At 34.4% G+C, this 56,140-nt stretch carries 69 protein-coding genes and 3 tRNA genes (1 of these 72 only partly in view); 36 read left to right on the top strand and 36 right to left on the bottom strand.

The genetic code is table 11. The annotated features are described in order from the left end of the window. From C5F50_RS01630 to C5F50_RS01610, 5 genes are all read left to right on the top strand, one after another. Positions 1–900, top strand: the 3' portion of a protein-coding gene (locus C5F50_RS01630; protein ID WP_179371983.1) for a vWA domain-containing protein. Its footprint begins 345 nt before the window's first position; only the last 900 of its 1,245 coding nucleotides appear in the window; the start codon falls outside the window, past its left edge; the stop codon is at positions 898–900. 139 nt (positions 901–1,039) lie between these two features. Further along, positions 1,040–1,957, top strand: coding sequence for a branched-chain amino acid transaminase (locus C5F50_RS01625; protein WP_179371982.1), 918 nt, complete (start codon positions 1,040–1,042; stop codon positions 1,955–1,957). Continuing rightward, positions 1,958–2,893, top strand: coding sequence for a Gfo/Idh/MocA family protein (locus C5F50_RS01620; protein WP_179371981.1), 936 nt, complete (start codon positions 1,958–1,960; stop codon positions 2,891–2,893). Continuing rightward, positions 2,890–3,159, top strand: a complete 270-nt coding sequence (locus C5F50_RS01615) for a Trm112 family protein (protein ID WP_179371980.1) — start codon at positions 2,890–2,892, stop codon at positions 3,157–3,159. Before C5F50_RS01620 ends, C5F50_RS01615 begins: the two co-directional genes overlap by 4 nt. A gap of 4 nt (positions 3,160–3,163) precedes the next feature. Further along, positions 3,164–3,640, top strand: coding sequence for an acyltransferase (locus tag C5F50_RS01610; protein WP_179371979.1), 477 nt, complete (start codon positions 3,164–3,166; stop codon positions 3,638–3,640). Here the strand turns inward: C5F50_RS01610 and C5F50_RS01605 are convergent. The 5 genes from C5F50_RS01605 to gins23 are packed head-to-tail and all read right to left on the bottom strand — an operon-like array spanning position 3,637 to position 9,578. After that, the gene (locus C5F50_RS01605) at positions 3,637–3,867 is read right to left on the bottom strand and encodes a hypothetical protein (protein WP_179371978.1); all 231 of its coding nucleotides are present in this window, start codon (positions 3,865–3,867) and stop codon (positions 3,637–3,639) included. The two genes, C5F50_RS01610 and C5F50_RS01605, sit on opposite strands and share 4 nt — an antisense overlap. Next, complete coding sequence (locus tag C5F50_RS01600) at positions 3,864–4,856, bottom strand: MraY family glycosyltransferase (protein ID WP_179371977.1); 993 nt, start codon at positions 4,854–4,856, stop codon at positions 3,864–3,866. The genes C5F50_RS01605 and C5F50_RS01600 overlap by 4 nt, the downstream gene beginning before the upstream one ends. Beyond that, positions 4,857–6,983, bottom strand: a complete 2,127-nt coding sequence (locus tag C5F50_RS01595; protein WP_179371976.1) for a DEAD/DEAH box helicase — start codon at positions 6,981–6,983, stop codon at positions 4,857–4,859. Then, complete coding sequence (locus tag C5F50_RS01590; RefSeq protein WP_179371975.1) at positions 6,980–9,067, bottom strand: minichromosome maintenance protein MCM; 2,088 nt, start codon at positions 9,065–9,067, stop codon at positions 6,980–6,982. The genes C5F50_RS01595 and C5F50_RS01590 overlap by 4 nt, the downstream gene beginning before the upstream one ends. Then, positions 9,048–9,578: a DNA replication protein Gins23 gene (gene gins23 / locus C5F50_RS01585; protein WP_179371974.1), complete on the bottom strand. Its 531-nt coding sequence runs from the start codon at positions 9,576–9,578 to the stop codon at positions 9,048–9,050. Before gins23 ends, C5F50_RS01590 begins: the two co-directional genes overlap by 20 nt. A 192-nt stretch (positions 9,579–9,770) precedes the next feature. Between gins23 and C5F50_RS01580 the strand changes: the two genes are divergently transcribed. Beyond that, positions 9,771–10,721: a replication factor C small subunit gene (locus C5F50_RS01580; protein ID WP_179371973.1), complete on the top strand. Its 951-nt coding sequence runs from the start codon at positions 9,771–9,773 to the stop codon at positions 10,719–10,721. 2 nt (positions 10,722–10,723) lie between these two features. Here C5F50_RS01580 and C5F50_RS01575 read toward each other — a convergent pair. The 3 genes from C5F50_RS01575 to C5F50_RS01565 all read right to left on the bottom strand — a co-directional run bounded on the left by C5F50_RS01575 (position 10,724) and on the right by C5F50_RS01565 (position 12,038). Beyond that, positions 10,724–10,807, bottom strand: a tRNA-Ser gene (locus tag C5F50_RS01575). 73 nt (positions 10,808–10,880) lie between these two features. Beyond that, on the bottom strand, positions 10,881–11,426 hold the full coding sequence (locus C5F50_RS01570) for a 4Fe-4S dicluster domain-containing protein (protein WP_179371972.1): 546 nt from the start codon (positions 11,424–11,426) through the stop codon (positions 10,881–10,883). Between the two features lie 102 nt (positions 11,427–11,528). Beyond that, positions 11,529–12,038 carry a 4Fe-4S dicluster domain-containing protein gene (locus tag C5F50_RS01565; protein ID WP_179371971.1) on the bottom strand — a complete coding sequence of 170 codons (510 nt, stop codon included), beginning with the start codon at positions 12,036–12,038 and terminating at the stop codon, positions 11,529–11,531. Positions 12,039–12,162: 124 nt separating this feature from the next. Here C5F50_RS01565 and C5F50_RS01560 point away from each other — a divergent pair, with 124 nt between their 5' ends. Further along, entirely contained in the window at positions 12,163–12,828 is a 666-nt protein-coding gene (locus C5F50_RS01560) for a translation initiation factor IF-6 (protein ID WP_179371970.1), read from the top strand. Here C5F50_RS01560 and hisS read toward each other — a convergent pair. Further along, complete coding sequence (gene hisS, locus C5F50_RS01555) at positions 12,809–14,092, bottom strand: histidine--tRNA ligase (protein ID WP_179371969.1); 1,284 nt, start codon at positions 14,090–14,092, stop codon at positions 12,809–12,811. The genes C5F50_RS01560 and hisS overlap by 20 nt on opposite strands. 82 nt (positions 14,093–14,174) lie before the next feature. Here hisS and C5F50_RS01550 point away from each other — a divergent pair, with 82 nt between their 5' ends. Continuing rightward, the gene (locus tag C5F50_RS01550) at positions 14,175–15,161 is read left to right on the top strand and encodes an aldo/keto reductase (protein ID WP_179371968.1); all 987 of its coding nucleotides are present in this window, start codon (positions 14,175–14,177) and stop codon (positions 15,159–15,161) included. Positions 15,162–15,469: 308 nt separating this feature from the next. Here C5F50_RS01550 and C5F50_RS01545 read toward each other — a convergent pair whose 3' ends face one another. Continuing rightward, positions 15,470–16,795 (bottom strand): ABC transporter substrate-binding protein, encoded by a 1,326-nt coding sequence (locus C5F50_RS01545; RefSeq protein ID WP_179371967.1) that lies wholly within the window; start codon positions 16,793–16,795, stop codon positions 15,470–15,472. A 497-nt stretch (positions 16,796–17,292) separates the two neighbouring features. Between C5F50_RS01545 and C5F50_RS01540 the strand changes: the two genes are divergently transcribed. Further along, on the top strand, positions 17,293–17,952 hold the full coding sequence (locus tag C5F50_RS01540; RefSeq protein ID WP_179371966.1) for a uracil-DNA glycosylase: 660 nt from the start codon (positions 17,293–17,295) through the stop codon (positions 17,950–17,952). Between the two features lie 408 nt (positions 17,953–18,360). On the opposite strand, the gene C5F50_RS01535 is transcribed toward C5F50_RS01540, so the two are convergent. After that, positions 18,361–18,756 (bottom strand): DUF6659 family protein, encoded by a 396-nt coding sequence (locus tag C5F50_RS01535; protein WP_179371965.1) that lies wholly within the window; start codon positions 18,754–18,756, stop codon positions 18,361–18,363. 389 nt (positions 18,757–19,145) lie between these two features. Between C5F50_RS01535 and C5F50_RS01530 the strand changes: the two genes are divergently transcribed. The 3 genes from C5F50_RS01530 to C5F50_RS01520 all read left to right on the top strand — a co-directional run bounded on the left by C5F50_RS01530 (position 19,146) and on the right by C5F50_RS01520 (position 22,002). After that, entirely contained in the window at positions 19,146–19,334 is a 189-nt protein-coding gene (locus tag C5F50_RS01530) for a hypothetical protein (RefSeq protein WP_179371964.1), read from the top strand. A gap of 41 nt (positions 19,335–19,375) precedes the next feature. After that, the gene (locus C5F50_RS01525) at positions 19,376–20,848 is read left to right on the top strand and encodes a PQQ-dependent sugar dehydrogenase (protein WP_246282102.1); all 1,473 of its coding nucleotides are present in this window, start codon (positions 19,376–19,378) and stop codon (positions 20,846–20,848) included. A gap of 362 nt (positions 20,849–21,210) precedes the next feature. Next, positions 21,211–22,002 carry a DUF72 domain-containing protein gene (locus C5F50_RS01520; protein ID WP_179371963.1) on the top strand — a complete coding sequence of 264 codons (792 nt, stop codon included), beginning with the start codon at positions 21,211–21,213 and terminating at the stop codon, positions 22,000–22,002. A gap of 96 nt (positions 22,003–22,098) precedes the next feature. On the opposite strand, the gene C5F50_RS01515 is transcribed toward C5F50_RS01520, so the two are convergent. After that, positions 22,099–22,659, bottom strand: coding sequence for a DedA family protein (locus C5F50_RS01515; protein WP_246282101.1), 561 nt, complete (start codon positions 22,657–22,659; stop codon positions 22,099–22,101). Between the two features lie 618 nt (positions 22,660–23,277). Here C5F50_RS01515 and C5F50_RS13160 point away from each other — a divergent pair. Next, a complete protein-coding gene (locus C5F50_RS13160; protein WP_280924464.1) occupies positions 23,278–23,409 on the top strand; it encodes a hypothetical protein in 132 nt (43 codons plus the stop codon). Between the two features lie 28 nt (positions 23,410–23,437). Here C5F50_RS13160 and C5F50_RS01510 read toward each other — a convergent pair whose 3' ends face one another. Then, complete coding sequence (locus C5F50_RS01510; RefSeq protein ID WP_179371962.1) at positions 23,438–24,388, bottom strand: MDR/zinc-dependent alcohol dehydrogenase-like family protein; 951 nt, start codon at positions 24,386–24,388, stop codon at positions 23,438–23,440. A 31-nt stretch (positions 24,389–24,419) separates the two neighbouring features. On the opposite strand from C5F50_RS01510, the gene C5F50_RS13350 reads away from it, so the two are divergent. Continuing rightward, complete coding sequence (locus C5F50_RS13350; RefSeq protein WP_342448758.1) at positions 24,420–24,560, top strand: VOC family protein; 141 nt, start codon at positions 24,420–24,422, stop codon at positions 24,558–24,560. 29 nt (positions 24,561–24,589) lie between these two features. On the opposite strand, the gene C5F50_RS13155 is transcribed toward C5F50_RS13350, so the two are convergent. Further along, positions 24,590–24,721: a hypothetical protein gene (locus C5F50_RS13155; protein ID WP_280924463.1), complete on the bottom strand. Its 132-nt coding sequence runs from the start codon at positions 24,719–24,721 to the stop codon at positions 24,590–24,592. Positions 24,722–25,157: 436 nt separating this feature from the next. Between C5F50_RS13155 and C5F50_RS01505 the strand changes: the two genes are divergently transcribed. From C5F50_RS01505 to trxA (C5F50_RS01480), 6 genes are all read left to right on the top strand, one after another. Then, positions 25,158–25,706 (top strand): HD domain-containing protein, encoded by a 549-nt coding sequence (locus tag C5F50_RS01505; RefSeq protein WP_179371961.1) that lies wholly within the window; start codon positions 25,158–25,160, stop codon positions 25,704–25,706. 84 nt (positions 25,707–25,790) lie between these two features. Continuing rightward, positions 25,791–26,207, top strand: coding sequence for an archease (locus C5F50_RS01500; RefSeq protein WP_179371960.1), 417 nt, complete (start codon positions 25,791–25,793; stop codon positions 26,205–26,207). Between the two features lie 78 nt (positions 26,208–26,285). Then, positions 26,286–28,043, top strand: coding sequence for an Ig domain-containing protein (locus tag C5F50_RS13030; RefSeq protein ID WP_246282100.1), 1,758 nt, complete (start codon positions 26,286–26,288; stop codon positions 28,041–28,043). A gap of 96 nt (positions 28,044–28,139) precedes the next feature. Continuing rightward, on the top strand, positions 28,140–30,890 hold the full coding sequence (locus C5F50_RS01490; protein ID WP_246282099.1) for a fibronectin type III domain-containing protein: 2,751 nt from the start codon (positions 28,140–28,142) through the stop codon (positions 30,888–30,890). A 48-nt stretch (positions 30,891–30,938) separates the two neighbouring features. Next, positions 30,939–31,085 (top strand): hypothetical protein, encoded by a 147-nt coding sequence (locus C5F50_RS01485; RefSeq protein ID WP_179371959.1) that lies wholly within the window; start codon positions 30,939–30,941, stop codon positions 31,083–31,085. Positions 31,086–31,151: 66 nt separating this feature from the next. Further along, entirely contained in the window at positions 31,152–31,553 is a 402-nt protein-coding gene (gene trxA, locus C5F50_RS01480; RefSeq protein ID WP_179371958.1) for a thioredoxin, read from the top strand. On the opposite strand, the gene infB is transcribed toward trxA (C5F50_RS01480), so the two are convergent. The 6 genes from infB to glmM form a co-directional block, all read right to left on the bottom strand. Next, the gene (gene infB, locus C5F50_RS01475) at positions 31,554–33,335 is read right to left on the bottom strand and encodes a translation initiation factor IF-2 (RefSeq protein WP_179371957.1); all 1,782 of its coding nucleotides are present in this window, start codon (positions 33,333–33,335) and stop codon (positions 31,554–31,556) included. Between the two features lie 6 nt (positions 33,336–33,341). Further along, entirely contained in the window at positions 33,342–33,743 is a 402-nt protein-coding gene (ndk, locus tag C5F50_RS01470) for a nucleoside-diphosphate kinase (RefSeq protein WP_179371956.1), read from the bottom strand. A gap of 1 nt (position 33,744) precedes the next feature. Then, entirely contained in the window at positions 33,745–33,945 is a 201-nt protein-coding gene (locus tag C5F50_RS01465) for a 50S ribosomal protein L24e (RefSeq protein ID WP_048118108.1), read from the bottom strand. 10 nt (positions 33,946–33,955) lie between these two features. Beyond that, positions 33,956–34,168, bottom strand: coding sequence for a 30S ribosomal protein S28e (locus C5F50_RS01460; RefSeq protein WP_179371955.1), 213 nt, complete (start codon positions 34,166–34,168; stop codon positions 33,956–33,958). Beyond that, a complete protein-coding gene (gene rpl7ae, locus C5F50_RS01455; RefSeq protein WP_109877675.1) occupies positions 34,165–34,551 on the bottom strand; it encodes a 50S ribosomal protein L7Ae in 387 nt (128 codons plus the stop codon). The genes C5F50_RS01460 and rpl7ae overlap by 4 nt, the downstream gene beginning before the upstream one ends. Positions 34,552–34,613: 62 nt before the next feature. Next, positions 34,614–35,963, bottom strand: coding sequence for a phosphoglucosamine mutase (gene glmM, locus C5F50_RS01450; protein ID WP_179371954.1), 1,350 nt, complete (start codon positions 35,961–35,963; stop codon positions 34,614–34,616). A 47-nt stretch (positions 35,964–36,010) separates the two neighbouring features. Between glmM and C5F50_RS01445 the strand changes: the two genes are divergently transcribed. From C5F50_RS01445 to C5F50_RS01410, 8 genes are all read left to right on the top strand, one after another. Beyond that, positions 36,011–36,098 (top strand) — tRNA-Leu (locus C5F50_RS01445). Positions 36,099–36,150: 52 nt separating this feature from the next. After that, positions 36,151–36,993, top strand: a complete 843-nt coding sequence (locus tag C5F50_RS01440; RefSeq protein WP_179372865.1) for a formyltetrahydrofolate deformylase — start codon at positions 36,151–36,153, stop codon at positions 36,991–36,993. 5 nt (positions 36,994–36,998) lie between these two features. After that, positions 36,999–37,721 carry a creatininase family protein gene (locus C5F50_RS01435; RefSeq protein WP_179371953.1) on the top strand — a complete coding sequence of 241 codons (723 nt, stop codon included), beginning with the start codon at positions 36,999–37,001 and terminating at the stop codon, positions 37,719–37,721. Between the two features lie 58 nt (positions 37,722–37,779). Then, the gene (locus C5F50_RS01430; protein WP_179371952.1) at positions 37,780–38,016 is read left to right on the top strand and encodes an LSm family protein; all 237 of its coding nucleotides are present in this window, start codon (positions 37,780–37,782) and stop codon (positions 38,014–38,016) included. A 10-nt stretch (positions 38,017–38,026) separates the two neighbouring features. Further along, entirely contained in the window at positions 38,027–38,194 is a 168-nt protein-coding gene (locus C5F50_RS01425) for a 50S ribosomal protein L37e (RefSeq protein ID WP_008297772.1), read from the top strand. Then, a complete protein-coding gene (locus C5F50_RS01420; RefSeq protein WP_179371951.1) occupies positions 38,195–39,157 on the top strand; it encodes a hypothetical protein in 963 nt (320 codons plus the stop codon). Further along, positions 39,158–39,835, top strand: coding sequence for a ribose-5-phosphate isomerase RpiA (gene rpiA / locus C5F50_RS01415; protein WP_179371950.1), 678 nt, complete (start codon positions 39,158–39,160; stop codon positions 39,833–39,835). It begins immediately after the preceding gene. Between the two features lie 100 nt (positions 39,836–39,935). Continuing rightward, positions 39,936–40,142 carry a hypothetical protein gene (locus tag C5F50_RS01410; protein WP_179371949.1) on the top strand — a complete coding sequence of 69 codons (207 nt, stop codon included), beginning with the start codon at positions 39,936–39,938 and terminating at the stop codon, positions 40,140–40,142. 19 nt (positions 40,143–40,161) lie between these two features. Here the strand turns inward: C5F50_RS01410 and C5F50_RS01405 are convergent, their stop codons facing one another. The 4 genes from C5F50_RS01405 to C5F50_RS01390 form a co-directional block, all read right to left on the bottom strand. Then, a complete protein-coding gene (locus C5F50_RS01405; RefSeq protein WP_179371948.1) occupies positions 40,162–40,650 on the bottom strand; it encodes an Hsp20/alpha crystallin family protein in 489 nt (162 codons plus the stop codon). Positions 40,651–40,742: 92 nt separating this feature from the next. After that, positions 40,743–41,408 (bottom strand): protein-L-isoaspartate(D-aspartate) O-methyltransferase, encoded by a 666-nt coding sequence (locus C5F50_RS01400; protein WP_246282097.1) that lies wholly within the window; start codon positions 41,406–41,408, stop codon positions 40,743–40,745. A gap of 93 nt (positions 41,409–41,501) precedes the next feature. Further along, entirely contained in the window at positions 41,502–41,684 is a 183-nt protein-coding gene (locus tag C5F50_RS01395) for a hypothetical protein (protein ID WP_179371947.1), read from the bottom strand. Between the two features lie 123 nt (positions 41,685–41,807). Continuing rightward, a complete protein-coding gene (locus C5F50_RS01390; RefSeq protein WP_179371946.1) occupies positions 41,808–43,199 on the bottom strand; it encodes a dihydroorotase in 1,392 nt (463 codons plus the stop codon). 75 nt (positions 43,200–43,274) lie between these two features. Here C5F50_RS01390 and C5F50_RS01385 point away from each other — a divergent pair. Further along, positions 43,275–43,349: transfer RNA gene (locus tag C5F50_RS01385), tRNA-Ala, on the top strand. A 175-nt stretch (positions 43,350–43,524) separates the two neighbouring features. Here C5F50_RS01385 and C5F50_RS01380 read toward each other — a convergent pair. Beyond that, the gene (locus C5F50_RS01380) at positions 43,525–44,127 is read right to left on the bottom strand and encodes a hypothetical protein (protein WP_179371945.1); all 603 of its coding nucleotides are present in this window, start codon (positions 44,125–44,127) and stop codon (positions 43,525–43,527) included. A gap of 100 nt (positions 44,128–44,227) precedes the next feature. On the opposite strand from C5F50_RS01380, the gene C5F50_RS01375 reads away from it, so the two are divergent. Next, a complete protein-coding gene (locus C5F50_RS01375; RefSeq protein ID WP_179371944.1) occupies positions 44,228–44,584 on the top strand; it encodes a zinc ribbon domain-containing protein in 357 nt (118 codons plus the stop codon). 28 nt (positions 44,585–44,612) lie between these two features. Here C5F50_RS01375 and C5F50_RS01370 read toward each other — a convergent pair whose 3' ends face one another. Beyond that, complete coding sequence (locus C5F50_RS01370) at positions 44,613–45,143, bottom strand: zinc ribbon domain-containing protein (protein WP_179371943.1); 531 nt, start codon at positions 45,141–45,143, stop codon at positions 44,613–44,615. 65 nt (positions 45,144–45,208) lie between these two features. After that, positions 45,209–45,535 carry a thioredoxin gene (trxA, locus tag C5F50_RS01365; RefSeq protein ID WP_179371942.1) on the bottom strand — a complete coding sequence of 109 codons (327 nt, stop codon included), beginning with the start codon at positions 45,533–45,535 and terminating at the stop codon, positions 45,209–45,211. Positions 45,536–45,650: 115 nt separating this feature from the next. Here trxA (C5F50_RS01365) and C5F50_RS01360 point away from each other — a divergent pair, with 115 nt between their 5' ends. Beyond that, positions 45,651–46,376, top strand: a complete 726-nt coding sequence (locus tag C5F50_RS01360) for a PRC-barrel domain-containing protein (RefSeq protein WP_179371941.1) — start codon at positions 45,651–45,653, stop codon at positions 46,374–46,376. Between the two features lie 39 nt (positions 46,377–46,415). Next, positions 46,416–47,132 (top strand): signal peptidase I, encoded by a 717-nt coding sequence (locus tag C5F50_RS01355; protein ID WP_179371940.1) that lies wholly within the window; start codon positions 46,416–46,418, stop codon positions 47,130–47,132. 208 nt (positions 47,133–47,340) lie between these two features. Here the strand turns inward: C5F50_RS01355 and C5F50_RS01350 are convergent, their stop codons facing one another. The 6 genes from C5F50_RS01350 to C5F50_RS01325 all read right to left on the bottom strand — a co-directional run bounded on the left by C5F50_RS01350 (position 47,341) and on the right by C5F50_RS01325 (position 52,535). Beyond that, the gene (locus C5F50_RS01350) at positions 47,341–48,867 is read right to left on the bottom strand and encodes a 4-hydroxyphenylacetate 3-hydroxylase family protein (RefSeq protein ID WP_179371939.1); all 1,527 of its coding nucleotides are present in this window, start codon (positions 48,865–48,867) and stop codon (positions 47,341–47,343) included. Positions 48,868–48,940: 73 nt separating this feature from the next. Continuing rightward, on the bottom strand, positions 48,941–51,037 hold the full coding sequence (locus C5F50_RS13150; protein ID WP_179371938.1) for a 4-hydroxybutyrate--CoA ligase: 2,097 nt from the start codon (positions 51,035–51,037) through the stop codon (positions 48,941–48,943). Positions 51,038–51,102: 65 nt separating this feature from the next. Further along, positions 51,103–51,459 carry a reverse transcriptase-like protein gene (locus C5F50_RS01340; protein ID WP_179371937.1) on the bottom strand — a complete coding sequence of 119 codons (357 nt, stop codon included), beginning with the start codon at positions 51,457–51,459 and terminating at the stop codon, positions 51,103–51,105. Further along, complete coding sequence (locus C5F50_RS01335) at positions 51,449–51,892, bottom strand: hypothetical protein (protein WP_179371936.1); 444 nt, start codon at positions 51,890–51,892, stop codon at positions 51,449–51,451. The genes C5F50_RS01340 and C5F50_RS01335 overlap by 11 nt, the downstream gene beginning before the upstream one ends. A 30-nt stretch (positions 51,893–51,922) precedes the next feature. Further along, entirely contained in the window at positions 51,923–52,207 is a 285-nt protein-coding gene (locus C5F50_RS01330) for a DUF8036 family membrane protein (RefSeq protein WP_179371935.1), read from the bottom strand. Between the two features lie 25 nt (positions 52,208–52,232). Beyond that, positions 52,233–52,535, bottom strand: a complete 303-nt coding sequence (locus C5F50_RS01325) for an ArsR/SmtB family transcription factor (protein WP_179371934.1) — start codon at positions 52,533–52,535, stop codon at positions 52,233–52,235. 99 nt (positions 52,536–52,634) lie between these two features. Between C5F50_RS01325 and C5F50_RS01320 the strand changes: the two genes are divergently transcribed. Further along, positions 52,635–53,516 carry a radical SAM protein gene (locus tag C5F50_RS01320; RefSeq protein ID WP_179372863.1) on the top strand — a complete coding sequence of 294 codons (882 nt, stop codon included), beginning with the start codon at positions 52,635–52,637 and terminating at the stop codon, positions 53,514–53,516. On the opposite strand, the gene C5F50_RS01315 is transcribed toward C5F50_RS01320, so the two are convergent. Both C5F50_RS01315 and C5F50_RS01310 read right to left on the bottom strand, forming a co-directional pair. Continuing rightward, positions 53,513–53,965 (bottom strand): hypothetical protein, encoded by a 453-nt coding sequence (locus tag C5F50_RS01315; protein WP_179371933.1) that lies wholly within the window; start codon positions 53,963–53,965, stop codon positions 53,513–53,515. The genes C5F50_RS01320 and C5F50_RS01315 overlap by 4 nt on opposite strands. 38 nt (positions 53,966–54,003) lie before the next feature. Further along, a complete protein-coding gene (locus C5F50_RS01310; RefSeq protein WP_179371932.1) occupies positions 54,004–54,255 on the bottom strand; it encodes a hypothetical protein in 252 nt (83 codons plus the stop codon). Between the two features lie 78 nt (positions 54,256–54,333). On the opposite strand from C5F50_RS01310, the gene C5F50_RS01305 reads away from it, so the two are divergent. The 3 genes from C5F50_RS01305 to C5F50_RS01295 all read left to right on the top strand — a co-directional run bounded on the left by C5F50_RS01305 (position 54,334) and on the right by C5F50_RS01295 (position 55,476). After that, entirely contained in the window at positions 54,334–54,825 is a 492-nt protein-coding gene (locus C5F50_RS01305; RefSeq protein ID WP_246282095.1) for a hypothetical protein, read from the top strand. After that, entirely contained in the window at positions 54,822–54,971 is a 150-nt protein-coding gene (locus tag C5F50_RS01300) for a hypothetical protein (protein ID WP_179371931.1), read from the top strand. The genes C5F50_RS01305 and C5F50_RS01300 overlap by 4 nt, the downstream gene beginning before the upstream one ends. Positions 54,972–55,047: 76 nt before the next feature. Next, a complete protein-coding gene (locus C5F50_RS01295; RefSeq protein WP_179371930.1) occupies positions 55,048–55,476 on the top strand; it encodes a universal stress protein in 429 nt (142 codons plus the stop codon). A 15-nt stretch (positions 55,477–55,491) separates the two neighbouring features. Here C5F50_RS01295 and C5F50_RS01290 read toward each other — a convergent pair whose 3' ends face one another. After that, positions 55,492–55,917 (bottom strand): universal stress protein, encoded by a 426-nt coding sequence (locus C5F50_RS01290; RefSeq protein WP_179371929.1) that lies wholly within the window; start codon positions 55,915–55,917, stop codon positions 55,492–55,494. Between the last annotated feature and the right edge of the window lie 223 nt (positions 55,918–56,140).

Below are 56,140 nucleotides of genomic sequence, written 5' to 3'. Positions count from 1 at the left end.
TATTGGAATGTAGGTGGAAATCCAATTCCTGTTAGTGAAACCACTGTGCCTATTTACACAATTGGTCTTATGGTTGGTACAAAAACATCAGCGGTACTACAAACCATTGCAACTTCAACAAAAGGAAAATATCATTATTCAGCTGATGCATGGGATCTAGCTGAAATCTATAACGATATTGCACAGAGCTCATCTCTTGGCAATCTTACAATAAATAATAAAGAATCAATACCACAAATGAATTTCAAAACATATCCTACAACAATATCATCGGGCAATACTCATGCAAAGTTTGCAGTTAATTGGACCAATCAATCAGTAGCTTATACTTCTGATACTCCAAAAACAAATCAAATCAATGTATCATTGAAAGATCCTGATGGAAGCACCGTCACTCCCACAACTGTCGCACCTGGAAAGGGCTTTGTAGTTCTTACAGTGAATAATCCAAAAGCTGGAAGCTGGACAATTGGTTCATGGACAGGAGGCACGGGCACACTTGATACCACGGTAGCTGCAATTGAGCCAAACGCAACCTCAATGAATTTAAGAATTACTTCTTCTAACTTAAAGACTGGTGAATCAATACCATTTATTGCAAAAGTTCATAACAATGGTAATGCAATTGATGGCGTAAAAATTAATGCCACAGTAGAGTCACCACTAGTTTCGGTTGCCAATGATGAGGATGATGAATTAAAAGCCCCACAAGTATCACTTCCACGCAAGATTTTTCCAATAACTACCAACGAGAAAGAGTCAGGCGAGCATCATGGGGAAATACTTGCTGATACTGAAGGAAGTCACACAATTCGGGTAACTGCACATGGAATATCCCCAATAGATGGTTCCCCATTTGCACGGACCGCTCGTTTGAGCGTAAATGTTGTTAATTCCTAATCGTTTAGTTATCAAAAAGATATTTTTGTCTCCAAGGTTGAATATTAGTAAAATTCATTCAGGTTCAACCGTTAACGTAACAGTACCAGACTTGAAATGAATTGAAAATAGATTAATACGCATCTAGTAAAATTTTTTTATGAAACTTCCACTTTCAAAATATGTCTGGTTTGATGGAAAGTATGTCCTTACAGAAAAAGCGCAAGTTCCAATCACCACACATGCAATTCATTATGGAACATCAATCTTTGAAGGAATCAGGGCATATTGGAATGGAAAAAATCTTTACATCTTTAGACTGGATGAGCATGTTAAACGATTTAGAAGATCAGGACAATTCTACAACATTTCACTTAATTTTTCAGACAAAGAAATCACAGATGCCATCATAGGAATCTGTAGAAAAAACAAGATAAAAAAATCATGTTACATTAGACCATTTTATTTTGTAGGAGATTATGGAATAAATCTGCATGTAACTGAAAAGGCGCCAACAAATGTTGCAATTTTTACATTTCCTTTTGGAGATTTATTTAACAAAAATGGAATTACAGGAGGAGTCGTATCTTGGAGAAAGTTCTCAGATAATTCTACACCGCCACAAGCAAAAATGGGGGGAAATTATCTCAATTCAATCATAGCGACACAAGAAGCAAAGAGAAATGGTTTTGATGAGGCAATTTTGCTTGATCATAATGGAAATGTAAGTGAAGCACCAGGAGAAAATATCTTTATTGTGAGAGAAGGCCAATTGGCAACGCCAACATTGTCATCATCTGCACTTGAAGGAATTACTCGAGATGCAATAATAAAAATTGCAAAAGATTTGGATATAGATGTTGTAGAAAGAGACATTACAAGAAGTGAGTTAATTATTTCAGAGGAGATTTTTCTTACAGGTACAGCAGCTGAAATTACATCAATCATATCAATGGATTCAAAAAAGATTGGCAATGGTAAACCAGGGGACATCACAAAGAAAATGATGCAAGAGTACACAGACATAGTAATGAACAAAAATGCAGATTATTCTCACTGGTTGACGGAAGTGTATTAGATGAAAATTGTTCAAATTGGAACTGGTGGATGGGGTAAAAACCATACAAGAATTTTATCTCAATTAGGAGTACTTTCGGCAATATGTGATGCCGATCCTCAAAAAAGCAAAGAGTATGGAGAAAAATATTCTGTAAAATATTATGAATCATTAGATAGGTTGCTAAATTCTGAAGAATTTGACGCAGCATTTGTTGTAACTCCCACATCAACTCATACCGAAATTGCAAAAAAATTGTTAGAGGCAAAAAAACACGTGTTTGTGGAAAAACCAATGACTTACAAATCTGAAGACGGTGAAATATTAGCTAAACTTGCAGAAAAAAATAAAGTGATTCTAACATGTGGGTATATTGAGAGATTTAATCCTGCAGTAGATGTTGTGAAAAAATTTGTTAAAGAAAAGAAATTTGGCGATTTGGTAATGTTAGAATTTCACCGTGAAAATAGAATGCCTCTTCATATCAAAGATGTAGGAATAATTTACGATACGTCGGTTCATGATATTGATACTGCTAATTGGTTGTTTGATGACATGCCTCATGTAGTATTTGCAAGAGCAGGCAAAATAAGACATGAGCATGAAGATTTTGCAAGCATCATGCTAGGATACAAAGATGACAAGGTTGCAATTATTTCATCAAATTGGATTACACCAAAAAAAGTTAGAAAATTTAATGCGGTGTGTACAGATGCAATTATTTCATCAGATTTTATCACTCAAGAAATAACTGTGGAAAAAGATGACGAAAACGAGATTGTTCAAAATGAGAAGCAAGAGCCATTATTATTAGAAATTAAGAGTTTCATTGGAGCAATTGAGGGCAAAAATGAGCATATTGTCAAATCACAAGAGGCAGTAAATGTGACAAAAATAGCAGAAGCGGCACTCTTATCTAGTTTAAAGGGAATTCCAATTTATCTGGATTTAAAATGAATAAAACAATGATGGACATCTTGGCATGTCCAATTGATAAAAATCATCCTTTAGAATTATTTGAAATTAAAGAAAAAGATAACGTAATTTCAGAAGGTGCGCTATTTTGTGAAAAGTGTTCAAGATTCTATCCAATTATAGAAGGAATTCCAATAATGCTCCCTGATGAATTAAGAGACAAAAAACAAGAGATGGGTTTTCTAAGAAATTACAAAGAGGAATTACCTGAAAAAATTATTACACAGGGAAACCCATGGCATTTGTGAGATAATGGTTACAAATTTTATTTCTGATAAAGCAAAAATTGGTCAGAATGTTCAGATTTGGCATTTTTCATATGTAGGAGACAATGTGGAGATTGGAGATAATGTCAAGATAGGTTCTCTTGCACATATTGATTATGATGTAAAGATTGGCGAGAATACAAAAATAGAAGGGCAAGCATACATTCCACCTTTATCCAGAATTGGAAAGAATGTTTTCATCGGTCCAGCAGCTGCTCTTACAAATGATCCTTATCCAATGTGTGACAAAATGATAGGAGTTACCATTGAAGATAATGTAATAATAGGTGCACGTGCAGTAATCAAAGCAGGTGTTACTGTAGGAAAAAACAGTGTTGTTGCAATGGGTGCTGTAGTAACAAGAGATGTTCCTGAAAATTCTGTGGTAATTGGTTCTCCTGCCACCATAAGATACAGTAGAGAAGAATACGACAAGAAACAAAGAGAATGGAAAGAAAGTTAAGATTTAATCTCTTTTCTAAAGATCCAGTTTTTCAATTTTGATAAAATTAAAACCCAAATCACAACAAGAATAATCGCAATTATAGCTTTAATGATGGATGAAATAAACATATCAAATTGACCAAATCCAGAAATCGATATTGGTCCTAAAATTGTAACAAGAATTCCGCCACCAAGTAGGATCAAAATCCACATAGCAAACAAGAATCCATATAGACCAGATTTCATGGATATACTCCCATCAAAAATGCCGTAATTATTGCCAAGATTCCTGAAAATATTGCAAGTTTGAAGATTGCAAATCCAACCTGTTTTTCAGTAAGTGGACCTCCAGCAAGAATCAACCTCACCAAAGTTACAGGAGCAGTTTTGTCATCAGTTGCTTTGAGTTTAAAATCATCAGTGTGCTCTACAGGCGTTCCCTTGACTTGCCTGTGTTCTACTATTCGTTTTACGCTTGAGAGAAACAAAAAGGAGTTGATAACCGCAGGTAACAATGCTACAGCAGCAATAATTTCAACACCACCTACAATTGCAATTGCACCATACATTGCACCTAGAGTTAATGCACCAGAATCTCCAGGAAAAATTTTACTTGGGATTTTATGGTATTTGTAAAATGCCAAGGAAACAAATCCTAATGGCAAACTAACAATTGCAATCTCATAATTTTGCACCATAAACAAACATACAGATAATGAAAAACTTGCAATAACCATAAAGCCACTAGCAACACCATTTAGAACATCAATGGAATTAATTGTGTTTCCAGTAATTGGAATCATAAAAATTATCAAACCAAGATATAATGCTGGAATTTGAACCGTGCCAAATATGGGAAAAGCAAGATCTGAATCGTACACACCAAATACAATAATTGGAATTGCGGCAATTGCAAGCGCTACAGGTTTAAACCAACCACCCATAACTTTTCTATCATCAACATACCCTATTAGAAAAGCTGTAAATGTCGTAATGGTTATTGCTAGAATTTCATTTAATTGTAAAAATGCATAAAGTACAATTTCTGATGCAATAATTCCTACAATTATAGATATCCCACCAGGTCTTGCAACCATCACATCTTCTTTTTTATTCATATCCTTGACTGCAAGATTTCTTTTTTCAAGAAATTTAATCAGAGGAGGAGTCATTGTAAACACGACAAAAAATGCAACAATACAAGAAACTATTGCTGGAAGTATTAATTCAATCAATTATCTAACCTTTCGTAACTCTGCCTTTATGTTATCCGCAATGGTTGAACCAATTTTATCAATCTCTGCCAATTTATTCACCGGAATCTTTGCCAAATCATCTAAATTCTTTATTCCATGTTTGTATAGAATTCTAGCTCTGACCCTTCCAATTCCTTTGACTCTAACCAAGTCAAGCAATTCCCTTCTTATTCCATATACAATTCTTGTTCGTAGGTCAGCCAATTCGTCAAGCAAATCCGCTCTTTCAACATGTTTTGAAATCTCTCTTAAGCAATATGTAAGCCAATTAGCATTTTCAGCCATCCTATGCATGTCTCCAGACTCTATTCCAAGGTTATCAGATAGAGATAATTCTGAAGATTCAGTAATCCAAGACTGCAAAGCTAAAAGACTTCTTGAGCAATCATATTCAGAAATTGGCTCTAGGAGTTCTGAAGAATTGTTTTCTATCATTAAACTGGCCGACTCGTAATCTTTTTGCCGCAGTGAAAATTTTGGGAAAAATTCATCACAATTTGAAATCAGATGCAAAAATCCAAACGTATGGTTTCTTTCTTTAGATACATTTTCAATTGCATCTCTAAAGTATGTTGCAGTTAAAGGATCAATGTACAGCATCGATGTCTTTTTTCCAAATTCAGTAGCTGCATATCGTTCTCCTTTTTTGATTATCAGATACTTACTAGAAAGAAAACGCAATGATATATCAATTGCAAATTTTAAGGTAGGTTTTCTTGATTGCAATCCCCCCAATGTTTGCAAAAAGAATTCCAAAATCTCTTCTTTTTTAATTCCAGGATGTGTTACTATTACACTAAGAATGTGAGTTCTCAAAGATTTATCATCAGTGATCTTTGAAACTATTGGTTCTGGTTCTCCGTTAATGTAGTACTCTATAAGATCTTCAGCATTTCCATTTCCAACAATTATTGATTCCCCGTAATCATCGTACTGAGGTCTTCCAGCTCGACCGCACAGTTGTTTGTATTCCAGAATACTAATCGGTCTATTTGCTCCAACCTTTGCATTATATCGATTAATATTTGAAATTACAACTCTTCTTGCAGGAAGATTAACTCCCGCAGCTAAAGTCGGAGTCGACGATAGTAGTTTGATTGTTCCTTTACGAAATTCTGCCTCTATGATCTCTCTGCATTTTTGATTTAGTCCTGCATGATGAAACGCAACTCCTTTTTTAACAAGAAGTGCCAATGTTTTTACTAGTTCCGTATGTTCATTTTCAGATAGAATTTTTTTCGATGTTTTTTCTAATTCGGTTAATTCATTTTTTTTTAAAATCTGAAAAATTGCATCTGCAGCTTTTGTTGCAAGAGACTTGGAGCGAGCTCTAGTCTCAGCAAACACTAGTGATTGACCTCCTTGTTGTACTGATTGCACACCTAAATCAATAGGTGTTCCACGTAGACTGCGCTCAACTTCAAAGGTTTTGCCATCACTCATAGTAACCTTTCCCCCATCACATACTCCTTCAGAGAGAGGTACTGGTCGCCAGTCATTTTTCACCAGTTTACAATTAAGCCAATCTGCAATCTCATCAGAATTTGTAATTGTTGCACTAAGGCCTACAAGTTGAGGTTTTGTATTCAAAAGTTTTAGTTGTGTTAGAATCATTTCAAGTGTTGGGCCTCGACTTTCATCTCCAATCAAATGTACTTCATCTGAAATTACTAATCCAATTTCTTCAACCCACTCTACACCATGTCTAATAATTGAATCCATCTTTTCATTTGTCAATATCAATACGTCACTTTTCTCTAGATTTTTTTCAATATTTTCAAAATCGCCAGTTGATATTCCAACTTTGATTTTTCCCCCCAAAGATACTTTTTCTAATTTTTTAAATTCTGAAAACTTTTCAGCAGCCAATGCACGTAATGGACTAAGATAAATCACCTTACCGTCATTTTTTGAAAGATAACTAATCATTGCAAGCATTGCAATCAAAGTCTTTCCACTCGCAGTAGGGGCAGATACTAGAATACTTTTGCCATCTAACAATCCAGACTTTACACTGTCATCTTGTGGCGGGTATAATTTTTCAAAACCTTGTGATTGTAAAAATTCAATTGCTGATTTTGGAAGATCTAGTTGCTCAATTTTCATACTCGGTTATAGTGACCGGGTTTTGATTCATAAATAGATGCTTCTCTGAGCATTCTTCTGACATAGTTTCTTGCTTCCTCTTCTGTGAATTTTTCACTCTTTTCGAGTTCTTTGACAAATGTTCTTTCTTCTACTGGAACTTTATTGTCACCTTCTAGACTTTTTAGGACATCCATGAATAGCTGCATCTTAGATACTTCACTTCTTGGCTTTCCTTGCAATACTCCAAGATCGACCTTTCCAGTATTGACATCAACTCCTGCATCTTGAAGCATACTCTGAATTAAGAATATTGCACGCTCAGCATCCTCTTCTTCCACCTTGTCTTTCATGAGTAATCTTGCTCTTGCAGTAGAAAGTCGAATAATTCCTTCTAATTGTCTTGGAGTTACAGTGATCATTTCTTCAGATTCTACATTTCTCATCTGGAGATAATAGGATAGAATTTTCTCTTCTGCTTCTTTTGTCAATTCAGGAATTCCACGTTTTGCATATGAGAGATATTTTGTAAGCAAATCAACTTCAATGACAGATTTTTTGTCTGTTCCTTGAGTGGTGTTTCTTTGAATTATGTGTCTTGCAATCTTTTCATCTCGTTCTTTTGTTGGAATATCTCTAACAACAAAGATCAAATCAAATCTAGTAAGTAATGGAATTGGCAAGTTTACGTTTTCTGTAATATTTTTGAATGGATCATATTTTCCATACATCGGGTTTGCTGCAGCTAAAATTGAAGTTCGGGCATTTAGCGTGGCAACAATACCACCCTTTGCAATACTTGCTGATTGCTGTTCCATAACTTCGTGTAAAGCACTTCTATCTTCAGGTTTCATCTTGTCAAATTCGTCTATACTTACAAGACCTTGATCACCAAGTACTACTGCACCAGCTTCTAACATCATAATACCTGTTTTATCTCGAACTACAGCAGCTGTAAGTCCTGCAGCAGTTGAACCTCTACCAGAAGTATACAAACCTCTTGGTGCAATTCTTGCACAGAATTTTAGCATCTCGCTTTTTGCAGTACCAGGATCTCCAACTAGAAATACGTTAATGTCCCCTCTAATCTTACTTCCATCACCAAGTAATCTCTGATTGGAACCTACAATGAGTAACAAAATTGCTTCTTTGATTAATGATTGTCCTTGGATGTGTGGTGCAAATGAATCAATTAGTCTTTGATACACATCAGAACTCTGACTAAGAGATTTGATCATTTTTTCTTCTTCGGGTGAAATTTCCTCTCTTCCGATTTTTCTATCAGTTTTAGATCCACGACCACTCAAAAATTCAATATTATTTCCCTCAATTCTTAATCGATATAATCCACTATGACCTCTTTGAATGCCTGCAACTGATTCTTGTTCTACTCTCACTACACCTGTAAGAATAATTCTATCACCAGGCCTTGAATTATCTACTAAATCCTGCCTAATTGTGACATCAATGTAATGAGGAAGTTGTCCTGGAGGCAAGTCCTCAGGAAGCTCTTGTAATCTAAGAATCTGAAAATCAATAAATTTACTTGCCTCTGGTTTTAACTCAAAATCACGCTGTTTACAATTTGGATTATCACAGACAACTGGAATTTTTACATCCATTCCTTTTAGTTGAATTACTTTAGTTGTATGCTCATCAGGACATACAAAGACTAGTTCTTTTGCAAGAGGCTTTACTTCTGATGCTCGAACTACCATTCCTGAAACACTTGTAATGTGTCCAATTGTTTCAGCATTGATTTGTCTTAGACTTCGCTCAAGTGGGAAATTAATTAATCTTACACGAACTTCATCTTTGATTTTTTCAGCATAATCAGGAAATCTTGTTTGTAGTGCTTCTTTTATTGCTCTAGAAAATGCGTCAAATATCCTATCAGGATTTGTAGAAAATATTACCTCAATTTGTGGTTCTACTACTAAGTCATTATAATCGACGATGATGTATTTTGCATTCTTTGGCATCATCTCATCGATTGCATCTACATACTTGTAGTTGCCATTTTTATCTTTGAAACGAGTTAGAAATTCTTTTACTTTATCTGATAAAGCAGAATCGGTAAAAGTACTAGCTTGTTTGGTGCTCATTTAAGCCCCCTGTAATTTGTTTTTCAAATTCTTTGCTGTTATCATAGATAGTTTTGTAAAAGATATTTTCCTCAACAGTGAGTTTATTGTATAAATCTGAATTTAGTTTGATAGAGTCAGCCATCTTTACTAATTTACCTCTTCTCATTCTAAATAATTCAAGCATCATACTTTCAACTTTATCAAAATCATCGCGATTCAATTCTTTCATCGATTCTCTTAATTTTATGTAAAAATGCGGATCAAGTGTAGATATTTGATATTCTCCAACCATCTTTTCTTTTGATAGAGCTTGTTTTAATTCGGTAATCATGTCTGGAGAATCTAATACTCCCAAGTTATTATCAGATAGAATCTTTCCTATCCATTGAGGAATGTTGTTAGTGTCACCTTGAATTGCTTCAGTTTTTATTCCTGCCACATTGAATTTAAAATCCCGATTTACTGTAAATTTCGCATCCTTTAGGCGGTATCCAATAGAATGCACTTTTTCTACTTTATCAATTTCCATGCGAGATCACTTATCCTCTTTTAGATCCTCAAGTATCGGATCGATCAATTCTGTTAACAATTTAGTGAGATCAATTGATCCTAATTAATCTCAGGCTGATCGCAGTAGGATTAAGCTAAATTTTGATTTTAATATATGGTATGATACAATAACCAATTCGGATTTATTAATGGGGATTAGGCCTTAGGACTCATGTTTGGAAGTGGTATGTGGGTAGAAAAGTATCGGCCAACAAAGCTCTCAGAGATTGTAAATCAAACTGAGATTATTGGTAGTTTGGAGGCATTAATCAAAGATCCAACAGATATGCCACATCTGATGTTTTCAGGTTCTGCAGGAGTTGGAAAGACAACTGCTGCATTATGCATTGCAAATCAAATCTTGGGGAAAAATTTCAAAGATTATACACTTGAGCTAAACGCATCTGATGAAAGAGGAATTGGCATGGTCAGAGAAAAAGTTAAGAAATTTTCAAGATTTGCTGGAATGGGAGAGGTTCCATTCAAGATTATCATCTTAGATGAAGCAGATGAGATGACTGCAGATGCTCAAACAGCACTAAGAAGAATTATTGAAGACACTGCAAAAATTTGCAGATTTATTTTCATTGCAAACAATATTTCAAAAATCATTGACCCCATTCAAAGTAGATGTGCAACCTTCAAGTTTACAACAATTCCAGAAGAGGATCTTATCAAAAGACTAGAGGAGATTGCAAAAAATGAGAAAATCAAATTTGACAAAAAAGGTCTCAAAGCAATTTATGATTATTCTGAAGGAGATATGAGACATGCAATTAACCTAATGCAGGCAACTGCAAGCCTTGGTGGAATTACCGAAGAGCATGTAAAGGGATCAGCTGGGTTAACTAAAACCAGTGATGTCGATGAAGTTCTAAAAATTGCATTATCAGGTAAAATTGCAGAAGCAAGGGAGAGGATGATAGAACTAATCAAAGTATATGGAATGTCAGAATCTGATTTCCTAAAATATCTCAACTCAGCGGTGTTCAAATCAAAACATGAAAAATTATCAGATATTTTAGAGATTATTGCAAAATATGATTACAGAGTTCTAGTTGGAGCAAATTCTGAAATTCAGCTATCTGCAATGTTAGCAGAACTTGGAAAAATAGAAAATTAAAACGCAGAGAGAGGGATTTGAACCCCCGTATGCTTGCGCACACAGGCTCTCAAGGCCCGCGCCCTACCGAGCTAGGCGACCTCTGCGAAAACTCTTTGATAGAAGTGATTAAAATTTGTTGGTGTGAAATAGAAAAATAAGAAAAAAGAAAAAGTTTCTTTAATCGTGTGCGTGTGGGTTTTCTGAGCCAGATTTCATAAGTACATATGTACCGGCTGCTTTCTCGTGCCATTCTTGATTAGCTGATTCAATTCGAATAGCTCCTTCAGGACAGATTTCTTGACATGCCATGCAAACAGTACAATCATGCTCTCTGATTGGTTGTGATTTGTCTGTATAGTCTAATCTTTCATCTTGTTCTGTAAGGCCAGTTCCATCAAAAGTTTCACCAAGACATTTGTCTGCTGGAATATCTTTTTCAGTTCTGTACCATTGGAATGTTTGAACTGGGCATACACTCATGCATGCACCTGCTGCAACACATGAATCCCAATCGACTGCGACAGTTGTTCCATGAATTCCAAGAGGAACTTGTTTTTCTCCTCTTGCTTCATAAGCTGCCTTTACGTCGTCGTTTTTGAATGCTGCACCATCTGGATTTCCATCTCCCCAGATCCAATGAAAGTTTTCGCCATCTGCATGACTAGTCTTTCCCTTTGGTTCTTTATCAACACAGAAATCTTCTGGTATAACTAATTCTGCCATAGCCTGACTATCTCAAAATATTATTTAAATCTAGATATAATTAGTCGAGACTAAATAAAAAAAGAAAATAAAAATTTCTAGATATAATTTGGTCTTGAAATTCTAAAGAGTTTTGGCTGCAGATTCATGTTTTTCAACATTTGACTGATCAACTTTGATTGCTTGTGGTGGACAAACAGATACACATGCCATACACCAAATACAATCATGTTCTCTGATTGGATCTGCTTTGTCAGTTAGATCTTTTCGTTCATCTTTGACATTGCTTCCAGTTCCGTTAAAAGTTTGACCAACAACATCTTTGGCTGGAACGTCCTTTTCAGTTCTGTACCATTGGAATACTTGTACTGGACATGCTTCAATACATGCACCATCTGCAACACATGAATCCCAATCGACTGCGACCATTGTACCACTTACACCAAGGGGAACTTGTTCTTCTCCTCTTGCAGCATACGCGGCAACTACGTCTGAATCTGCAAACATTTCAGCTTGTGAGCCATCAGTGTTTTTTTCTTTGCCTGGACCCCACATGATATGGAAATTTCCATCATCGAGATTTATTTTTCCAATTGGCTTTAGACCTTCAGGGAAATTTTCTGCTATTGGCATGGTATAATTTTTCAGAGTTATTATTTAAAGCTAGATAAGGTAAATTACGAATACACCAGTAATAATCGATCTATTAGGAATGAATTCCTTACGTTCATAACGTTGAACGATCAATTTTCTGGATATGGATATTATCAAGTACGATGTATATCGTGGGCCAAACATTGGAGTTTACACTAAAGTAAATGATAGTGTAATTTTACTTCCGATGGGATATGCACAATCGAAAGCAGAAAAACTTGCAAAATATCTTGATGTAGAATATCTATTCATGTCAATTGCAAACACAAGACTGATTGGGGCATTATGTGTAATGAATAACAAAGGAATACTAATTCCAAAAACGGCATACCAAGATGAATTTGATTTTCTCAAAAATGAAACAGGGTTAGAGGTAGGTGTTCTTGATTCAAAATTATCTGCCTTAGGAAATGTAATTTGTACCAATGATAAAGGAGCAGTTGTATCTCCATGGTTATCATCTCAAGACTGTAAAAATATTTCAGATGTTTTGGAAGTAGAGGTAATTCAGAAAAAAATTGCGGGTTTTAATCAAACAGGAGCTGTAATGGTTGCCAATAATTCTGGTGCGGCCATTCATCCAGAAGCTGATGAGGAGGACATGAAGACATTTTCCAATTTATTAGGCGTAAAAATTGAGCAGTGCTCCATAAATAATGGAATCCCATATGTTGCATCAGGAATTCTGGCAAATAATCATTCTATTGTTGTAGGATCATTAACTACTGGTCCTGAAATTATGATGTTAACTAGGGCTTTTCTAAATTAAGAATGGATTTTGGATCATCAGTTAATGTCTCTAGTGGAATAGTTCCTTCAGTTCCATTAACCATATCTTTGAGTACAACATTTCCTTCTTCAAGTTCATCAGGTCCCACTATAATTGAGAACTTGGCATTGTTTGCAATATCCATTTGTTTTTTCAGGTTTCTTCCTGCCAAGTCAATGTCAGTTGGAATGTTATTGAGTCTTAATAATGAAGCAATTGAATGAGCAACTTTTTGCATCTCGTCATTGACATACATCACTGCAACTCGTTTTTGTAAAACTTCTGGAATTATTTTTTGCTCTTGCATTGTAAGAATAATTCTCTCAACCCCACCTGCAACTCCAGTTGCACCAATATCTTCTCTACCGAATGCTTTAGTTAGTGTATCATATCTTCCACCACCAGCTAATGCTCCCAATGTAGAATTTTTATCAAAGACTTCAAAGACAGTTCCTGAATAGTAATCCAACCCTCTAACTATACCAAAATTAATTCTAACATTAGATACACCTCTATTCTCAAGTGAATCAAATAGTTGTTTTAGATCATCCCATGATTCTAGCTGTTTAGTATCAAATGTTTTTTCAACTTCTGAAATTGTTCCTTTAATTTGTGAGAACTCTAGAATCTTTTCCATCTTTTCTGTTTCGTATCCTTTTGCTTGAAATTCTTTTAGGATTTCGTCTTTTTGTTTTTTTGCAATTTTATCTACTGCTCTTAAAATATCAGCTACTAATTCTGGATCTTTTGAATTGAAAATTTTGTTAATGTAAGACTCTACTAGACTTCTATGATTGATGTCAATTGTAATTCCTTTGAGTAAAAGTGAATCAAATAATCTAGATGTCAGCTCGATGATTTCAGCCTCTGATTCAATGGATGGTTTCCCATACACTTCGATATCCCATTGATGAAAGTATCGATATCTGCCCTTTTGTGGTTCATCATATCTGAATACACCACCAAAACTTGAGAGTTTTGCTGGTAGTTTCATGGATTTTTGGGAAGCAGCGTATCTTGTTAACCCCATTGTAAAATCAAATCTCAATGCAACTTCTCTGTCTCCTTTATCTTTAAAATAGTAAATTTCATCTCTAATTCCTGGACCTGACTTTGTCTCTAAAGTTGACAGTAATTCAATTGGGGATGGATCCATAAATGAAAATCCATACAGATTTGATAGTTGTTTGAAATGATACCGGATGTGCTCAATGTTTGCATTTTCTGCACCCTCAAAATCTTTCATTCCTCGTGGTAGTTCCAAGATGATTCTTTCTTAGATGGTTGTGATTTAGATATTTCTGTGAGAATACCAGTTTTTTAAAGAGATTTTTTCTAAGATACTTGTGCCAATTGAGAGAATTACTCTTGCAAAAGATTTGGAAATTTGTAGAATTCTAAATGGAATGTGGCAAGTTGCAGGAGGCCATGGTCAGATTGACAAGGATTTGGCAATTGTAGATATGATAGAATATCATAATTCAGGATTTACAACTTGGGATTTGGCAGACATTTATGGCCCTGCAGAATTATTGGTTGGAGAATTTAGGGAAAAAATAGACAAGACTCAATCACAAGCACTAACTAAATTTGTTCCAAATCCTGGTCCAATGAGCAATAGTATTGTTACCCATTATATTGAGCAATCATTAAAAAAAATGAATACTGATTGTATTGATCTTCTCCAATTTCACTGGTGGGATTATAATGATTCTAGCTATCTTGATGCACTCCATCACTTATCTAAATTGCAAAGCGAACAAAAAATAAAACATCTGGGATTGACAAACTTTGATACTGAGCGAGTTAAAATAATGATTGAGAATGGATTTCAAATAGTGTCAAACCAAATTCAGTTTTCTATTTTGGATCAAAGACCAGAAAAACTCATGACTCCATTTTTTGCAAAAAATGGAATAAAGATTCTAACATACGGGACATTGCTTGGAGGATTCTTTTCTGAAAAATATTTGGGCTTAGATGAACCACATAGAGGAAAATTAACAACTTATAGTCTGCAAAAATACAAGAACATGATCGATATTTGGGGAGGATGGGAGTTATTTCAAGAATTACTTTGCAGTATGGATAAAATTGCAAAAAAGCACCAATGCAGTATTGCAAACGTAGCTACTCGATTTGTATTGGACAAACCTCAAGTTGCAGGAGTAATTATTGGAGCAAGACTTGGAATTGCTAACCACAGAAATGATAATGCCAAAGTTTTTGATGTGAAATTAGATAAAGAAGATATTTCATTGATTAATTCAATTACTGCAAAATCAAATGATTTGTTTGAGACAATTGGGGATTGCGGTGACGAATACAGATAGAAAAAAAGGAAAATCCATCATAAACTAGGCAGTTTTTTAAAACTCTATTCTAATATGCTTTAAGTTTACAGAATTATTTTAGAAATATGCTAAAAGATCTCACAGTTGGGGGCAAAGATGGAATTAGTTGTGAATATTAGTAAATGAAAAAAATCTTTTTTGATAATAGATTTTCTGTACGGATATACATCAAAAAATACTATGAAATTGTATCCTTCAAGAAACCCGTAAAGAGAATATCTTTGCAGGCTTGAAGTTCAAATATTTTCAAAATTAAATTTTACATCGATATAATAAAAAAAGAAAGATTAGTTAGCAGGAACTACTAGTCCTCTATCTATCATCTTAAGAGCAGTGTCTGCTTTGAGACACATTGGTATTCCGTTTGATGCTTTCATTACAAGACTGAATCCTTCACGGCACTCAACTTCTGCAGCATCAATGCCGGCAGTAATTTGTGTACGTGGGGAAATCCATGCTAATTGCATGTCTTTTGCCTTTTGAATGAATTCTTCTCTAAGTTGTTGTTTTTCATCGTCTGTCATTTCAGATGCTCGCTCACGAAGTTCGGCTTTGAATGCTTTCATGTCAGCTAATCTGTCATGGATTGCAGATCTTCGCTCATCAGACATTTTGATTTTGATTTTTGTCATGTGATCTTTGAACTTCATATTTAGTTCTGATTTTCGCTCATCAGTTAGTTCACCGTGTTTTTCTCTGTATTTCATCTTGATTTCTTCACGTTTCTCATCAGAAATGTCATGTTTGTCCATGATCATAGCCTTGAGTCGTGGAGACATGTCAGACATTCTAATTCTATCAGAAACCTTGTCTTTGATGTCATCATGATGCTCTTTCTTGTAGTCTTCTCTTTCTTCAGGTGTCATATTACACCATTTTGAGATTCTATCAAGTTTTGCAACATCGGTAATTTCTGCTGCTCTGTCAGATTCGGACATTGAACAAAATCTATCATAGTTCATTCGGATGTCAGTCATTTTGTCTGTGACTTTATCATGAATTTTCTCTTTCATGTAATCACGGATGACATCTTTATGTTCTGCAATAAATTTGTCAATTGCGTCTTCTCTTTCATCTCCAGACAAATCACAATAGTTTGCTAATCTGTCAGAAAATTGTTCAAGTCTTGGATGGTCTTCAAAGAATTGACGTTTTTCATCGGTAGTCATATCACAGAAGTGCTCTAGTCTATCATCAAGGTCTGCATGTCTGCCATATTTGTCATCTTTGTCGTCAGTTTCGTCTCTATCATCTTTTACTTTAGCATCATCTTCATTAGCCTCATCTTCGAATTCATCAAATTCGTCTTTGAGATCTTCCATGTCGTCGTCAACATCTTCTCTAGCTAGAACAACATCTAAAATGAAATCATCAAGTGCATCTTCGCGTTCATCTTCATCTGCTATATCACAAATTGTAGAAAGTTTTTCATCGTATTCTACCATATCTGGATAATCAGTGAAAAAGTCGCTTTGTTGCTCGACGCTCATTTCACAAAAGTTTTCTACTAAATCTTCAAGATCATCACTATCAGCAAATGCGGTACTACCTGCAGTTACTCCAGTAAACATGATCAGTGAAAAAACAACGCTTAGAAGTTGTGTACTTTTCATTATACAAATTCTTTATTTTTGTATATAAAGAATGTCGGTCAATATCATAGTAAGTATTATTACAAATGAGACAATTTTTGAGTAATTCACGCATAGGAGGCATGTGTTAAATTTTGCAAGTGTAAATCAGGGTAATTTTCTGAACTCAAATTCACTGTATGAATAAAAGATAAGTTAGTAGTAATTTCTTTTATTGTTTTCAGGATAATTTCTTCATGTTTACTCAAAAAGAAAACGAGTTTGTAGAAGAGATAACAAAGTGGGCTCAATCAATTGGAATTAATCTAGACAGAGATCCAGAACAGGTGTAGTTTTTGAACACCCATTTTGTTAAATAAAATTTTTTTTAAGGAAACATCATGAAATTAATCGGACAAACAAAACTACCACATGGAATTGTTTATCACTATTCAAACAATAGTGGAAACATAGAATCTTATTTTATTGAACATGGCACTCAATAGAATTTTTAATAGACCCAATCCAAGTCAATCCAGTTGGAGTCAATAAAGTCACTAAACAAAAAGATTGCATGCTGTAAAAAATGTCCAAGATTATCTACATACATCAGAGATGTTGCAAAAAACAAGATAAGACGATTCAAGGATGAGAAATATTATGGTAAACCACTCTCAGGATTTGGCGATGTCAATGCCAAATTACTCATTGTAGGTTTGGCTCCAGCTGCACACGGGGGAAATAGAACAGGGAGAATGTTCACAGGGGATTCATCAGGGGACTGGCTGGCAAAAGTAATGCATAAACATGGATTTGCATCAATACCTACTAGTCAGAACATTAATGATGGAATGTTCCTCAAAAATGCATACATTACTGCAGCAGTTAGGTGTGCACCACCTCAAAACAAACCAACCCGAGAGGAGATGGACATGTGTTTTGGATTCTTGGAACAGGAAAGAAAGATTCTAAAAAACATCACAACAGTTCTTTGTCTTGGAAAAATAGCATATGATGCTACTTGTAAATTATATAACGTAAAACCTGAAAAATTTGGGCACAATAAACTATTTCAACATGATGCAATTTGGATCCTCACATCATATCACCCTTCAAGGCAAAATACACAGACTGGACGATTAACTTGGATACAATGGTCTGCAGTGTTTGCAAAGGCCAAAAAATTAACTCTGATTTGAATTAATGATTTCTAGCGAAAAATAAAAATATTGAAAATGCGCATACTGCTAAAATGGCAACAGGTAATGGTTGTACAATATGCAATTCTGAACATGATGGAGATTTTTACAGATTCTGTAAGTGTTCTTGTCACGATAGAATTGCAAGGGAAATCGTAGGCTAGAAATACTTTAAATAAAATCTTAAACTCTAAGATTTTTTCAACTAGTATCCTCATACAGTTTTTGAATTTGTTCAATAGTTTTAGGGTCTAATTTCTCAAAGAACTTTTGTAACTCTTTTTCATCTAATTCTTCATCATGAAACAACATCTATGTTCTGCATTAGTTTTGGTATTTACCATGATTATCATGGGAGATTACAAACAATGTACAAAAGACTCAAAAAATTATAGTCTTTGTTATTCTTTACAATCCATGAAATTCAGACCACTGGTGCTCTAGCTTGTAAATTATTTTCCAAGCAAGCCTATCGATGTTTACACTTGGTTCTGCAATAATCATTAAGATGTATCTTCCAAAAGGAAAACTCATCATCACAACCTTTTCTCTCCTAGAAGAAGAGTATTTGACTCTGCCCAAATTGGCATCAAACCCTTTTCTATTTGCAACTCTGTGTGCTAATTCTTGAAATGTCTGCCTTCGTCTTGCATCATTTTCAAAAGGAACAACGCCGTCCTTAAAATCGCCTGCAATTAATTCCCCCTCGCAATCAATCAAACCACAATATCGAATTTCAGGTTCGGCCAAAATATCTTTGATTTTATTTTTGATATTTTCAATTGAAAATTTCTCCTCAGACATATGAGACTAGATGTGTTTTTGTGTATTTAACACAACTATACGATCGATGACATTGTTTGGTTAAATCTATACTAGAAAACAAACTAAATCATAAATTAATGTACATTTGTATTGTTATATCATGAATAATAAACGAATATTAAGATTTTTCTCAGAATACTTTAAATTTCATTTTCACACATTGCCAATGACGAGGTCTATCATATCTGCCGAAATTCAAAAGGAGAGATTTGAGGAGGTGGACAGATAGAAAAAAAGGAAAACACGAAAAAAGATGGAAGCATCTAAAGTTCGTAGTTTTCCAGCATACCTCGTTTCCTATTTCGTGATAAATCAACTTTGTAGATTTTAAAGCAAATACGTAGATTCGTTGGAGCATCCAAAAACATGTGAAGAAATGTCAATGCAATAAATGTGATTGCCCAAATGGGATAAAAGAATTTGGTCACAGATATGAAGAAGAAAATGCCATAGTAGAAGCTAAATTTGAAAAGGATGTAGATAAAGTTGAATCAATAATCAAAGAGATTTGTGATTCTTGTGAGAAAGGTCAACACCAAGGTCAACCAAACTCATAAGGAATGTCTAATTATTTATCTACATTCATTGTAAAAGTAGTATGCAAACTCCAATGAAAGAGATAATTTTTGTTATTTTTTTGTTTACAATTCCTACAGCATTTGCTCAAGAGTATCAAGAGTTGGGAGTTAAAGTGGAAACAGTAGCTGACAACCTCACTATTCCATGGAGTATTGATTGGTTACCTGATGGAACTATATTATTTACAGAAAGAAACGGACACCTCAGGATAATTCAAAATGGGGAATTGTTAGAAGAACCATTACTGTCACTTGGAGTTGGAGGAGTAGAAGGTGGAATGCTAGGAATTACAGTGGATCCAAAATTTGAAGAAAATAATTTCATCTATCTCTATTATACATACAATGAATTTTTATCAACAATAAACAAACTTGTTCGATTTCAATTTGTAGATGGAATACTAACAGAAGATAAAATATTACTTGATGGAATTCCTGGTGGACCATTTCATGATGGTGGAAGAATTCAGTTTGGACCAGATGGGAAATTATACATCACAACAGGAGAAGCTGGAGATCCAAAATTAGCACAAGATTTGAATTCGTTGGGAGGAAAGATTCTCAGAATTAATTCTGATGGAACAATACCGGTAGATAACCCATGGAGGAATTCTCCAATTTATTCAATAGGTCATAGAAATCCTCAAGGAATTGATTGGGACGAATCTGGAAATCTGGTTGCAACAGAGCACGGTCCATCAGGATGGAGGGGAATAGCACATGATGAAATCAATGTGATAATTCCAGGAACAAATTATGGATGGCCCGACATAATTGGTGATGAGACAGCAGAAGGTTTGCAAAATCCAATCTTGCATACAGGTGATGATACATGGGCACCATCAGGTGCAGAATTCTACTATGGAGACAAAATTCCTGAATGGACTGGAAAATATTTTATTGCAACACTCAGAGGGAGTCATCTGCATATGGTAGAATTTGATCTGGAAAATAATTTGGTGTTGTCCCACGAAAAACTATTCCAAGATGAATTTGGAAGACTGCGAGATGTGCAAACAGGACCTGATGGATTATTGTATATTCTTACAAGCAATCAGGATGGCAGAGGATTCCCAAATCCGAATGATGATAAAATTCTCAGGATCACACCAATAAATGAAATCAATAGTTTTGAGGAGTGTGTTGAATCTGGAAATCCCGTAATGGAACTATATCCAAGGCAGTGTGGAACTGAGGACGGCAAACATTTCGTGGAAATGATTTCTAAAATTCCTGAATGGATTAAAAAAACTGCAAAGTGGTGGTCATTAAATCAAATTTCAGATGAGGACTATTCATCAGGTCTTCAATATCTTATAGAAAAGGATATCATCACAATTCCATTTGGAACAACATCTGAAGGAGATTCAGAAGAACAATTACCATCATGGTTACGAAAAGATGCAGGATGGTGGAGTCAGGGGCTAATATCAGATGAAGAGTATTTCAAAAGCATTCGATGGATGATAAATAATGAATTTATCAAAATCTAGTCTTTAGGAGTTTTACTTGGTGGAATTGGAGGAATGGGAATAAATACAAACTCTCTTTTCTTTCTGAAACGAAACATAGTAGGTCTATCCAACAATTTTAATATAAATATCAAGTAGAAATTATTCTTAAGTTCAATCTGAGTAAAAAATTTGTGATCTCATCTAATTAGCAATATTTGAGATTTGGGATCTACTTTTTATTTAATAACTGTACATAGTAATATAGAAAGCTGACACAATATCCTATTGTCTGAATGCTGGTGATTGTTTACCGGTCTATGCATACAGCAAGGCTGTGTAAAGATTAATCCGCAATGGTCAGCTTTCAAATTTTTAAAAACAGAATAAAATCAAGCAACACAGTGAATATCAAAATAGGATGTACTGGGTGGAGTTATCAAGGATGGTCTGGGACATTTTATCCCAGAAATCTCAAGAGCCAAGATTGGCTCAGATATTATTCACAGATTTTTGAAATTACTGAAATTAATTCTACATTTTACAGGATACCTTCTCAAGAGATTGTAAGGAGGTGGAATGTTGACACTCCAAGGCATTTTAGATTTACAGCCAAATTCCCATCAGTAATTACGCATGAAAAGAGGCTGGAAAGGGTAAATTCTGAAATTTTTTCATTCTTGTCATCTCTTGTTCCAATTCACGAAAAGGTTTCAGCACTTGTTTTGCAATTGCCCCCATCATTATCATTTGATGAGGCAAAACCAAGACTAGAAGAACTGTTTGATATTTTGCCTGATGATTTTTTGTATCCAATTGAAGGAAGACATGAATCGTGGTTTTCAGATGATGCATTATCATATCTAAAACAAAACAAACATTGTCTTGTATGGAATGATGTTGCAGGAGTTAATAATCCAATGCCAGTTACTGCAAATTTTCTTTATGTTAGATTAATTGGAGATCGTTCTATTCCCGATTCGGAATTTGGAAAAGTTACAAAAGATAAAGAAGAACTGATCAAAAACTGGGCAAAGAAACTACAAAACATTCAAGACATTCCACTTGCTATGGTAATGACAAACAATCATTATGAAGGATTTGGCCCTGCAACTGCAAATTCTTTGAGAATACAACTTGGAATGCGGGAATTAATCTGGGAAGAAAAAAGACAAAAGACGTTAGGTAATTTTTAAACAGAAATTCTTCAAGAATTAGGGTGTATTGAAGAATCTCTGCCAAACATCCAGTCAAACAATAGGATGATAGTATGCATAGAACGTTTTCAATATTTAAGGCAATGATGTAATTGTACTAGTGCCGAGTCCAATTGCTTCACCAAAGTAATATCCAGATAGAATTGTTCCAGTAGACCAAACACATGATCCTGCAAATGTGTAAGTAACAAATTTTGGAATTTTCATTTTTAGTAATCCTGCTGGAACTGAAATCATTTCTCTCATAACTGGAACCATCCTTCCTAAAAATACAGCCTTGTCGCCATACTTTTCAAACCAGATCTCTACTCGCTCTAATTTTTTTTCAGATACTCGGACATATCGCAGATAACGAATTAGAACAACACGACCAAGCTTTAACGCAATTAGGTATATTGCAGATGTACCAAGAGTAGCACCTCCTGCTCCAAGCAAAATCATCGGGATGAGACCAATGATTGGTATACCTTGTTGGAATGCCAAGAATCCCGCAGTAGGAAATACTGCAAGTGTGGGAATAGGCGGGACTATAGTCTCAAGTAAGGCTGCTAGAAATATCCCTTCATAGAGATGCTCACCTAGAAACTCTGCAATCCAAATAAGAAATGAATCAAATGGTTCCAATTGCTTCTGCAAATGAAATCTTACTAAATTACTTTACGAGTGCAAACTCATACAAATTAGTCACTTGACATGACAATTTTAGATAATATATCAAAATCACAGCATAATTGATTATTTCTTAGTTATGTATTCCAACAAAATGACAATTCATTTGGAGACAATTATTAGATAAAATTCATTTAAGTTACAAAGATCTTGTTTTTTCAATCTTGTAAAAAACATCTAAATGAATTTTATGAGATTTTTTCTGTGATCGATCTTAATTTTAAATTATTATGATCCATCAAAGGGAAAATTACAAAATTGGAGATTTATGCTAAAAATATTTTTGTACAGTAAGGAAGCAATGGAATAAAAGGAATTATGGCAGATATGTTAAAAACTGCAATTAAACAAGAAAGGGAATTTACAAAAGATGAGTTAAAAAACAGATGACTGGGTTGAAAAAATTATAGATGTCAAAGTATCAGAGTAGATTTTTTATTGGACTAGTTCTCTTAATTTTGACTAATTCATTTGTTCATATTTTCAAGCGATTTTTCAAAATTTTACAAATTACAATACTTGTGAGATCAGAATTCTTGCCAGGTACTAGGATATGGATAAAAGTGATGAACAGCATCTATCAATGTGGAAGAACAAGGTGATGAAGAAATAACATGTCTGGTATGCAGTGCTGAGATTATTGAATATTTTGAAGAGCGATACAAAGGCCAGAGAGGAAAATGCACTATCTGTGAGATTGATTTTCCCTTAGAATAAACCAATTTAGATGAGATTATAATTCAAATCATGGTTTTAGAAATACCTTTAACGTATCAGGCTTTTTTGCATGAATAATTGCTTCTTGAAATTTCTCAAGAGGAAATGTGGAATCGATCATATCATCAACTGTGACCATTCCAGTAGCGAGTGCGTCAATTGCTGGTTTAAACAATCCACAACGAGAGCCAATCAACGTTATTTCATTGACTACTGTAGGAGTCAAATCAAGATTTTCTCTTGATGCAATGGTTGATTTTAAAATAACAATTCCACGCGGTCTTGTTAATTTCATAGTGTCAGAAAATCCAGAATTACTTCCAGTAGCCTCCACCACTAAATCAAAAGTGAATTCATCTGAAGATTCAATTCCAATCTTCGTTTTTATTCCTAGTTTATCCAAACTTTGGAGTTTATTTTTGTGCCTACCAAAGCATGTGGTATTGATACAAGATAATTTCAATACTTGTGCAATTAATTGTGCCAGTCTTCCATCACCTATCACTGCAACATTCCATTGAGGATCCAGTTTTACTTGTTCTTTGATTTCAAATGCAGCTGCTAGTGGTTCGATAAACACAGCTTGTTCATCACTAATTGAATCAGGTAAAACATGTAAGTTTTTTTCAGGAAGTGAGACAAATTCTGCAAATGCTCCATTTCTTTTTAAAATTCCAAGAACTGTTCTGTTAGGACAATGTCGAGACATTCCATTTTTACAAGAGTCACAAACTCCACATCCAACATTAATTTCACCCACAATTCTTTTTCCAATTAGTTCAGAATTTTCAGATTTTTCTACAGTTCCAACAAATTCATGACCCAAGATTCCACTATACTTCATGTATCCATCTAGAATCTCCAAGTCAGTTCCACAAATTCCTGCCAGATTTACTCTAACTAATGTTTCAGCAGAATTTGGTTCTGGATAGTTTTGATCAAAAGTCATTTTTTCTCCATCAAAATAAGCAGCTTTCATCAAATCATTTCAATAGGCATCCAATTTTAAAATACTGAAATTCTTCAAAATAAAAAGATCAGTTTTAAATAATTTAGCGAGATGGAAAGTTATATCAAGAATTTTTCATTTTGACATACCAGTAGATGATCCTCAGAGGGCACAAAAATTTTACAGAGAAGTGTTTGGTTGAAAGTTTGAGAAATGGGACGGACCAATGGACTATTGGATGGCAACAACAGGAACAGAAGAGCCTAGAATTAACGAGGGGCTATCAAATAGAATGTCAGGACAGATAGAAATCTCAAATATCATCAGAGTTCCATCACTTGATGACTGTGAACTACCACCCAACTTGTTGGGTGGCCTCTTCCTGCTTCATCGAGTCTCAAAGTTGCTTCGCAGACGTTTGTGGTTGTGGCTCTCACATCCCTTGGTCGGGGACTGCTGTTCTCACAGCTCAGGCCTTTGTATTTGATGGTTCCTGCAATTCCTGCGGTACCACAGTCATTATACAATGTATGACTTTACTCATATTTGAGAATGTGGTTAGTTTGCGATTCATCCACCGTATAAGCATATGGTGGTCTTCTTGCCATGTGATTATAAAAAAATATAGAAAAAGGTGGACAGTTAATTGTTCCAAAAATGACAATTCCAAAAATTGGATGGTTTGCACAATGTACTAACACTGAGGGCAACATGTTTGGAATAATAGAAATGGATGAGAAGCACAATAGTCTAAACAACAGTAGAAATAATACAAATTTTACCACATGAGGAATAAATCTTGGAATTAGTAAAAAGAGCAGAATTACTTGCAAAAAAGAAACATGCAGGACAGTTTAGAAAAGATAACACTGCTCCTTACTCAAAACACCTAGAAGATGTAGTTAACAGACTCAAGAGTTTAGGTGTAATTGATAAAGAACTTCTAAGTGCAGGATGGCTTCACGATATTATTGAAGACACTGATACTAGTTTTGATAGTTTGTATGAGCAGTTTGGAGATAGGATTGCAGTAATTGTATCATCTTTGACTAAAGACAAAACATTACCAAGAAAACAAAGAGAAAAAGCATACAACGTACAACTCAAAGAAGCATCATTGGATGCAAAACTAATCAAACTTTGTGATATTTCTGCAAACTTGAGTGATTTGAAAAATTATGATGCATCAAAATCAAAAAAACTGCGTGAGGTAAAACAAAAAAGACATTATCTAACAATCATTAAAAAGGATTTGATAAATACAGATTATCCTAAAATTGTTACATTACTAGAAACAATAAATCAGATCCTAAAACGATACGGTCAAAGGGCTATTACTTTCAATTAGAATCATGAAAAATTATTTTTCTCGGGTCACATATTGTATAAAATAGGCTAGATTAATAATCAGAAAGTTTTCTAAAAAATACAATTGAGTTACAAATTTTTAGATCATGCAACTGATGCAATAATTGAGGTTACTGCAAAAGACATCAAAGAAGCATTTGCTGTAGCAGCTGAAGCAGAAATTAATTTGACACTTGATCAAGACAAAGTTGAAGAAAAAGACAAAAAAGAATTCACTGCCAATGGAAAAGATTTGCGTTATCTCCTATTTAGCTGGCTTGAAGAGATTCCATTTCTTTTAATTACTGAAGGATTTGCAATTAAGAGGATTGAGTTTAATATCGAGGAAAATGATGGCTATAAAATTAATGCAGTAGCATACGGGGAGCCACTTGATACTCATAAGCACAATTTCAAAGTCGAGATAAAGGCTCCAACATTTTATGACATGGAAATTAAGACAAATAGTCAAACATACATGAGATTTCTCCTAGATTTGTGAGTTTAGTGAATATTTCTTTGCACAAAAGAAGAAGAAATTATACGCGTTTTTTAAAAATAAACTTGGAGTATCAATATTGTGCGCACTAAATTAGCAGTATTTGCGACATTCTCATTATTTGTGTTAATGGTGATTCCATCTTATGCAGAGGTCATAGAAGTTTCCATGGGAAAGAATTTCTACACGATTGATGAAAAAATTTCATTTTTAGGAAATGAGAGTGAAGGTAGTGTGTTAGTCAATGTAGTTGTAAAGGATCCCAACGGGAAAGCAAAATTACTTGGAGGATTTTCTGATCCTGAAGGAGGATTTGAAACAATACCACAATCGGTAAAAAATATTTTTTCAATAGTTGGGACTTATAACGCAACAGCATTTGTATATAAAATTGAAAACGGTACTTCAATAACACTTGAATTTGATGGAAAGAAAGTATTTGATGTTCCTGACTATGTATTGCAACTAAATTCAATTGGAGACAAAACAGTTGAAGTAGAAAAAACTATAACATTTACAGCTACTCTTGCAGACAGTTCAGTAACTGATGCAGTGTTTAGTTTGAACAATGCACCTTCTGGTGCCACAATAGATCCAAATTCAGGTAAATTTGTATGGACACCATCTAAATCTCATGGGAACATACAAGATGTATTTTATAATTTTGATATTGTTGTAAATAAAGGAAATCAAGAGGATAAAGAAAAAATAACAATTACTGTAAAGCAAGCATATACAGAACCAAAACCTAAACCTAAACAAACCTCACCTGAACCAGAACCTAAAAAATTAGAGATTCCAGCTTTATTTGTTGATGAAACAAAAGATCCGCAAAGTTATGTTGATAGATACAACAATGAGGCAAGTTACAAAAAATGGTTTGATGATAATTTTTCAGAGTATGATTCAATTTATCAGGCAGTAGGTTTGGATGAACCACTGCAAATTCCAGCTTTATTTGTTGATGAAACAAAAGATCCGCAAAGTTATGTTGATAGATACAACAATGAGGCAAGTTACAAAAAATGGTTTGATGATAATTTTTCAGAGTATGATTCAATTTATCAGGCAGTAGGTTTGGATGAACCACTGCAAATTCCAGCTTTATTTGTTGATGAAACAAAAGATCCGCAAAGTTATGTTGATAGATACAACAATGAGGCAAGTTACAAAAAATGGTTTGATGATAATTTTTCAGAGTATGATTCAATTTATCAGGCAGTAGGTTTGGATGAACCCAAAAAATTAGCACCATTTGTTGATCCAAATTTAGATCCCCAATATTACATTGACAGATATAATAGAGAAGATACATACAAAAAATGGTTTGATGAAACATACCCAGATGTAACAATTTATGATGCTGTAGGTATTCAAGAGCCAGAAATTGATGAACCAGAATTTGGTGAGTGTGGTGAAGGAACGGATTTGGTTGACGGATTGTGTGTCATTACTGATAATTCCGAAGGTGGAGGTTGTCTAATTGCAACTGCAACATATGGAACAGAGATGTCCCCACAAGTTCAATTGCTCAGAGAAATTCGTGACAATCAGCTAATGAACACTGATTCAGGGGCATCATTTATGGCAGGATTCAATCAATTCTACTATTCATTCTCACCAACAATTGCAGATATGGAAAGAGAGAATCCTGTATTTAGAGAAGCAGTAAAGATTGGAATTACCCCATTGCTATCATCATTGTCAATCTTGTCATATGCTGATTCAGAATCAGAGGTTCTAGGGTATGGAATAGGCGTGATTTTGATGAATATTGGAATGTATTTTGTAGCACCCGCAATAATAATTTTGAAATCTAAAAAATACATCAAAATTTAGAGAAATCCGGACATATTGTAAACCTCAATTGATCAAAAGGGTAGTGAAATTAATTATTCAGTTTATTAAATTTGCATTTAAGGAAATAATTATAATTTGGAAAAAAAAATAATTTTTAGCATACTATTTGCAATTTGTATAACATCTATCCAAATTGCATATGCAGAACCAGAATTTGCTTTCAAATTTGGTTCATTAGGTTCAGATAATGATGAACTTGATACTCCAACTGACGTGATAGTGGATAAAAATGGAAAAAATGTCTATGTTGTAGATAACAAAAACAATAGAGTAAACGTCTTTGAAAACGACGGAGACGATGACTTTAGGTATGGCTCATTTTGTGATATTGTAGTAATTCAAAATTGTAATAACAATGCAGATGGGGCAGAGGTAGCAGGAGACGGTCAATTCAATGATCCAATCAGTATTGCCAGAGATGCATTAGGAAAATTTTTTGTTGTAGATTCAGATAATTCCAGAGTTCAGATATTTGATGATGATGGGGAATTTCAATCAAAATTTGGTTCATCAGATAGCGGTATTGATGAATATCTTGGTTCAGCTAAAGGAATCGTAGTGCAAGAATCAACTAGGAATATTCTAGTTTCAGATATCGAAAGAGATTCAATATCTGTGTTTGATTCTACAGGTGACTTTCTATTCAAGTTTGATTCATTTGATGGAAATGATGATTTTCGAAATCCAACTTACATGGTAATTAATAACTCTGAAGAAATGCTATATGTTGCAGATACAGGAAATGATAGAATAGTTATTTTTCAGCTAGTTGATGGTACAACATGTCCTAGTGGGACAGATGAATCAGTTGATGGTGTTTGTTTTGTAAAACAATTTGGTTCTGCAGGTAATGACAATGGAGAGTTTGATGATCCATCAGGGTTAGCATTTGATTCCAACAGTAATTTGCTATATGTTGCAGATACAGACAATAACAGAGTTCAAGCATTTGAGATAATTAATGGTACAACATGTCCTAGTGGAACTGAAGAAATAGTTGATGGTGTTTGTTTTGTTGAAAAGTTTGGTTCTGTAGGAACAAGTGATGGAAAATTTGATTCTCCCATGGGAATAGCACTTGATACAAAAAATGAACTGTTGTTTGTGACTGATTCAGATAATAACAGAGTTCAAGCATTTAACATAAATCCAGAACCAGATGTTCTCATTCCAAATAAACCAGATAATCTAAATGCATTTCCAATTTCTCCAACTTCAATAATAATTTCATGGGAAGAACCTGAAATGGATAAAAACGTACCAACAATTTCAGGATACAAAATAGAATATAAAATTGGTTCAGGAGAATTTATCATGATCACTGATAACACTAAAAGTACAACTACATCATTTGTTCACAAAGGACTTGATTCAAAGTCAACCTATCATTATCGTGTATACTCTATTAATTCAGAAGGAACAAGTGTTGCATCATCAATTATTTCAATGAAACCAGCACATACAACAACTCCTGCAGCATTAACTGCTACAGCAATATCACCTAATCAGATAAAACTTTCATGGTTTCCACCATCAGAAACTTTTGGACAAACAGTTGCAGGTTATGAAATAAAACGAGAAATCATACCAGGAGTTTATGATAATCTAGGAGATACAAATAGTGACACTATGACATTTATTGTTAGTGATTTAGTAACTGATAAAAAATACACATTTGCAGTAAGTGCAAAAATTGGATTTGGTTCAACACAAGAATCAAACACAGCGTCTGCCACCCCCAGAGAAGATTCTGTTAATACATCCGAGGTACCACTAACATCAGAGCAGGTACAAATGAAAGTTTCCACGCCGCCAATAAAATTAACAGCATCTATAGTTTCTTCAAGTCAAGTCAATTTATCATGGAGCCCACCAGTAAATGATGGAAACACACCAATTGTTGGCTACAAAATAGAAGTGAAAAAAGATGGGAATTCATATACCACATTAGTTGAAAATACTCAAAGTACAACTAGATCATATTCACATACAAATCTAATTACAAATGTAAAGTATACTTACAAAGTTTCAGCAATCAATATTGTAGGAACAAGTGAACCATCAAACGAATTTTCTGTCACACCAAGATCAACAAATGTTCAAATCAATCCATTGGGGAAACTTACAATAGATGAAGGAAAAATCCTGTCATTTACAGTCAAGCTTCAGGATAATTCTGTCAAAGACGTAGTGTTTAGTTTAGAGAAAAATTCACCAGTAGGTGCAAAAATTATATCAAATACAGGCATGTTTTTATGGACCCCATCAACATTTGATGGTGGAAAAACTTACACATTTGATGTGGTAGCAAAAAAGGATGGACTTTCAGATAGAGAAACAATCACAATTACGGTAAATGACATTGTTGATAATTCACAACCAGTAACAGTGCCTGAACTAATAATGGAACCAAAAGAGCTTGGACTAGCTTTATTTGTTGATGAAACAAAAGATCCGCAAAGTTATGTTGATAGATACAACAATGAGGCAAGTTACAAAAAATGGTTTGATGATAATTTTTCAGAGTATGATTCAATTTATCAGGCAGTAGGTTTGGATGAACCACTGCAAATTCCAGCTTTATTTGTTGATGAAACAAAAGATCCGCAAAGTTATGTTGATAGATACAACAATGAGGCAAGTTACAAAAAATGGTTTGATGATAATTTTTCAGAGTATGATTCAATTTATCAGGCAGTAGGTTTGGATGAACCTAAAGTTGTAGAGAAAAAATTTGGGATATGCGGTCCTGGAACAAATCTGATTGAAGGAGTTTGCACAATTGTTGAGAAGCCAGCTGTAAAGCCTTGGTGGCAATTTTGGTAATTTACAGAAAAGGTTAAGTTTTAATCATAATGTTTTATCAGCATCAGTATGGGGAAGCTAAGTCGAAATCTTAGAATTTGTGGAGACTGTGGTATTGCATATACTTCTGTTAGCTTTACAAGATACATAGATCAGTGCCCAATGTGTAAATCACGAAGGTTTGAGGCAATCCCTATTAAAACAGAAAACGATTAGTGCATAAGCAATGATTTAAGATCAAATCTGTATAGATTTTTTAGTAGAAGTAATTTCTTGTAATTAATGTCTGAAGATCCAGAAATTCAAAAAATAATGAAAAAAAAATTAGCTGAAATACTCAACCAAAAAAACCAGCCTAAAATTGAGCCAGGCATTATAGATTTGAATGGATCTAATTTTGATCATGTAGTATCGGCTGAGAACCCAACATTAGTTGATTTTTGGGCAGAATGGTGTGGTCCATGCAAGTCTATGCACCCAGTATTTGAGAGCATCTCAAAGAAATATCCTAATGTGAAATTTGCCAGAGTAAATGTAGATCAAAATCAAAACATTTCAATGAAGTTTGGCATACAATCCATTCCAACATTCATTATGTTCAAGTCAGGCCAGATTGTGGATAAAATGATGGGAGCTGTAGGAGCTCCTGGAATTCATATGATCTGCAAGAAACATTCTCAATAATTAATATCCGTAAATTGGTTCTTTTTCTCTCTGGATTCTAACTATATCGTTTAAAACTTCTTGTTCTTCAGGACTTAGTTTATGCATGTACTTGGTGAGTAATTTTTTTGCCTCAGGTGATGGAGGAAAAGTATAGAAAACTTCTTCTTCAAAGATCTGTCTTCCAATCGTCACATCATTAACAGAGCATGCAACTTCATCTCCTGCCTTTGCAGAAGATACTGTTTTTTTATCAAGCTGCAATTGGTGAATTGTTCCAACTTTGCGTCCAGACATATTCATAAATGGAATTTTATGTTTTAGAATTCCAACATCCACACGAACCCCAAATACTGCAGGATTGTTATTTCGAAATACCATTCCTTTAAGAAAAGTAAATTTTGCAACAGGAGTTAATTCTGCAAACATTGCATCTTCTTCGTTTGCAGTATCTTCTTCAACCCATGTGTTGTAGTTGTCAATCAAGCTGTAGATTACTTTGTCTTCAAAAATTTTGATGTGACTGTCTTCTGATTCTTCTTTTGCATCAGGTAAAATCTTTACATTAAATGCCAAAACGATTCCTAGATGTCTGTCGTTTTCTTTGATTGCTTTTGCCTCCATGATATCTCGTCTATTTACAGGGCCAATGTCGGCCTTTGCGACAGGTACTTGTGAGCGCCTTAGCATCTCAACTATGGCCTCAAGTGAACCGATAGTGTCACATTTGAGGATAATTCCATTAGTTTCAGTATCAATAAAGACTGATTTCATTTCAGCTTCAATTAGTTTGGTGAATTTTTCAATCTCAGCGTCATTTGTTGCAACATAAAGAGTACTTCCAGGAAGAACGCCTTCAAGATCGGGGGATGCAATTTTCAATCCAGCTGCGGCATCTACCTGTGAAACTGGTTTGAATTTGTCTCGAGGATCTCGCATCTCATCAAGAGGTTTTGGTAATAGTATTGCTTTGGGTTTTGTAACAATTACAGAATCTCTTTTTGCTACTACAATGCTGTTTTCTTTTTTTATGGTTCCATCAATTAAAATAATATTTGCAGTTTGCCCCAATCCTATTTCGTCATTAACTTCCAAAACTATTCCACGTGGTTCTTTTTCTTCCTGATTGAGTCTTTTCTGAAGATATTGTTGAGTCAACCCCACCAAAACACTGAGAAGTTCAGGGATTCCTACTCCAGAACGTGCAGAAATTGGAACTATTGCAATCTCTGATTTAAAGTCCTTTACACGATAAAATGCCTCTGACTGATATCCAAGAATAGACAGAGTTCCTACAACATCATAGATTTTTTGATCAAGATCAGTCTGAATTGACGCGTCTTGTTCTTTGATTGCTTGTGAAATGAATTTGGTTTCTGATTTTCTCCATCCAGAAATTTGATCACATTTGTTCAGTGCTACTACAAAAGGAACTTTTCTGCTCTGTAAAATTTTCAGACTTTCGTTTGTTTGTGGTTGAAATCCACGATTAACATCAACTACTAAAATTGCAATGTCAGCTGCAGAACCTCCACGTGAACGAAGATTTGTAAAAACTTCGTGTCCCGGAGTGTCTATAACTAAAATTCCAGGTATCTTGTGTTCTGCCTGTTCAAGTTTTTTGTATAGTATTCCACATGTTTCTTTGATTGTCTCAGATGGAAGAAAACTTGCGCCAATGTGTTGAGTAATACCTCCTGCTTCTCTACCTTGAACTCCAGTGCCACGAATTCTATCTAAAAGAGATGTTTTTCCAGAGTCTACGTGACCAAGAACTGCCACTATGGGCTGACGAATTTGCAAATCAGATCACTCAAATGCTACCCTCGATTCGTGATCAAAACTTTCTTGTGAATCTGATGCGTGAATAATGTTCTCACTAAATCCTAATCCAAAGTCTCCTCTGATGGAGCCAGGTTCAGCTTCAAATGATTTTGTAGCGCCAATCATAATCCTAGTAGTTGCAATTGCATTATTTCCTTCAATGATTGCTGCAACTACAGGTCCTGATGTGATAAATGATGTCAATTCACCAAAGAATGGTTTGTCTTTGTGTACACCGTAAAAGTTCTCTGCTTGTTGTTGAGTAAACGTAAACATCTTTAATTTCAATAGTTTGAATCCTTTTCTTTCAAATCTTGATATGACTTCACCAACTAGATTTCTAGCTACTGCATCTGGCTTTACAATGAATAGAGATTGTTCAGTCAATCTACTTCTTTCTAATTCCGCCTTTGACGTATTTCTTTGTCCACTTTAATTTTCTTGGATCACGTTTTAGTTCTAGCATATTCTTTTTGCATTTTGAAGAGCAAAACCATAGAACGGTTCCATCATTTTTTGCAAGCATTGTACCAGAACCTTTGGCGACAGGCCTGTCACAGAAATTGCATGGTTTAACTAAAAGACTCATTACTTATCACCTATTTGATTTTCTTTGCTTCTCTCTCTGTTTCTCTTAGCATTAGAATTTCTCCTACTCTAACAGAACCTTTGACGTTTCTTGTAAGAATTCTACCTTTATCTTTACCAGTAAGAACTTTGACTCTAACTTGAATTACTTCACCAGCAATACCAGTTCGTCCAACAATTTGAATAATTTCAGATTGAACTACTTCTTCAGTTGTAGAGCTCATTGATCAGTCTTTCCACCTTTAATTTTAGCAATTGATGATACAACTTGGTCTACAATGTGTTGTGCATCACCAGCATCCAAAATTGCTGCAGCGGCAGAAGTGATATCAATACCCAAAGACTTGCCTAATTCTTGTTTGCTGGGTACAAATGCATATGCTGCACCTTGTTCCTCACATAGAATTGGAAGATGTGCGACTACCTCTGGTGGTTCTACATCTTCAGCGATAACAATTAGTTTGCTAGTACCACGTTCAATTGCCTTTGTGGCTTCGTTGGTTCCTTTCTTTACTTTACCGCTAGTAGATGCTACTCTAACGGCCTCTAAGATTGGATTTACGAGATCCTCTGGCGTTTCGAATTTAACATAATATGATTTTCCCATACTTCGTCACCCTTAGGGTTCATTCTCCATTCTCTCAAAACGTTGGAATGGTTTTAAAAGTGTTATCGGGAAATGATTGTCTTGACTTTTTTGAGGTATTCAGACATCAAAGAGTCTAGTTTCTCTTGGCTTTCAGCTTCTGCATATACTCTAACTATTGGTTCTGTTCCACTAGGTCTAACCATTACCCAGTTTTTAGGATCAATTGAAATTTTGATTCCGTCTGTCACATCAAAACTTGGAAACTCTTCTTTAAGAGAGGATATTAATTCTGTCACTTTTTCAGGAGGACATGGTACCTTGTCTTTTGTAATAAAGGATAGCGGTAAAAGAGAAATCTCATCAGATAGGGATTTTCCAGAAGTTGCCAAAAGATCAAGCATTAATCCTAACGTCATACAACCATCTCTTACTTGATTATGTTTTCCATACATGAATCCACCATTCTCTTCAAATCCAATCAGTGCGTCAGTTGGAACCATCTTCCTAGAAACTTCAACACTTCCAACTTTGGTTCTGATAACTTTGGAATTAAACTTCTCAGCAATTTTTTCAATGTTGTATCCTGAATTCAAACAAGTTACAACCAAAGAGTTTGGGTTCTTCTTTAAGATATGTTGAGTTAGTACAAGTGCAGACTTGTCACCAGTTAAAATGTCACCTTTATTATCACAAAATATACTTCTATCACCATCTCCATCAAATGCAATGCCAACATCTGCATGGTTTTCAGTCACAGTCCTTGAAAGTATTGAAAGATTTTGTGGTGTTGGTTCTGATCCACGTCCTGGAAAATTTCCATCAATGTTTTCATTTACAAGAAATGTTTCACATTGTAACTTTTTACAAAAATCTGGTGCAGATACTACCTGTGCACCATTTCCTAAATCTAAAACAACTCTGAACTTTTTTGATTTTATTAATTTAGAATCAATATGAGATAAAATTCCATTCAGATACGTCTCAATAGTTCTCTCTTCTATTCCTGTAGTACCCCATTTTGAAGGATTTGTAATCCAACTTTTTTTCAAGTAAATATCTTCAATTACTAACTCATCTTCTCGTGAAATCTCGACACCATCTTTTGCAGCAGGCTTGATGCCATTGTATTGTGAAGGATTGTGAGATGCAGTAATCATGATGCCGCCAGAATATCCCAAAATCTTTACTGCAAATTCAAGACACGGTGTTGGAATAATTCCTGCAACATTGCAATCAATTCCAATTGAATTGAGAGCTGAACTAACAACCTTGCAAATTATTGGACTTGATTCTCGTCCATCATATCCAATTAATACAGGTCCTTTCTCAAAGTAAGTTCCAACAGCCAAAGTCATATCATGTACAAATTCTAAAGTAAAATCTTCAGAGAACACTCCACGAATTCCATTAGTTCCAAAAAATTTTGCCATGTCACTATTCAATAATAGATAAATTTGTGTTTAATGGCAAAGTCGTTGCGGGAGTCGCCCAGCCTGGTCAAAGGCGTAGGGCTTAGGACCCTATCTCTTAGGAGTTCGTGGGTTCAAATCCCACCTCCCGCACCATTTTGATTTCTGTGAATGATTAATAATGAGAAAATCTTCACCAAACAAAGTCATGAAAAAAACAGTAGTTGGAATTACAGTTGTAGGCAAAGATAGGGAAGGAATTGTAGCTACATTTACTAATTTTGCATTTTCAAGAGGTGGAAACATTGAGAAAGTAAATCAAAATGTAATCAAAGGTCTTTTTGGAATGTATCTGGAAGTATCATTCTCAAAATCACTTGATGTGAAGAAATTTGATTCAGAGATTCAAAGCTTGGCTAAAAAAGAAAAGATGGATGTAAGCACGCATCATGAAACTAATTCACAGAAAAACATTGCAATATTTGTAACAAAAGAGCCGTTATGTCTTGAAACTATTCTTAAAAATACAAAGTCTCTAAAAGGAAAAATATCAGTAATAGTTGGTACTGAAAAGACATTAGAGTCATTAGCAAAGAAGGCAAAGATCCCATTTGTTTCAGTAGAAGATAAAAAGCAAGAGGAAGCAGAAGAGAAAATTATTCAGATCTGTAAAAAATACGACATTGATTTGATTATACTTGCAAGATACATGAGAATTCTTAGCCCCAACTTTGTTTGGAGATATCCAAATAGAATCATTAACATTCACCCATCATTGCTGCCTGCATTCCCAGGTGCATTAGCATATGCGCAGGCATTTGAGAGAGGCACAAAAATTGTTGGTGTAACTTCACATTATGTTACAGAAAACTTGGATCAGGGACCAATCATATTCCAAGATTCCTTCAAGGTAGATCCTAACGATACGCTTGAAAAAATAAAGGCAAAGGGACAAAAACTAGAAGCAGATACACTACTCAAAGCAACAAAGATGCATCTGGAAAATAAACTTGAAGTTCGTTGGAGAAAGGTTCACATCAAATCTAAGTGAATTAGATGGCAGAAATCAAATCTCAGTTCGATCCAAATCTTAGAAAATTAATTTTAAAGAAAAAACAAGTTGCAGTAATTCCAGTGGGATCAATTGAGCAACACGGCCCACACTTACCAATATCAACTGATACGGACATTGTAACTGAGGTTGCAAAAAGAATCTCAGAAAAAAATGGATACCTTCTGCTTCCAACCATCACCTATGGAGTTTCATTTGAGCATGCACCATTTTTCAATCTGAGTATTAGAGAATCAACTTTGCGTACAGTTCTTTCTGATTTGTGTACATCATTATTATCAAATGGCATCAAGACAGTTTTCATAATTAATGGGCATCATGGAAATCTAAAACCTATAAAAAATATAGATATCAAACTAAAGAAACTCTCAAAAGACAAGATAAAGGTTTTCTCGCTATCTTATTGGCATTTTATGAGAAGGGATTTTGATCATGCAGGATTTGTAGAAACATCACTAATGCTTGCAATCTCAAAAAATGTCAAAATGAATTCAGCTAAAAAAGGACTAATCACAGACAAAATGACAAAACAGCAAATTCAGAAACTTGGAAAACTAGCAAATCAATCATTTCCAAAAGCTACCAAAAATGGAATTTGGGGGGATCCAACAAAAGCCACAAAGAAAGATGGACAGGTAATTTTAGCTGAAATCATCAATAATCTATCAAAAAGGTGTCAAACTTGCCTTACTGGGCATAGCTCATAGTTTCACCAATGGAAATTTAATATAACGCCTCGATATCCAAGTCAATAAGTGATTATAGATGTCCGTTGATATGGCAGTAAAAGTATTGGATGAGAGTATCAATCAAGTCGTATTGATAAAACTCAAAGGGAACAAAACCATTAGAGGCATGCTTCTAGGTTTTGACCAACACATGAACCTGCTACTCGATTCTTCAGAGGAAATTCCTGTTGAAGGCGATTCTAAAAGCCTTGGAAGCATTGTAGTTAGAGGAGACAATGTCGTTATGATTTCTCCTCCACCAGCACAACATTAGGTGATTTGAGATGACTAAAGGCACAACTTCTATGGGTGGTTTTACAAAGAAAAAAGTTCACATCAGATGTAGACGATGTGGTAAAAACTCACTTCATAAACGTCACCACCAATGTGCAAGTTGTGGATTCCCAGAGGCTAAACGCAGAAAGTATTCCTGGATTAAATGGTATACATAGATGCAAGAAATTGTTTTAATTCTTAGTTCATTAGCAGGTGTAGCTACTGCTGCTGCAGTACGAAAAATGCCAAGAGACAAAAATCAGCTACTTAGTCTTGGTGCCAGCTCTCACATCAAAAGTCAAATTAGTTCTCTAAAAATAGAAAAAGATATTCTCACTAAAACAATATCAAGATTATATCAAGCTGATACAGAATTTTCTAAAATTCAAAAAGATAAACTATTACTCAAGTACCAACATCAATTAGGAATTGTTTTAGCTAAGCTAGAAAAACTAGAACAAGCAAGCAAGCATCCAGACTTGGGTCCAGTTGGAGACGGTTTGATTACTTTGATGGATCAAAAACTATCAAAACTAGATGATAGATTGTATGAGTTATCATCAAAGATTGTAACTGCTAAAGTTGAGACAGAAAGTAAAAAGAAAGAAGTAAAGAAAGAACCAAAACAAGATATTTCAAAGGCTTTCAAAAATACATTCAACTTTGAAATCCCAAAGAAGACAGAGACAAAACCAATTGAAATTCCTGCAACAAGATCAAGACAGTCATTTGAATTAACTACACTAACTAACATTTCAAGAAATGAACCAAAGTTCCCACTCTTTGAAAAAGAAGAAAAACAGGTTGTAAAACCAATGCCACAACCAAGAGTAATGCAAACGGAACTAATTAAACCTAAAGAAGAAATAGTTGAAGAAATTATTCAACCAAAACCCAAAGTCGAAGACAAAATTGAGATTATTCAATCAGTTGCACCAAAACCAGAAGTAAGTTTTGAAACTAAACCAGACATTAACAAAGAAGTAGCAAAAATTACAGAACACAAGGCACTACCAGAACCAGAAAAGCCAAAGACTACACTAAATGATGACTTTGATGATGATGCTGATGATTTAGATAAAATCAAGGGAAACATCATGAGAGTTTTATCAAAGCTTGATCAAGCAGAGGTAGAGTGATTGTTCTACGATAATGCCATTGTGGCATTGTCAAATGATGCATTAAAGTTAGTTAAAGACAACTATATCATTGGATTAGGTAGTGGAAGAGCAGCTACTACACTTGTAAAATCACTTGGAAAATTAATCAAACTAAAAAATTACAAAATTATAGGAATTTCAACATCACTGCAAATCAAATTGATTGCAGAAAAAGTAGGCATTCCACTTGTCGAAGCTGATCATGTTAATCACATCGATATTGTGTTTGATGGAGCAGATCAAATCGACTCTCAAAAATATGTAATCAAAGGAGGCGGAGGCGCACTATTACGAGAAAATATTTTGTTTAGTCTTGCAAAAAAAGTCATTGTTATGGCAGATAGTACAAAATTTGTAAAAAATTTCACTAGAACTGTTCCAGTAGAAGTTCATCCACTTGCAAGAAATTTAGTAGTTAGATCAATTGAGAAGATAGGAGGAAAGGCAGAATTGCGCTCACTTGATAGAGGATACCCATTCTTTACAGAAAATGGCAACATAATTTTGGATTGTGATTTTGGAACAATAAAGAATCCTAAAGTTCTTACTCAAAAAATCAAGCAAACCACAGGAGTTTTAGAATCAGGTATTTTTCTGAGAAAGCCAGATATTATCTACAAAGCCAAAACAGGCGGCAAATTCGACATTCTGAAATAGAAAATAATCAAAAACCGCGTATTTTACATAACCATGAATAAATGACATAATGTCATAAATGTGACAACATTAAAATATGAAAAGAGTGAAGTTCTCGACAATGCAAATTGCAACTTTTCAGTCAGATGAGATTCAATCAAAACCCAAATCAGAAAGACAAATCACATATTTTTGCAGATTATGCAGACAATACAAAATAAAAACAAGAAAAGCTCATCTACAAAATTATCATAATGCAAATAGAGATACCGTAACTAAAAGAAGCAATAATGATCTAGTGGAGGTTATTTTTATAGAATCAAAATAACTTTAAAAAATATAAAAAATTATTGTACAGAGACGGATTTTTTTGTCTGTACTGTTGTTGGTTTTGATTTGGGCAGTATGATATCCAAAACACCATCTGTGAGTTTTGCCTTTGTTTGTCCAGAAACTACTTTTTCTGAGAGTGGAAGTGTTCTGAAATAGGAAACATGGCTGCGTTCCTTTCTAAGATAGTTCTTTTTCTTATCTTCAGATTCTTCTTTGTGTTCTGCAGAGACTTCTATGGAGTTATCAGTTACATTTAGCTTGATGTCTTTTTTCTGAACTCCTGGAACGTTCATTTTTATTCGAAATTGTTTTCCCTCATCAATAACATCACATGAAGTTTCTTGTATATTTGGAAATCTAGGAATGGAAATTGCAGGAAATGATGAAAATGACTTTTCAAGATCCCTTCTAAAATTTACAAATGCTTTGTCCATTTCTTCCCAACTAGAATGCCATGGAGATATTCCATGTGATGCTTTCTTTGGTACTTTTTTAGTAGCCATGATGTACTGTTTTTTTTTTTGTAGTACTTAATGTATGAACTAGATTCTCAAAAATGAATCTGAAATTGTATATTAATGAAATTTTGTTCTAATTATTTTTTGCCAAATTTTCCTAATAATGGAACAAAGACATAATGTGATTCGTTTTTAATTTCAACAATTCCTTTTTTAGTCTTTTGTAATAATACTAATGATTGAGAAGAATCACCTACTGGTGCAATTAACAATCCGCCATCTGCTAATTGATCAAGTAATGGCAAAGGAATTTCAGTACAAGCAGCAGTAATCATTATTCGATCATATGGCGAGGCTTTGGAATATCCAATACTACCGTCACTCAAAATAACATCAACATTATCCACTCCTAGTTTTTCTAAATTTTCTCGTGCAAACTTTACAAGTTCGGATTTAATTTCAACAGAATAAACAGTCCCTTGGCCTACCAAGTAAGAGAGAATCGCAGTCTGCCATCCAGAGCCAGTACCAATCTCAAGAATTTTTTGTCCTTGCTTAATATCCAGCCACTCAGTCATTCTTGAAACTACTGCTGGCTGGGAAATTGTTTGGTTTTTTTTGATTGGTAATGGTTCATTGTAATACGCATAGTCTAATTCTGATGATGGAACAAATTCATGTCTTGGAATATTTCTAAATGCATCTTCTACTTTTTTATCATTAAGAAATCTTGAATTTTTTAAATAATTAATCAAGTCATTTAATGCTGTTTGATATTTTTTTTCAATGGATTTTTTTCTCAATTAATGTAATTGGTATTTTTTCCAATTAAAACACTCTGTAAATTGTTCTAAATGATTTTAAAATTCAGGATTTTGTTTCAGAATTATCATGTCTTATAGTATTCGTGAACTACCACTTACTAAAGCATCGTGGCTTCCTGCTTCATCGAGCCTCAAAGTTGCTTTCGCAGACGTTTGTGGTTGTGGCTCTCGCATCCCTTGGTCGGGAATTGTCTTTTCAGACTCAGGCGTTTGTATTTTGATGATTCCCACAGTTCCTGCGGTATCATATGTCATTGGTTTTCTTACACGCATATTTTATTTGAATATTTGATTGTGTTTTGCTTTGAGTTGTGGTGTGCTCGCTCTCATCCCAACCCTGAAGGGTTTGTGGTTTTTCCGCTCACATTTCATAAAGAATCAGTTGATTTTTCGCTCAACTAGCTTGCCATGACCCAATTTACCAATAACCTCAAAATTTTCAGCAACAGTTTCTCCCCGTACAATTGTCTTTACAGGCCATCCTTTTAGATTTCTTCCTTCATATACAATATAATCAGAGAATCCGCCAAACAAATCAGATGTGGCCTTTTTTTCTTTTTTTAAATCTATCATGGTAATGTCTGCATCTGAATTTTTCTCAAGAGTTCCTTTTTGTGGATACATTCCAAAGATTTGAGCAGCATTTTGACTAGTAAATTTTACAAATTGTTCAAGGGTTATTCTGTTTTGATTTACTCCATCATTGAGTAGTATTGGAAGCACTGTTCCAATTCCTGGAAAACCCGCAAGTGCACTCCACACATCATCTCCTCCAAGTTTGAGTTTTAGTTGATTTGCAACATGATCTGTACCAATTGTGTTGATCAAATTATTTGATAAAGCACTCCAAACTGCCTTGGAGTCTTTTTCTGATCTTATTGGAGGCATTACTTTAGCAAGATATCCTTGTTGTTTCTCATAAGATAGAGTAAGGTAGTGTGGACAGGTTTCAACAAAAATTTTTGTTCCAAGTTTTCTCTCTTCTTCAATCTGTGCAAGTGCTCGCTCAGAGCCAATATGTACAAAGTAAATCACACAGCCATAATCGCGTCCAAATTTAGATACTGTTTTGATTGCTTTTGCCTCAAATTCAGGGGAACGACTTTCAGACCAGGCATGCAATCCGTCTTGTTTTTTCTCTTTTGCAGTTTTAATTCCACAGCCACATGACTCATAGTCTTCAGCATGAACTAGTACTGGACAACCAAGTAATGCGGCAGTCTTTACTGTTTGCTCAACTATTTCATCGGTTACGTCTACCTGAGCTGCTACAAGATCAAATGAATCAGGCGGCATATCCATGTATACGTGACCAATTTCACCACCTAGATTCATGTAAATTTTAAAAGACGTGATTCCTTTATCCACACAAAAATTCATCTCATTAATTTGATCGTTAGTGAAAATTGAAGCATGGATTGCATAATCAACATAATGATTCTTAGATGCCGCATCAAGCTGAGCTTGTAATGATTTTGTAAATGAATCTCCCAGTCTTAGCATTCTCATCATAGTTGTAATTCCGCCAATTGCCGCTGCATGAGATTCAGTTTTTGCTGCTTCATTAATCGGAGAATAAACGCCATAGTGAACATGAGTGTCAATTGGACCTGGAACAGAAATCAATCCGTTTCCATTTATTTTATTATCACATGCAGGAGTATCATGGGTTAATCCAACTATTTTTCCGTCATCAATTATGATATTTTTGTCAACCATTCCTTGAGGAAGAATAACGTGTGAATCAGTAATCACAGCATCATACGTCATATGAGAACATTATGCTTGCAGTCTATTATGCGTTGAGAAAATGAATAAAAGCACAGCTCTAAGAGATAGTTCATTGGGCCGGTGATTTAGGGGTATAATGCCTCGTTCGCAACGAGGATGTCGAGGGTTCGATTCTCTCCCGGTCCACCAAAACTTTTGAAATTAAATTAACAATGGTTTGATTGTTATTTTTAATTACCATTCATCAATATCGTCATCAGCATCATCAGAAACAGTTTTTCTTGATGGCCTAATTGGAATGTAAATTCTCACAATTTTTCACATTAATTATTACACTTAGTATGGTGTTTGATTTATCCGAAAATTAGGCAGGTGTTGAAACAATTGGTTTTGAAAAGATACGACAAAAGAGGAAAATTCCTAAAATTTCAACTTGCTCTACAAGTAAAATAAAATACAAATGCTCTAGCCACCCACTAGAAAACTCATTCATTATCGCGTATGTAATTGAGAATGCATAGTCAAATGTAGAGTAAATTCTGTTATCAGAATCATAAACAATATGGATGTTTTTTAGATTGTTTGGATTTAGTTGATTCAAGTCATTGTTTGAAACTATAGCATCATAAAACATAGCCTTGTCCTCAGAGAAAACAGATTCACCTCTCTCCATGAAAAATATCGAACTACCAAAATATAGTAAAGATAGAATAGAGATTCCAATTACATATTTTCCAGTCTTTCCAAAAATTGTCTTTTTCATTTGCTTTTCCAAAATACTGCCAATTTTTCCCAGTCGTCCTTTTTTTGTTAAAATGAGTAGAGTAATTCCTAATCCGGAAATTAGGCCAAAATTACCTAGCCATTGATCAGAAACATATTCTACAAAAACCAATCTTAGAGGTAAAAATAGCCCTATAAGAAATCCGATCACAATTAGCTTTTCTTTAAAGTCACCTATACCCATGCCCCTTAACCCGTATACATTAGTGGCATCATTTGGTTAAAACATTTCGAATGAATGCTATTCCAGAAACTATTATACATAAATAAAAAATATAAGCATCATGGAAGTTTTTGACGGCAAAAAAGCTGCACAAGATTACATGTCAAAGCATACTTTAGCATTCTCTACACCAGAATTAACTTTAATGAGATTTGCATTTTGGTTAGGAGATTCAATACCAGATCCAAAAAATGAAGGGAAAGGAATTCCAAGAATGATGACATATTTGACAGAACAAGACTTTCAACCAGTCTTAATTGATGATGAGAAATACGAACCATCAGGAGCAGTAAGAAGTTCAGCAGTTGTAGGAAATGCCTACAATGAAGTTCAATCAGATGGAAAGTTTTGTTCAGAATGTGGAACTAGTTTATCTGCTACTGCAAAGTTCTGTCCTGAATGTGGTACAACACAATAAAAATAAGAAAAGATTTTTTCAACTAATTTTATGCTTTAGCGCCACACTTTGTACAAAATTTTGCGTTAGATCTTAATGTGGCACCACATGAAGAACATCCATTGCCAACATTTTGCGTATTTTGACGTGGCATCAAAGATGGATCAGGGGATGGTAAAGTTCCAACATCTCCAAATACTTCTTGTGCAGAAACAATTCCTGGTGGACCTCCACCTACTGGATTTTGTGCAGTTCCTGCTCTTGGCGGCATTCCCATGCCACCTGCCATCATTCCAGGATTTCCCATTCCAGGCATCAAACCAGGAGACTGTGTGCTTCCTGTACCTGTGCCCATAGATTTTTTCATTTCAAATATTACTTTGATTGCAAGAAATTCTAATGCAGAATATGCTACTGTGTAATCACCTAGTTTTTGGAAGAATTCTTTGTCACTGAGTTGGCCTTTTTTGTACATGTTATTAGTATCCAGAAATGATTCATAGTAACCTTGAGATTCATCAAATAAACTTTGTAGTTTATCAAACAGCATGTTTAGAGTGTCTACTTCACCAAATGACATATTCCCACTAAAGTTTTGGAATATTAATTACTTTAGGATCAAAAAAGAGGAAAACGTGTTTGAGTTTATGCAAGTGCTCTATCAATCATATTTTTGTATGATTCTTTAGAAGCTGCACCTACTTGCTGGCTGACTATTTCGCCTTTGTTAAGGAGGATTAAGGTTGGAATACTAAAGACGTTGTATTTAGATGCCAATTCATTGGCCTCATCAACATTAACCTTGACAAATTTTACTTTGCCGTCATAGTCATTAGCCAATTCTTCAACTACTGGACCTACCATTCTACATGGACCACACCATTCGGCCCAAAAGTCTACAAATACAGGAACGTCAGAGTTTATCACATTGATTTCCCATGATTTTGCATCTGAAATTTGAGTAATTCCCATTGTAATGATATTGAGTTAAACGTACCTAAAAATGTTCACCAGAATTTACACCATATTTTTTGTTGTGGAATAAAATTTCATATATACTTAAATGACGTTTTGACAAAACCCAGACATGAGTTCAGAACTTAGATTAAAGAAATTACGAGGTTCCGGAGGCTATGTTATGGCCACAGTTACAGATGAACAACAGATGAAAGGCAACCTAGGCGGGCCAGATCTGTTTTTAGCACCAATCGGAAGATTAGAAGCTGAAAGAATTACTAAACATTTTTGCAATACTTGTGAAAAAGAATTTGAAGGTTCTCCAAAAATAGAATTTGAAAATCCCAATGAAGAAGTTGCAGAGAATCTCATCCTATATGAAAAAGGACAATACATTTGCAATTCATGTAATGCATCAATTGCAGAATACAGAGAATTTAGAAAACAAGATGAAACTGGAGATGTTGGAGTTGCAAAACCATTAGAACCTACAGTTGAAAGTGCACCACAACAAGTTGTAGAACCTAAAGTGCAAACTCCACAGCAAACAGTTACACAGCCAGATCCAGCAACATCAGTTAGTTCAATTGAAGGAAGAGGAGTATATGATGAAAATGCTAACAAGATCGGAACTGCAAAACAAGTGGGAATTGATTCTACACAATCAATGGTTCTAGTAATTACTAAAAATGATAGTACTGAAGGTAGTGTCCCATGGAGTAATATCAAAAAGATTGGAGAAATTATTCTTTTAGGAAATCCAGAAGAAGTGTCTCAGCCTGGAAAATGCTCTAATTGTGGTTTTGGAAATAAGGAGGGTTCTAAATTTTGTGAAGAATGTGGAACCAAGATCTAGCTAACAAATTTAATCAATGATACTAAGGCGATAATGTAATTGGCAAAAAGATCCATCTCTAAAGGAGTTATCAAAGATATTATCATTGTAGGCGTAGGAGTTTTAATTATTTGGATAGGATTACAAGTTGCTTTTGGAACACAAAACCCATTTTATGTAGTTGCAAGTGGAAGTATGATTCCAGTTTTACAAGTATACGACGTACTAGTAGTACAAGGACACGAACCTTTTGAAGATATTGAAATAGGAGACATCATTGTATTTAATCGGCCATCTGATCACAATCGAGTAATTGTACATAGAGTTGCATCAATTATTGATGATGATCCTAAAACAATTAGAACAAAAGGTGATGCAAATCCTGCATCTATTCCTGGAACTGATTTTCCAATTACTGAAGAAGAATACATAGGAAAAGTAGCATATACGATTCCACAAGTTGGATATGTCACACAGTTACTAAAACCACCAATCAACTATGTCATAATTGCAGTTGTGATAGGTATCATGGTTGTAAAACAGATGGTAAAGAAGAAAAATGAAAAAGAACTCACATTCACCGATCCCATAAACTCAGAAAATCCAGATATTATTGAAGATCTATCTGACATTGATAAAATAGAGAAAGACTCTGAATATTCAGAACATGGGGAGACATCAGAACATGGGGAGACATCAGAAGACATTGAAAAAAAATTAGAAGGTATAGAAAAATCTGTTGAAGAAAACAATACAGATGAGAAAAAGAAAGAATGAATCAAATTCGTTAAAATTCAAGCAAACAGGTTCACATATGCTTTAGATTCAAGCAATAGATCGTCCTGCTTGCTTGGTAGTATCATTACGTCGAATTTACTAAAAAAGGATCCTCAGAAATTATCTGTTTCAAGAGTAGAATCATTTATGAATTAGTAAAAAATCTTGGTTTGAATATCTAATAGTGTCAATCTAAGTTGAAATGATTTTAAAGAATCGATTCTTTAGTTTTGAAGAGTCGCTTAAAGTATTCAGAGGGTTCATGTGGTTCTTCAACATCGTTTGTAATTCCTGCCAGATTCTTTGCAAGATTCTTTTTGTATCCTACTTGCATCTGTCTTTGAATCTGGATTCGTTGTGCTTGAGGAGAACCTGCACCATGCATGGACTCTGTTAGATATCCAACGGCATTTCTACCAAGAGTCATGTTTTCAATTAATCTCAATATTCTCATTCTATTTTCAACATCAACGCCTTTTCTTCCTGCTAGGTATTTTTTGAGTAGTGGTCCTGCTTCTGGATGTCTAAAGTCTTTTTCAGATGGAAGAGTTACTACTAGACCACCTGCAATGTCTTGTGCAAGTCTACTTATTTCATATGGGAATCGAGTTACGTTATGTTTACAAACTTGAGCAAGCATATCATCATTTAGGTAAACACCAGATTTCATCTTATGGCCTTGGTGGGAAGATGCAAGTCCTGCAGCAAAGATAGTCTCATTAAGATGAGTCATTTCAATAATTTTGTCTTTGATATGAGATACCTTTGGAACTCCATTGTAATCTGCAATTGTTGCAGCTGCACCAATTAGTACATCGCCAAGTCCCGTTTTACAGACATAACTGCGTCTATGATAACAAGTAAAACGCTCTATGAGCATGGATGCAAACTCATATTCACCATTCATGAAAACTTTGTCCCATGGAATAAACACTCTATCTAAAATGATTAATGCTTCTTGTCCACCAAATTTTGCATTACCATCATCAATGTCGCCTTCTTCCATACTTCGAGTATCACAAGATTGTCTACCATAGATGTAAGTAACACCTTTTGCATCAGCCGGAATTGCTCCAACAATTGCCCAATCTTTGTCATTTTCTGTTAGTCTAACTGTTGGCATCAAAATAATCCAATGTGAGTTAATGCAGCCAGTTTGGTGCGCTTTTGCACCAGAAACATAGATTCCTTTCTCATCTTTATCTACAATTCTTGTAAACAGATCTGGATCATCTTGTTCTGCAGGTCCTTTGCTTCTATCACCTTTAGGATCAGTCATTGCACCACCGATTACAAGATTTTCTTTTTGAACCATCTTTACAAATTCTAAAAATCTTTTATGATAATCTGTTCCATGTTTCTCATCAATTTCAAATGTTGTAGAGTGCAAAGAATTTAATGCATCCATTCCAACACATCTCTGGAAACATGTTCCAGTGTTTTGTCCTAGTTTTCTTTGCATTTTATTTTGTAAAACTAAATCTTGTGCACTTTCTGCAATGTGTAAAAATCGATTAACCTTCAATCCAGTAAGAGATGAATTTGCAGAAGCTAATTCTTCTTCTCTGACTGCAAGATCATAAGTCTCAGCAACTGCATTAATTGACGGTCTAATCATTGGATGGTCTACTGGTTCTTTTACTAGTTCTCCAAATAGATAAATTTTGAGATCTCTACCTCTGAGACTTTCAATATAATCATTGCCTGTCCTAATCGTCTTCAAGACATTAGCCATCTAACAATATTGGTTTTGATGTTGTATAAATATTCTAAAAGCGTATTGAGTAAATTTTAGGAATGAATTGCGATCAGAGTCCTATTCGGACATCAAGAATACGACAGCCTTTACCCTTTTCCATGACTAGTACCGGATTCATGTCTAACTCTTTGATTTCTTTAAAGTCAGAAACTAGTTGAGACAATCTCTGAATGCATTCAGAGAGTTTTGCAATATCAGATGGTTTCTCACCTCTAACTCCTTGTAGTAGTTTTTGAGTTTTAATTGAGGCTATCATGTCATCAGCTTCAATATCAGTTACTGGTGCAAGTTTGAATGTAACATCTTTAAGAACTTCGACATAGATTCCTCCCATTCCGAGCATAATTACTGGACCAAAACCGGGTTCAAGTTTTGAACCAATGATTAGTTCCTTGCCACCTTTTATCATCTCTACAATCAAAACTCCTTTAATCTCGGCGTTCTTGTTGTATTTTTTAGCATTTTTGACAATTGTTTTGAATGCATCTTTGATCTCTTCATCGTTTGTAATATTTACTTTAACACCACCAGCATCAGATTTATGAATAATCTGAGGTGATGCAATTTTCATTACAACAGGATAACCAATCTTCTTGGCAATCTTTACTGCTTCTGCTTCATTTTTAGCTAGTGCACTTTGAGGTAACGGCAATCCATATGCTTTGAGAACTTCTTGCCCTTCTTCTTCTAGAAGATTTGGTCTCTTTTCTTTTTTGACTTTATCGAAGATCTTTTTTGCTTTAGCTTTGTTTACTTTGAATTTAGTAATTTTTCCATTTGGAGCTTTAATCCAATTAGAAAATCTAATCATTGCTGAAAGTGTTCTAATTGCACCTTCTGCATATGTATAATATGGAACATTACCATCAGCTAAAATTTCTCTGTTAGTAATTCCTTCGTCTAGTCCCATCAGACTTGCAAGCATTGTTTTTTTGTATTTCTTTGACATTTCAACAATTACTTCAGCAAGTTTGTCATAATTGAGAGTTCCAGATGGAGTACACATGGATATAACAGAACCAACTCGTGGATGCTTTAGGACTCTATCTAAAACATTATGGAATCTATTAAAATCAGCATCACCTACGATATCAACTGGATTTCTAGAGCTTCCCCAGGGTGGAATAACTTCATCGATTTTTTTTCTAACGCTAGTAATGTCTGCCATTTTGATTTTCATTTTAGAGCATGCGTCAGTAGAGATGATTGCAGGACCACCTGCATTTGACACGATAACAAGATCACCGCCTGTTGGCAATGGTTGTTTTGAAAATGCAGTAGCGTAATCAAAGAGTTCTTCCATAGTATCAACTCGAATTGCACCGGATTGTTTTAGTAATGCATCATAGATTTCATCTGAACCCATCAAGGCTCCAGTATGAGACATTGCAGCCTTTGCACCCTCTGGACTACGTCCAGATTTGAGCACAAGAACAGGTTTTTTGAGTTTTTTAGTAATATTTTTACAAACTTTAAGAAATTCTTGACCATCCCCCATGTCTTCAAGATACATTACAATAACTTCGGTCTGTTTGTGGTTTGCAAGAATCTTTAGAACATCAACTTCGCTCATTACGGCTTTATTTCCAAGACTTACAACTGCTGAGAAACCTATTCCCTGGGCACTAGCATCCTCAACTAATGCTGCACATATTGCACCGCTTTGAGATACAAGTGCAATTTTTCCAGACTTTGGTGTAACTTTAAGAAATGTAGAATTCATCATTGTTTTTGGATCAAGGTTCATCACACCAAGACAGTTTGGTCCAATGACGTGAATTTTGTATTTTTTAGCAATATCTTTTAGTTCTTGTTCTCGTTTTGCTCCTTCTTCATCCACTTCTTTGAAACCTGCAGTGATGATAATTACTCCTTTGATTTTCTTTTTACCACATTCTTCTAAGACAGGTGCAACGAGCGTATTTTTAATAACAATAACTGCAAGATCAATTGATTTTGGAACGTCTAAAACACTCTTGTATGCTTTTTTGTAAAATACTGTTTCTCGTGATGGACTAATTGGATAAACGGAACCTTTGAAACCATTCATAATATTAGAGGTGATTGTAGCACCGACACTTCCTCTTTTGTCAGAAGCCCCTATGACAGCAATTGATTTGGGTGATAAAATTACAGATTCTGCCATGATTAATTGAATCTAAGGATTTTGTATAATAAAGTTATTCATAGAAATTTCTGATCTATATGTTTTTAGCTTCCCAGCATCTTTCCTGCCAGATTCTCTTTTCGTGGAATCCAAATAATTGAAAGATTAGAAATTTTCCCCATTACATTCCAAGCTTCACGGGCAAGATCTCGGAGTTGTTCATTATTAATTGCAAATTCATGATTCAATTGGTTTACAGTATTTTTGGAATCACTAAAAATTGTAATTTCGTCATTTGAATCAACAAATTTGTTTAATGCAGAAATTATTGCCATATATTCAGCCTGATTGTTTGTAATTTTTGGTTTTTTTTCATAAAATGATTCTCCAGTTTCTTTTACAAAAAATCCAAATCCTCCATTAGGGCCGCCAGAGCCATCCACGTAAACACTAATTCCCATCTTTGTACAACCTCGTAATCTTCACACTTAGATTAACTACTATCATGTAAATGATTGTTGATATTCCTTGCGATGCAATTGATGCCAAGTATGGATCATAATTAATTGTCAAAAGATAATACTGCAAAACCCATCTAACAACTGTATAGACAATTTCTGCAATTCCTAGGGATGTCACCAATTTTTTGAGATCACCCTTTAGTTTTGCAGTATCAGTACGTCCAGATGCTAAACGATATTTTTTCCTATTATCCAAATAAAACAATCCGCTAAAAACTGAAAAATAAATCACATAATCTGCAATTGTGGTATATGTTGTGTTTAGATAGTCTGTCTGTTCAGACAAAATCTGTGCAATTAATGCAGAAATAATGATTGATGCTGCAAATGCAATTAGAATATTTTTGTTAAGCTTGAGATACTCTTGTAACATATTTTTTGATTTTGTCTGTTACAATTAAACTCAATCTAAAGTGATCTTAAGGAATATCAACAAGCCTGCAAGTTCTGCAATTCCCACTCCTAACATGTATGGGAATATTTCATTAGAAAAGATCTCTTCCATTGAGAAATATGCAAGAGAACCAATGACATTATGCAAAAACAACATACCTGCAACTACAATCATACCTAATGGAAGCTGTGCACGTGTCTTACTGTACATGTTACCAAATATAGCAATTAGAATTCCCAATATCCCCATATTTGCAATTGAAACAACAGATAAGATTAGAGAAGTAGTTTCCATTTAGTCAAAAACACCTTTAGAGCTTTTATTTACTTTTGTCCAATTTCGCTTCAATTTCTTCAAATGTCTCCATATTTACTTTAAGAAAGTTAGAGATAAAGTATGCAACGCCGTATTTTTCTCCAATTTTACTAATCATATTATTTTTTTCAAGAACTCTAATGTGATGCTGAATAGCCTTGTAATCCAAACCCATCTCTTTTGCTAGTTGATTAGTATTGAATGGTTTTTCCTTTAATTTTGAAATAATTTTTAATCGATTTAACCCTCCACGTGAACCTGCGAAAACAAACCAAAGTAGTCTTTTTGCATCAGGATCATTTGCCATAAGTTATGGATTTCTTCTGGATTACCACTAAAAGGTATTTTGGGATTGAATCAAAATAGAAAGTATAAAAACAGAATCAAGCAAATTTCTTTGAAAGATATGATGTTAAATTATGATGCACCGTTATACAGACCACCATCAGAAGCTAGATCATTAATTTTTCAAGTTACATTGGGTTGTTCATTTAACGAATGTTCTTTTTGTGATATGTATAGATCAAAAGAATATTCGGAAAGACCATGGGAAGATGTAAAAGCCGAAATTGACATGATGGCAGATTATCTCCCAGATACTAGACGGGTCTTTCTTGCAGATGGAGATGCATTAAATCTTGACTCTGAGTATATGATAAAAATTGTAAAACACATTAAAGAAAAATTTGCAAATCTTGAAAGAATTTCTTGCTATGCAATGCCAATGAACATTCTAAAAAAATCATCTGAAGAACTAAAGAAGATGAATGAAGCAGGTTTAGACATGTTCTATTTGGGAATTGAAAGTGGTTCAGACATTGTTTTAAAAAAAGTAACAAAAGGAGCTATTGCAAAAACAATCATCAAGTCAGTTAACAAAGCAAAAGAAGCAGGATACATCATGTCATGCATGGTAATTTTGGGATTAGGAGGAAAAAAAGACTCAAAAGAACACATCAAAGGAACGGCTGAAGTAATTAGCGCATGTTCTCCAAATTATGTAGGTGCCCTTACTCTATATTTGGAAAATGGAATTAAACAAGAATTTCTCGACAAGTATAATGGAGAATTTATCAGAATTAACGATGATGAATCATTAAACGAGCTTCATGACTTGTTAAGTCAGATTGATACAAAAGATGAGATTGTTTTTAGAGCAAATCACGGTTCAAATGCATATACAATCAAAGGCACTTTTCCTCAAGACAAGCAAGAGATGATAGATAAAGTAGAATGGATGAAGCAGCATCCAGAAATTATGCGTCCACAGGGTCTACGTGGATTCTAAATTAGATTTTCTTGATTAAGATATACAACTTTGAATATCTTTACGGAATAATCGCCTTCAAATATTTTGGTGGTTTGATTTTTGTCAGAATTTAATACTCTGAATTTGTATTCATAAACACCATCTTCTCCAATATCAGTCTGTGCAAAATGAACAGCATAATTATTTTTGAAGATTTGAATAATCACAGGATATCCTTCAACATGATTTGCTACTTTTCCTTCAACAAATCCCCATGGCAATGTGTTTCCTTGAGGAGCATGGAAGAAAACCGTTGATTTTTCTAGTCCAATCATCGAATTAATTGGAATAACCTCTGTTTGTGGTTCATGAGTATGATTATTGATCAAAATATTACCTGAATGTGGATGAGCAAAAGCTGAATCTACAGAAAAAGACAAAAGAATTGTCAGAGTCAAAATGCTTGAAAATAAAACGAACTTATTCATAGTAAATCTACAATTAGAGTGATTTAAGAATTTTTAGATTAAAGATTTTCGATTATGGATTTTAGGTTTTCTGGAAGTTCAGGCAGTTCAGTGTGACTTTCGTTGTTTTGAAGATTTTCAGGACCAATTCGCCTAACTCTTTGAGTTCCAATAAGAGTATCAATATTTCTTTGAATATCTTTTTCGGGTAAGATATTTTTTAATTTTTCAAGGACTATTTCCTCATTTTCAAATTTTTTAATCGCATATTGAACAAGGATGGTTTTTTCTTCAAAAGAGAATTCAGCCATATCTTTACCAAATCTTTTGCGGCTAAGAATCTTTGGTTGATAAATAGTTAAAATATGATGAATTGTAAATTATCCTACTTGGTAGGCAAATTACAGCTAATTTCAAATGTACTTACAACTAGAAGATATACCTTAATTGCCATAATTAGTGGTCTAGGACTAGGAATAATTTATTATTTTTTGACAATGTCAATGTTAACATCTCATTTGGATACTACAATGGAGTTAATGCCATCCTATATCATTACATCAGTTGGATTAACAATAATAATTTCAGCTTTGGCTGGAATCAATTTTGCAGTGATGGCTTTTAAGATAAAAAGAATGAAAATGATGAATTCCATCAAGGGTAATTCATCAGCTGTTTTGGGAGGGGCGTTTGCAGCATTTACTCCAGGATGTCCCGCATGTACTGCTCCACTAGCCGTAATTTTAGGAACAATAGGGGGATTATCATTATTTCCAATGCAAGGATTGGAATTAAAATTTATTTCAGTAGGAGTTTTGATTTTCTCCATTTATTGGATTGCAAGAGGCCTTCAAAGTAAAAGCTGTTGTAAGATAGAATGAATGAGTTCAACTATTTTGCATCATTGAAGAACAAAGAATTTTTAATTCTTCAGCAATTATGTGATGACTCAATTTCACAAACCAAAAAAGAAAAAATGGAGAAAGAGCTCAAAGAAGTTCGCACAGAGATTAAGAAACTTGAATGAGAGTTTTTGGGAAATTTGTACTAGATTAATTTATTAAAAAGAGTTTAGTTAAATATGGATCAACATTTAGTTCAACATGAAAAAATCACTTTACATGAATATTTTAGTTCCTCTTGATGGTTCAAAATATTCAGAAAAAGCTCTCATACATGCATGTGAAATGGCTAAAAGTTATCAATCTCGTTTGATACTTTTGTACGTAGTTGAAAAATCAATTCCAATTAATCTATTAGACAGAAAAGAATATCTTGAAATTTTAAGAAAGTTTGGAAATAAAGTTTTGACTAATGGAAAAGAAATAACTACAAAGCGAGGGGTTGATTCAAAAATAGTCATGAAAGAAGGCAATGTTTCAACAGAAATCATAAAACTTGCAAAAAAAGAACAATGTAATATGATAATTATTGGTAGTAAAGGCCTAGGCAAAGCTGCAAGATTCTTTCTTGGAAGTGTTTCAAACAAACTAGCAAATAATTCACCGTGTTCTATCCTTATTGTAAAATAATCAATTTTTGCAATATTATTTTACAATCATAACTGGAATAGATGATTTGTGGACAACATGATTAGATATACTCCCAAGAAGTTTTTCCTTTATGCCACTCATTCCCCTTGTTCCAATTATTATAATATCAAAACTCAATGATTCTGCAAATTTTGTAATTTTAGGTCCAGGATCTCCAAAGTCGATCTTCCTTTCAAATAAAATTCCACTCTGAGCACATAATTTCTTGGCAGATTCCATCATATTCTCTGCAGCTAACAAAACAGGCTTTTCAGGATAACTCAAATGATGATATTTTTTTGGAATATTTGAGATAACATTGATGCCTATTAGTTTAGTGGCAGACTTTCTTGCCAAAAAAATTCCCATATCTAATGCACGTTGTGAATTTTTCGACCCATCAAGTGCAACCAATATCTTGTTAATTTTTTTCTTAATCATTTATTTTTACCAAAAGCACCCTGATGGTCACTCAAACAACAAGAGCATTGTTTTGTATAGCACTCATCAGTTTTCTCATGCCCACACGAACCACAATGACAAAATACATCATCTCTCATAATCACATATCCTAATCTTGATAGTTAAACTAATTCCAAGTTATCACATTTGAAAATTAACTGTCATTTTAATCCAAAAATATCTAAATACCAATTAAAGAGAA

The sequence above is a fragment of the Nitrosopumilus ureiphilus genome (assembly GCF_013407185.1).
Lineage (GTDB): Archaea > Thermoproteota > Nitrososphaeria > Nitrososphaerales > Nitrosopumilaceae > Nitrosopumilus > Nitrosopumilus ureiphilus.
The sequence above is the reverse complement of the archived record's forward strand: the minus strand, read 5'-3'. Positions and strand labels throughout refer to the sequence as shown.

Excerpts from the sequence above, each read along its gene's own strand:
- C5F50_RS01625 (WP_179371982.1), top strand. The coding sequence starts at position 1,040 with ATGAAACTTCCACTTTCAAAATATGTCTGGTTTGATGGAAAGTATGTC.
- C5F50_RS01620 (WP_179371981.1), top strand. The coding sequence starts at position 1,958 with ATGAAAATTGTTCAAATTGGAACTGGTGGATGGGGTAAAAACCATACA.
- C5F50_RS01615 (WP_179371980.1), top strand. The coding sequence starts at position 2,890 with ATGAATAAAACAATGATGGACATCTTGGCATGTCCAATTGATAAAAAT.
- C5F50_RS01610 (WP_179371979.1), top strand. The coding sequence starts at position 3,164 with ATGGTTACAAATTTTATTTCTGATAAAGCAAAAATTGGTCAGAATGTT.
- C5F50_RS01605 (WP_179371978.1), bottom strand. The coding sequence starts at position 3,867 with ATGAAATCTGGTCTATATGGATTCTTGTTTGCTATGTGGATTTTGATC.
- C5F50_RS01595 (WP_179371976.1), bottom strand. The coding sequence starts at position 6,983 with ATGAAAATTGAGCAACTAGATCTTCCAAAATCAGCAATTGAATTTTTA.
- C5F50_RS01590 (WP_179371975.1), bottom strand. The coding sequence starts at position 9,067 with ATGAGCACCAAACAAGCTAGTACTTTTACCGATTCTGCTTTATCAGAT.
- gins23 (WP_179371974.1), bottom strand. The coding sequence starts at position 9,578 with ATGGAAATTGATAAAGTAGAAAAAGTGCATTCTATTGGATACCGCCTA.
- C5F50_RS01580 (WP_179371973.1), top strand. The coding sequence starts at position 9,771 with ATGTTTGGAAGTGGTATGTGGGTAGAAAAGTATCGGCCAACAAAGCTC.
- C5F50_RS01570 (WP_179371972.1), bottom strand. The coding sequence starts at position 11,426 with ATGGCAGAATTAGTTATACCAGAAGATTTCTGTGTTGATAAAGAACCA.
- C5F50_RS01565 (WP_179371971.1), bottom strand. The coding sequence starts at position 12,038 with ATGCCAATAGCAGAAAATTTCCCTGAAGGTCTAAAGCCAATTGGAAAA.
- C5F50_RS01560 (WP_179371970.1), top strand. The coding sequence starts at position 12,163 with ATGGATATTATCAAGTACGATGTATATCGTGGGCCAAACATTGGAGTT.
- C5F50_RS01545 (WP_179371967.1), bottom strand. The coding sequence starts at position 16,795 with ATGAAAAGTACACAACTTCTAAGCGTTGTTTTTTCACTGATCATGTTT.
- C5F50_RS01535 (WP_179371965.1), bottom strand. The coding sequence starts at position 18,756 with ATGTCTGAGGAGAAATTTTCAATTGAAAATATCAAAAATAAAATCAAA.
- C5F50_RS01525 (WP_246282102.1), top strand. The coding sequence starts at position 19,376 with ATGCAAACTCCAATGAAAGAGATAATTTTTGTTATTTTTTTGTTTACA.
- C5F50_RS01510 (WP_179371962.1), bottom strand. The coding sequence starts at position 24,388 with ATGAAAGCTGCTTATTTTGATGGAGAAAAAATGACTTTTGATCAAAAC.
- C5F50_RS01485 (WP_179371959.1), top strand. The coding sequence starts at position 30,939 with ATGGGGAAGCTAAGTCGAAATCTTAGAATTTGTGGAGACTGTGGTATT.
- trxA (WP_179371958.1), top strand. The coding sequence starts at position 31,152 with ATGTCTGAAGATCCAGAAATTCAAAAAATAATGAAAAAAAAATTAGCT.
- C5F50_RS01465 (WP_048118108.1), bottom strand. The coding sequence starts at position 33,945 with ATGAGTCTTTTAGTTAAACCATGCAATTTCTGTGACAGGCCTGTCGCC.
- C5F50_RS01460 (WP_179371955.1), bottom strand. The coding sequence starts at position 34,168 with ATGAGCTCTACAACTGAAGAAGTAGTTCAATCTGAAATTATTCAAATT.
- rpl7ae (WP_109877675.1), bottom strand. The coding sequence starts at position 34,551 with ATGGGAAAATCATATTATGTTAAATTCGAAACGCCAGAGGATCTCGTA.
- glmM (WP_179371954.1), bottom strand. The coding sequence starts at position 35,963 with ATGGCAAAATTTTTTGGAACTAATGGAATTCGTGGAGTGTTCTCTGAA.
- C5F50_RS01440 (WP_179372865.1), top strand. The coding sequence starts at position 36,151 with ATGAAAAAAACAGTAGTTGGAATTACAGTTGTAGGCAAAGATAGGGAA.
- C5F50_RS01435 (WP_179371953.1), top strand. The coding sequence starts at position 36,999 with ATGGCAGAAATCAAATCTCAGTTCGATCCAAATCTTAGAAAATTAATT.
- C5F50_RS01430 (WP_179371952.1), top strand. The coding sequence starts at position 37,780 with ATGTCCGTTGATATGGCAGTAAAAGTATTGGATGAGAGTATCAATCAA.
- C5F50_RS01425 (WP_008297772.1), top strand. The coding sequence starts at position 38,027 with ATGACTAAAGGCACAACTTCTATGGGTGGTTTTACAAAGAAAAAAGTT.
- C5F50_RS01420 (WP_179371951.1), top strand. The coding sequence starts at position 38,195 with ATGCAAGAAATTGTTTTAATTCTTAGTTCATTAGCAGGTGTAGCTACT.
- C5F50_RS01410 (WP_179371949.1), top strand. The coding sequence starts at position 39,936 with ATGCAAATTGCAACTTTTCAGTCAGATGAGATTCAATCAAAACCCAAA.
- C5F50_RS01405 (WP_179371948.1), bottom strand. The coding sequence starts at position 40,650 with ATGGCTACTAAAAAAGTACCAAAGAAAGCATCACATGGAATATCTCCA.
- C5F50_RS01395 (WP_179371947.1), bottom strand. The coding sequence starts at position 41,684 with ATGACATATGATACCGCAGGAACTGTGGGAATCATCAAAATACAAACG.
- C5F50_RS01390 (WP_179371946.1), bottom strand. The coding sequence starts at position 43,199 with ATGACGTATGATGCTGTGATTACTGATTCACACGTTATTCTTCCTCAA.
- C5F50_RS01380 (WP_179371945.1), bottom strand. The coding sequence starts at position 44,127 with ATGGGTATAGGTGACTTTAAAGAAAAGCTAATTGTGATCGGATTTCTT.
- C5F50_RS01375 (WP_179371944.1), top strand. The coding sequence starts at position 44,228 with ATGGAAGTTTTTGACGGCAAAAAAGCTGCACAAGATTACATGTCAAAG.
- C5F50_RS01370 (WP_179371943.1), bottom strand. The coding sequence starts at position 45,143 with ATGTCATTTGGTGAAGTAGACACTCTAAACATGCTGTTTGATAAACTA.
- trxA (WP_179371942.1), bottom strand. The coding sequence starts at position 45,535 with ATGGGAATTACTCAAATTTCAGATGCAAAATCATGGGAAATCAATGTG.
- C5F50_RS01360 (WP_179371941.1), top strand. The coding sequence starts at position 45,651 with ATGAGTTCAGAACTTAGATTAAAGAAATTACGAGGTTCCGGAGGCTAT.
- C5F50_RS01350 (WP_179371939.1), bottom strand. The coding sequence starts at position 48,867 with ATGGCTAATGTCTTGAAGACGATTAGGACAGGCAATGATTATATTGAA.
- C5F50_RS13150 (WP_179371938.1), bottom strand. The coding sequence starts at position 51,037 with ATGGCAGAATCTGTAATTTTATCACCCAAATCAATTGCTGTCATAGGG.
- C5F50_RS01340 (WP_179371937.1), bottom strand. The coding sequence starts at position 51,459 with ATGGGAATTAGTGTTTACGTGGATGGCTCTGGCGGCCCTAATGGAGGA.
- C5F50_RS01335 (WP_179371936.1), bottom strand. The coding sequence starts at position 51,892 with ATGTTACAAGAGTATCTCAAGCTTAACAAAAATATTCTAATTGCATTT.
- C5F50_RS01330 (WP_179371935.1), bottom strand. The coding sequence starts at position 52,207 with ATGGAAACTACTTCTCTAATCTTATCTGTTGTTTCAATTGCAAATATG.
- C5F50_RS01325 (WP_179371934.1), bottom strand. The coding sequence starts at position 52,535 with ATGGCAAATGATCCTGATGCAAAAAGACTACTTTGGTTTGTTTTCGCA.
- C5F50_RS01320 (WP_179372863.1), top strand. The coding sequence starts at position 52,635 with ATGATGTTAAATTATGATGCACCGTTATACAGACCACCATCAGAAGCT.
- C5F50_RS01315 (WP_179371933.1), bottom strand. The coding sequence starts at position 53,965 with ATGAATAAGTTCGTTTTATTTTCAAGCATTTTGACTCTGACAATTCTT.
- C5F50_RS01310 (WP_179371932.1), bottom strand. The coding sequence starts at position 54,255 with ATGGCTGAATTCTCTTTTGAAGAAAAAACCATCCTTGTTCAATATGCG.
- C5F50_RS01300 (WP_179371931.1), top strand. The coding sequence starts at position 54,822 with ATGAATGAGTTCAACTATTTTGCATCATTGAAGAACAAAGAATTTTTA.
- C5F50_RS01295 (WP_179371930.1), top strand. The coding sequence starts at position 55,048 with ATGAAAAAATCACTTTACATGAATATTTTAGTTCCTCTTGATGGTTCA.
- C5F50_RS01290 (WP_179371929.1), bottom strand. The coding sequence starts at position 55,917 with ATGATTAAGAAAAAAATTAACAAGATATTGGTTGCACTTGATGGGTCG.